Below are 55,756 nucleotides of genomic sequence, written 5' to 3'. Positions count from 1 at the left end.
TGGCGTCCCCGGTGCGGGCCAGTCGCTCGCCGAGCTCGGCATAGGCGCGTTCCGCCCGGTCGAACTCGCCCTTCACGAGCAGGTGCAGGGCGTCGAGGAACGCCAGGATGCCGAGGGCCAGGCCGAGCTGGCCGCTGGTCGACAGCTCCATCGCCTTACCGGCGTGCGTACGCGCGGTGGCCCAGTCGTTGCGGGACAGGGCGACCATGAGCAGCGCGAAGTGGCCGAGCGTCTGGTAGCCGAGGAGCCCTGCGGCGGCCGAGGCGGCCAGCAGGTCGTGCCCGAGCGCCTCCAGTCCTGCCCGCCTGTCCGGTGTCAGGCAGGCCCAGTAGCGGGCGTTGAGCGCCATGCACCGCAGGCGCGGGTCGCCGAGGGCGTCCGCGATCGCCAGGGCCTCGGCGCTCGCGCTCTCGACGCGCTCCGCGTCGTGTCCTTCGAGAGCGTGGCAGAGGGCGACGAGCATCCGGCAGCGCAGTTCTCCGGCCTCAGCCGGCAGCGACTCCCCGATCGCCTCGACGAGATCGGGATCGAGGGCGCGGCCCGGCTGAATCGTCCAGATGACCGGCGCGTCGAGTGAGGAGACCGCCCGCGCCACCGCGCCGCGGTCCCCCGTCTGGCGGGCCACCGTCAGCGCCTTCCTCCGGTTGCCCACCGCCGTGATCACGTCGCCCGCGTGCGCCTGCGCGGACACCAGCCGGCACAGCAGGTCGAGGCGGACCTCCCGGGGCGCGGCGTCCGCCCCCTCGCTCAGCAGGTCGAGCGCGCCCAGCGCGCCCTCCAGCAGCGCCGCCGCCTCCCTGTGGGCGTACAACGCGGTCGCCTGGGCGGCGGCCCGCGCCGCGTACTCGGCCGCCGTGAGGGCGGTCGCGGTCGTCGCGGCGGCGAGCGCGTGGTGCCCGAGCGCCCCCACGTCGCCGGGGCGCACCCGCTCCAACGCCGCGAGGGCCTTCCCGTGCATGCGCGTACGGCGCAGCCGCGGGATGTCCTCATACAACGTCTCGCGGACGAGCACGTGGGCGAACCGGACGCGGCCGGGGCGCGGCTCCTCCAGCAGACCGGACAGCACGCCCGCCTCCAGGCCGTCGAGCACGGTCTCCTCGTCGGCCCCCGGCATCGCGATCAGCACGTCCGCGTCGGCCTCGCGCCCGAGGACGGCGGCGTTGCGCAGCGTGGTCCGCGCCGTGGCGGGCAGCCGGGCGAGGCGGCGGCGGATGAGATCGCGCACGCCGGGCGGCAGGGCGTGGGCCGCCGACGGGCCGTCCACCGCGAGCAGCCGGGCCGTCTCGGTCACGAACAACGGATTGCCGCCGGTCCGCTCGGTGACCGTGCGCACCGTCGCCTCGTCGATCTTCGTGCCGGAGCGTTCCACGAGCAGGCGGGCCACCTCCGGCTCCCCGAGGCCGCCCAGGGTGACGTTCTCCGCCGTCTGCACCGCGAGCGCCGCCCCGGTGGCCGTGAGCTCGTCGTCCGCCTCGGCCGGCCGGTGCGTCAGCAGGACGAGGACCGGCGTCCCGGCCAGGCGGCCCGCCAGGTGACGCAGAAGCTGGAGGGTCTCCTCGTCGGCCCGGTGCACGTCCTCCAGCACGATCAGCAGCGGTCCCGGCACGCGCTCCAGATAGTCGCCGGCCGCCCGCGCCAGCCAGAACTGGCCCACGGGCGCGGCGTCGTCGGTGAGCAGCGGCGCCAGGCGGGCCGCGGTCTCGGGTTCGGGCGGGCAGGCCGCGGACAGGTCCCGCAGCACCTCGCTCCACGCCCACGCGGGCGGCACGCCGCCGGTCGTCTCGGGGCAGCGGCCGACCACCGTCTGCCAGCCGTCGGCCGCCAGGCGTCGCATGAGCGCGTCGGCCAGGGTGCTCTTGCCGGAGCCCGCCTCGCCGCCGAGCCAGGCGACGCGGAACCCGGCCCTGGCCCGCTCCGCCGCCGCGGCCAGCCGGGACAGCTCGGCGGTACGGCCGACCATGCGGACGGGCCCGGCACCCGCCGCCGGCACCGGGGCAGGATCGGGCGCGGGAGCCGCGCGTACGGGCACCCTTCGTACGGGAACCGCGGCCACGGGAGCCGGGGACGCGGGAGCCGGGGTCAGCGAATCGGCCTGCGCGAGGATGTCGGCCTCCAGCGCGCGCAGGGCGGGCCCGGGATCGACGCCGAGCTGGTCGGCGAGCAGCTCACGGGTCCTGCGCAGGGCCGACAGCGCCTCCCCCTGCCGCCCGGCCCGATAGTAGGCGAGCGCGAGCAACCGTACGGCGTTCTCGCGCAGGGGGTGCGCGGTGAGGTGACGCTCCAGCTCGGGCACGACCTCGGCGTGGCGGCCGAGCGCGAGCCCGGCCTCGGCGCGGTACTCCACCGCGACCGCCCGGAGCTCGTCCAGGTGGACCACCTCGGGGACGGCCCACTCCTCCTCGGCGAACTCCGCGTACGCCGGGCCGGTCCACAACGCCAGGGCCTCGTCCACGACGTCGACCGCCCGCCCGGGCCGCCCCTCGGCGAGCAGATCGGCGGCGGTCTCGACCAGCCGGGGGAAGCGCCAGGCGTCCACGTCGCCGGGCTCCAGTGCCAGCCGGTAGCCGGGGGGAGCGGTCACCAGCACGCGCGCGGCGGCGCGGGGGGCGCGGTCCGGCTCCAGCACCCGCCGCAGGTTCGACACGTAGACCTGGAGCGCCGCCAGCGCACGCGGCGGCGGCTGCCCTCTCCACAGGTCGTCGACGAACCGGTCGGTCGACACCACGTGCCCCTGAGCGCAGACCAGACGGGCCAGCACGGCACGCTGGAGCGAGGTGCCGAGGTCTGCCCGATGACCGTCGACCTCTGCCGCAATTCGCCCTAAAACCCGCAGTCTTACCATGACGGGGCAAGCATAGGGATCAGACCGGATAGTGGTAGTAACCGAGCAGGTCGTCCAGCACGGACACGTCGTCCATGCGGATGCGCGTCCCGGTGGCGAACGCGTTGATCATCTTTCCCCCGCCGACGTACACCCCGACGTGATGGGTTCTGCCCGGCCTGCCGTAGAAGACCAGGTCGCCGGGTTGCGGCACGCCGACCCGGCGCAGCCTGCCGAGGTGGTCGTCGGTGTTGCCGGGGCCGAGCACGTCGCCGCCGAAGGCCAGGCCGTACACCCAGCGGGTGAACCCCGAGCAGTCGAAGCCGCGCGTTCGGCTCGCCGGGCAGGGCCTGATCGAGCCGCTGTAGCCCCGGCACGTCCCCTTCGACGGTCCCGGCCGCGCGGCGTGCCCTCCGCCCCACGAGTACGGAAGGGTGCCCTGGGCCGCGTACGCGACGGCGACGGCCCTGGACAGTTCCTCGTCGAGCGGCGCCGATCCCACGGCGGCCAGCGCGACGATCCCTCCGATCACCAGCAGCCGGCGTTTGACCCCCATGGATCGGGACAATAGCCACTCGTCTCTTTCTTGACCATGGAAGCTTTACTCCACTCGATCGACGCACCGGAGGGGGATTGTTACCCTGAGTGCGGCTCGGCTTCTACGTTCATCGGCTTGGGCGTTCATCGGTTTGTCCGTCGAAGCGCTTCGTCCGTCGCCCCGGACCTCCCCGTCCCGCTCCCCCGGCGGTCCCCGGCGCAAGGAGAGCGAAGGGAACCACCGTGGAGACGTGGACGGCACAACCCCCTCCCCCCACCCGCTGGTGGGTGCTCGGGCTGCGCGGAGAGCTGGATCTCCACGCGGTGCGGCGCCTGCACGAGCCGCTGCGCGCGCAGATCGAGGCCCGCGGCCCGTGGCTGGCCCTGGACCTCAGCGAGGTCCGGTTCATCGACACCACGGGCGTGGGGCTGCTCGTGCGCCTGCTGCACAACCTGCGCGACAGGAACGGCGATCTGGCGCTCATCGCGCCGGGCGGTCAGGTGCTGCACATCCTGCGCTGGACGAACCTGACCCGGCTGTTCCGCGTCCTCGACACGGCCGACGCGCTGAGCGACTGATCCCCGTTCAGTTCGGGGTGATCTGCACCGGCGTGTCGCCGCCACCACCGCCGCCCGCCGGGCCACCGCCTCCCGTGGGAGGCGTCACGGACACCACGCGCCGGCAACTGTCGCCGCAGCCGCCGAACCGCTCGGTGTCGACGGGCGTGAACTCCGTCGGCGGCACGCCGCGCAACGCGCCCAGCATGGTGTCCTTCCAGATCGGCCCGGGGACGCTGGCGCCGAACACCGAGCCGTAGTAGCGGCCGCCGATCGTGACGCCGTTCAGCTTGTACTTCGACGTGCCTCGGGGGTCGCCGAGGCTGACCGCGCCGGCGAGGTCGGGGGTGAACCCGGCGAACCAGGCGGCGGAGGAGAGGTCGTTGGTTCCGGTCTTGCCCGCCGCGTCGCGTCCGATGCCGCCGACCGACGCCATCGTGCCCTTGGTCAGGACGCCGGACAGCACGTGCGCCGCCGCGTCCGCCACCTCGGGGTCGAAGGCCTGGCGGCACTTCGGGGTGTAGTCCGTGGTCTTGCCGGTGCTGTCGGTGATCCGCGTGATCGCCATCGGCGCGCAGTACTTGCCGCGCGCGCCGATCGCGGCGTAGGCGGCGGCGACCGTGACCGGGTCCATCTCGTTGATGCCGAGCGTGAACGTCTCGTACTCCTGGAGCGGGGCGCCGTCGGCGCGGTGGATGCCCAGCGACTTGGCCGTCTTGACCACGTTGCACAGCCCGACGCGGCGTTCCAGCTCCATGAAGAAGGTGTTGACCGAGTGCCAGGTGCCGGTCTGCAGGGTCAGCCAGCCGGGCGAGCCCTCGTCGTTGGTGACGGTGTGATTGACGTCGCCGATGCCCTGGCCCGAGCAGGTGGTGAACGTCGACAGGCTCGGGGCGCGGTAGCCCGCGCCCACGCTGAAGCCGTCGTTGATCTTCATGCCCTGCTTCAACGCGGTGAGCAGGGTGAACGTCTTGAACGTCGAACCGGCCTGGAAGCCGATGCCGCCGCCGTGCGCGACGTCGGCCACGAGGTTGTAGGACACCTCTTTCTTGCTCTTGCGGGTGCCGTACGGACGGCTCGCGGCCATCGCCTTGATCGCCCCGGTGCCGGGCTGCACCAGCGCCTCGGCGGCCACGGGATCGTCGGACGGGTGCACCCACTTTTTGATCGCCCTGTTCGCGGCGGCCTGCATTTTGGGGTCGATCGTGGTCCTGATGGTCAGGCCTCCGCGGTTGAGGAACGCGAGGCGCTGCTTGGCCGTCTTGCCGAAGTCGGGGTTGCTGAGGATCTCGTTGCGCACGTAGACACAGAAGTACGGATACGTGCTCGACTCGCAGCCGCCGGGCAGCGGGGTCCCCTTGTAGCCGAGCCTGGCCTTCTTCGCCTGGGCCGCCTGCTCCTTGGTGATCTTGCCGAGCTCGGCCATCCGGTCGAGCACGACGTTGCGCCGCTTCAGCAGCCGGTCACGGCTGGTCTTGCCCAGGTTGGGGTCGGTGGCGTTGGGGTCCTGCACCGCTCCGGCCAGGGTCGCCGCCTGCGGCAGCGTCAGCTCGCTCGCGTCGACCCCGAAGAAGCGCTTGGCCGCCGCCTCGACACCGTACGCGCCCGCACCGAAGTAGGCGATGTTGAGGTACTTCTCCAGGATCTGGTCCTTGGAGTACTTCTTCTCCACGCCCATCGCGTAGCGCAGCTCGTTGAGCTTGCGGGCGTAGCTGGCCTCCAGCGCCTTGTTCTTCTCCGCCTCGGTCTGGGCGGCGTTGAGCAGCACCTGCTTGACGTACTGCTGGGTGATGGAGGAGCCGCCCTGGGCCACCCCGCCCGATTGCAGGTTCCTCGCCAGGGCGCGGAAAGTGCCCTCGAGGTCGATCGGGCCGTGCTCGTAGAACCGGTAGTCCTCGATCGAGATGATGGCCGTCTTCATGATGTCGGCCATCTGGTCGAGCGGGACGACCTCGCGGTACTGCTCGTAGAACCGCGCGATCTCGTGGCCCTTCACATCCTGCACGACCGAAACCTGCGCCAGCGGGGGCTCGGCGAGGTCCCGGGGCTCGAGGCCCACGTCCTCGACGGCCGACACCAGCCCGACGCCCGCGCCTCCCACCGCCGGCAGCGCGATCCCCGCGACCAGCACGCCCGCCGCCGCTCCCATGGCGGCCAGACGCAGCACCTTCCCCGTGGCGTTCACAGGATCCTCCCCCAAATGGCTATAGACAAGGTTATGGGGCCGTAAAGCGCGGTCGGCCCACACCGTGGGTCATGCCAGCCGGCCGAGGCCGCGCGCGAGCACGGTCGCCGTCCTCGCGACGACCGCGTCGTCGCCGGCGTCGGCGGCGGCCCGGCGGTTGGTGTAGATCGCCATGATGATCGGGGCGGCGTCCTTGCTCGGCCAGACGACGGCGATGTCGTTGGCGGTGCCGTACGTGCCGCCGGTGCCGGTCTTGTCGCCGACGATCCACGTCTTCGGCAGCCCGGCGCGGATGCGCGCGTCCCCGGTCGTGTTGTCACGCAGCCACCCGATCAGCCGCGACCGGTCCTTCGCGCCGAGCGCGTCGCCCACGGTCAGCGCACGCAGGTCGCGGGCGACCGACGCGGGCGTGGTGGTGTCCCGCTTCTCCTTGGGCGACCAGACGTTGAGCTCCGTCTCCCACCGGTCGAGGCGGGAGATCGGGTCCCTGAGCGTGCGGAAGTAGCGGGTGAGTCCCTTCGGTCCGCCGATCCGCTTCAGCAGCATGTTGCCCGCGGTGTTGTCGCTGTAGATGATCGCCGCCCGGGCCAGCTCGGCGAGGGTCATGCCGTCTTTCACGTGCTTGCCGGTCTCCGGCGAGTTCGGCTTCACCTCGCCGGCCGTCCAGTGGACGACCTTCCCCGTCAGTTCGCGGTCGCTGGTGCGGGCCAGCACCGCCCCGGCGGCGATCGCCTTGAAGGTGGAGGCCAGCGCGAACCGCTCGCCCGCCCGATAGCCGATCGTCTTCCCGGTCGCCGTGTCGATCGCGTACGCGCCGATGCGGCCCTTGAAAGACGCCTCCAGCGCGCGCAGCGCCTTGGAGACGTCCGTCCGTGGCGCGGCGGCGGCCGCCGGCGTCGCGGCCGGGGCGGCCCCGACCAGGACGAAGACCGTCATCACGGCGGCTTTCACCGTCATCCGGTGTCCCATGGCATGTCCTCACTCTCATTCGTCCCTGGCCTGTCAGACGCAGGAGCAAAGCAGAGGGTTCGGATCATGTCCAATATTCATATGGGCAGCGAACCGATATCGGTCTCCGAATGCATACAGGTCAGCCCGTGTTGATGAGGCGGACCGGTTCGGCGCTTCCGCTGTTGTGTCGTTCCGTCCACGTGGTCAACGCGGTACGGCAGGCGTGGTCGAGGTGACGCAGCCCGGCCAGGTTCAGTTCGATCGGCCGGCCGGTCGGCAGGGCCTCCAGGGTGTCGAGCATTTTCGGCAGCCGCAGGAAGGTGGCGTTTCCGTTGATCGTGACCGTCACCGGGCCGTTCCCCGGGTCGTCCACCTCGACGTGGATGTGCGAGGTTTCCCAGGCGCACTTGGCCACGGCGAGCGCCAGGCCGATCAACACGCCTTCGAACATGCTGACCGACACGATCGCCAGGGCGGTGACCGCGAGGATCACCGCCTCGCCCCGGTGAGTGCGCCAGAGCGGGACCAGCTTCTTGACCGGCAGCAGCTTGAACCCGGCGTGGATCAGGACCCCGGCGAGCGCCGCGACGGGCATCAGGCCGAGTACGGCGGGCAGCAGCGCGGCGAACAGCAGCAGCCACACCCCGTGCAGCACGCGGGACAGCTTGGTCGTGGCACCGGCGTGGACGTTCGCGGCGCTGCGCATGATGACCCCGGTCATGGGGAGCGCGCCGAGCAGCCCGCACAGGGTGTTGCCCACGCCCTGCGCGAGGAGTTCCTTGTTGTAGTCGGTGCGCGGCCCGTCGTGCAGCCGGTCCACCGCCGCCGCGCAGAAGAGGGTCTCCGCCGAGGCGATGAGGGCGAACGCCACGATCGTCGCAAGGAAAGCGGTATCTGCCAGTTGCCCGAACTGTACCGGGCCCGGCGGCTGGACCGCCTCCAGCAATCCCTGCACGTCGATCCTCGCCACAGGCAGGTCGAACAGCGCGGTGACGGCCGAGGCGAGAGCGACGGCCGCCAGCGCGCCCGGCACGACGCGCACTCGGGCGGGCATCGTGGACCACAGGGCGATCACGGCGATGGTGCCGGCGCCCACCGCGAAGGCCGTCGCCGCCGGGGCCGAGGTGACCAGCTCGGCGGCGAGGCCGGGCAGGCCGGCGATCTTGCCGAGCCCGCTCGCCGGGGCCGGGGTGTCGGCCATGGCGTAGAGCTGCCCGGCGATGATGACCAGCCCGATCCCGGCGAGCATGCCCTCCACCACCGCGACGGAGATGGCCCGGAACCAGCGCCCCAGCTTGAGGGCGCCGAGCACGAGTTGCAGCAGTCCGGCGCCCAGGACGATGACGCCGAGAGCGGGCAGACCGTAGGTGTCGACGGCCTCGGCGACCAGGACGGTGAGACCGGCTGCGGGGCCGGAGACCTGAAGGCTGCTGCCGGGCAGCAGGCCGACGACCAAGCCGCCGACGATACCGGTGATCAGGCCGAGTTCGGCCGGCACGCCGGAGGCGACGGCCACGCCCACGCACAGCGGCAGGGCGACGAGGAAGACCACCGTCGAGGCGGTCAGGTCGGTACGAAGCGCACGCCGAAGCGATGAGTTGACGGCAGGCAAGGAAGGTCCTTCCACAAACGGGGAGACAGTGGCTCTCGGGTCGGATGCCGTACGGAACGCTGGCCGTCACAGCGGCTCAAAGGCCCCCGTACCGGGCCGATGCGCGAGAACCCGGCCTGTCTCAACCGTGTAGAACCAGGCGTGCAGGCGCAGCCGCCCGTCCGCCAGGCGCCGGGCGACGCAGGGATAAGTCCGCAGGTGCTCCAGCTGGGTCAGCACATGGTGTCTGGTCACGGCGTCCGCGTCGTCGTCCGGTGACGGGGACGGCTCGCGCTCCGCCGACGGTGCGGGCCGGTGACCGGCCCAGTCGATCCAGCGCTCCACCAGTGGCATGTCCGTGACGGTCGGGCGGTGGATCAGGGCGCGCACGGCGCCGCAGTGGGAATGCCCGCAGACCACGATGTCGGGCACGTGCAGCGCCTCGATGGCGAATTCGAGCGTCCCGGCCACCGCGCAGGCGGCCTGCGGGCGGTAGCGCGGGACGATGTTGCCCGCGGTGCGCAGTTCGAAGATCTCACCGGGACGTGCGCCGGTGAACAACGACGGCATGACTCTGGAATCGGAGCAGGAGATGAACAGCGCCTGCGGCCGCTGGCCGCTTGCCAGTCTCGCGAACTCCTCCCGCCTGTCCTCGATCCGCTTGGGGAAGCCTCGGGCGTGGTCGATGAGAGACCGCATGGATGACCTCGTGATCTTCCGTATGACAGGGGACTCGGCATCGAGAGGTTCCGGACACGCCGCCGTCCTGTCCTGAGTTCGATGGGCAGGCGGAATGGACGCGCCTATGCCCCTTGGGCACGACGGCGCGCGTCAGAGCGTCCGGAACGCTCTGTCTGTCAGCAGCGGAAGACCTGGAGGGTGGCGGGCGTCGGAGGCTGTCCCGCGTCGGCGGGAAGCCCGTCGCCCCTGACGAGACGCGCCGGCGAGGTGGCGGCGACCGGCGCGACGGCGGCCACGGCGCTCTGCGACAGCTGCCGGCGTGGGCAGGATGCGCATTTGTGGGGCTGACCGAGGGCGCGGAGAACGGCGGAGCCGCTCCCGTGATGGCCTGATGTGCCCTCCTGCTCCGTCTCGGGAGAGGGAGCCGGCTGGTCGGCGGAGAACTGGGACGACGCGACCGTCCGGCCCACCGCCGTGGCCGCATCGGCTCCGCGGTCGGGCAGGACGAGGACGAGAAGCAGAGCGGACACCAGCAGCGCGACAATCGACGCCGCTCCGCGCACCACCCTCGCCACTCTCACCGCCTCGCAAAACACGCCGGAACTGCGCACAAGTCCAGATTCCGATCCCGCTGCCGAGCGGATCTCGGGGCCTGGTGCTCACTGCCAGGGCCGCTCACGTGCCCTGCCTCGGGGCCGGAGAAGCGCCACTCCTCCTGTTCCTCGTCACCGCTTCGTGGCGGCGAACGAGAATCCCGAAGTTGAACAACATCTACACGCGACTTGACAGAGACGGCAAGACCAAGAGGAAGGGCCGTTTGTAAATTCTCAGTTACGGGCGGGAGGCTCGAAATGCGAATGATGTTCCAGTGCCATTGAGCAGGGCATACACCGCCCCGAAAAGGCGCGGGCCGTGCGAATGCCGTCGGTCCGGTACTTCTATTTCGTACAGGCCGAATGGACGGCGTATCCGGCGGCGGCGCCCACGGCGTACCAGAACAAATCGGGAGCGTTGAATGTCGTGCCGAGCACCAGCCGGGCCAGCGGGCTGCGCGCCGACAGCTCGGCCGGAACGTGGGTGAGCTGGGCGAACTCGACCAGCCAGCTCACACCGAGCGCGACGGCCGCCGCCACGACCGGCCGGGCGCGCGGCGCGGCCGCGACCACCAGCGCGTACACGAGGAGGGTGTAGAGGAGGTCGCCCCCGTATTTCGCGACCGCGCCGCACAGCAGCGCCCGGACCCCGAGGCCCGCGGCGATGACCACCACGGCGGCGGCCAGGGCCGCGATTCGGCGATTCGGCATCCGGAAACCCTATGCCGCGTCGCCACCACGGTCACTCGCGGAAGTCGGCCGCGTGGTCCTCCGCCCAGGTCGTGAAGGTCCGTGCGGGGTGACCGGTCAGCTCGGGCACCGCCTGCGTGAGCTCGACGGGGGTGCCGTCGTTGGACTGCCACCAGTCAAGCAGCGGATCGGCATAGGCGGAGGGGATGTGGTCGGCCATCTCCTGCTTCCATTCGTCGCGGGTGACCTGACGGAAGGGGATGGGCCGGTCGATCACCCGGCCGAGAATGCCGATCTGTTCGGCGAAGGTGAGCGACTCCGGGCCGGTCAAGGTGTACGGGCGCCCGCCGAGGCCGGGATCGGTGAGCACGGCGAGGGCGGCCTCGGCGACGTCGGCCTCGTGGATCGGATCGCTGTGGGAACCGGGGAAGGGCAGGCTGATCGGCCGGCCCGACCGCAGGCTCCAGCTCCACGCGAGCGCGTTGCTCGCGAACGATCCCGGCCGCAGCGACGTCGTATGGAGACCGGAGGCCTCGAGGGCCTTCTCGACGTCCAGGTGGGAACTGGCCAGCGGGCTCTTACCTGCGTCCGGAGCGAGGACCGAGGAGGAGGACAGCAGCACGACATGCTCGACTCCGCCGCCGACGGCCTCCTCGACGAACGCGCCGATGCGGGACGGCTCGGCGTACAGGAAGACCGAGGTCACCCCCTTGAGCGCGGCCGCGAAGGTGGACGGGTCGGTGAGATCGCAGTGGACGGCGTCCGGGCCGTCGGGCCGGCTGGAGGCCGGGCGGACGGCGAGCCCGCGCTGACGCAGCAGGCCGACGAGGGTCCGGGCGACGGCGCCACGGCTCCCGGTGACGAGAACGGTCATCTCGATGATTCCTTTCGATCGTGATCGGTGATGCTCCGGCGACGACTCGATGAGGGCGCGCGCCGGGGCCGCTACGCGGCATGAGCCGCACGAGGACATGGGCAAGCGAGGACGACGGCGGATAGACTGCCGACGCGACGCAGATGCTTTGCCACACATATGATGTGTAACAAAGAATCTGCGTGACGAAGATAAATCTGAGGCGTGGAGGGCCCGATGTCAAACCGAGCGGAGCTGCTGGCGCGCGTCGCGGCGGAGAGCCAGCGGCACTACGCGGCGTACACGCTGTTCAACCAGGCGATGGCCGACCGGATCGGGCTGCATCCCACGGACGTGCAGTGCATCGCGCTGCTCGACCTGGAGCCCGGGCCGGTCACGACCGGGGAGATCGCCCGGCTCACCGGCCTGGCGTCGGGATCAGCGTCCCGGTTGGTGGATCGGTTGGAGAAGGCGGGCTTCGTCCAGCGGCAGCCCGACCCGCACGACCGCAGGCGAGCGCTCGTCGCCCTGACTCCCGACGCGGCCACGCGCATCGCGAAGGCGTGGGAGACCCCGGGCAAGGCGTTCGGCGCGACGCTCGAGCGCTACACCGACGAACAGCTGGAAATCATCGCCGACTATCTTCAGCAGGCCGGCGAAGTGGGCCGCGAGCAGGCGCGGCGGCTGACCGCTGAAACGCCGTAGCCCCGGCGGCTATCGAACGAGCGGCGGTTTTCGAACGAGCGACGGCTATCGGATAAGTGGCGGTTTTCGGTAAATGGCGGCTATCGGGCCGCGCGGTGATAGCGCACCCAGATGTCGCCGCCGATGTGACCGGACAGCCGCAGCACGACACCGTCCAGATCGGGCGGCACCGGGGAGGTGTTGTGCACGCGTTTGTGCCGGATCCACCCGCCGGAGGTCACCTCGTCGGCGACGACCCGCCAGCCGACCGGCACCCGGATGATGACGTCCCCGAACATCGAGTCGCACCGGACGCTCATGTCGATCTCGCGGTGCGGGCAGTTCGCGTACCGGAAGTCGACCACCGCCGTGCGCCACGTGCAGTCGAGCGTGATATGCGGCGGCACGGTCCATCGCCCGGTCTTCCTGACGGCACGCGTTCCCCGGGTGAACAGCAGCAGCTCGTTCGCCGGCTCCGGCCGCCCGTCCCCCGCCGCAGTTCCGGGCAGGTCCGCGACCAGCCCATCCAGCTCGCCGTACGTCCGCGCGGCGTACACGCGGTCGAGCCGATCGGTCAGCTCGTCCAGAGTGATGCGACCCTCGCCGACCGCGGCGCGCAACCTCTCCGCGATACGGTCCCTGTCCTGGTCTCCGGCGCGTAATTCCGCCTGGTCGCTCACGATCGAGCAGTTTAGTAATCGGTTTTTGCCCCCCGCCAGGCGCGCATATCCGTTATCACCATCTCCATCCGGCCGAAACCGTCAATTCGTCGCCTTGCTTTGAGTGCAGGCGCCGTTCACACGGCCGTCGTCCTCACGCTCGTCCCGGGCGTCGTGTACGGCGGCGCCGGGACCGTGGACGGCTCGCCGTCCCGGACGGCTCCTGGGCCGGTCAGGCCGACACCACCCGGGCGGCCACCGCCGAGTTCTGCCTCCGCTGACCACGGCGCCGCTTCGGGACGGATTGACGATTAAGACGACCGGTCATATTGTTCCGTCAGCCGCTCGATCAAGAGCGCGGGCGGCGCGATCAGAAAGAAGGCCCCCATGGCCAGCACGACGCCGGTCCCCGCCCGGCTCCCCCTCAACACCCTCGGCATCGGCTTCGGACTGTCCGGACTCGCGGGCACCTGGACGGCGGCCGGCCCCGCGCTCGGCGCCCCGCCGGCGGTCGGCGAGGCCCTCTGGGTGACGGCGGCGGCAGTGTGGGCCGGCACCCTCGCCCGATACGGCGCGCGGGTCACCCGCCTCGGTGACATCGCCGAGGACCTGCGCCACCCGGTCCTCGGGCCGTTCGCCGCACTCGCCCCCACCACCGGCTCGCTCCTCGCGGCGCACCTCGCGACGTACCTCCCGGGTCTCGGAACGGCGCTCGTCTGGACGATGCTCGCGATCACCGCGCTGTTCGGCGCGTGGTTCGTCGCCTCGATGCTCACCACGCCGCGTCAGCCCGCGACGCTGCACGGCGGATATCTCCTCCCGACCGTCGCGGCCTCCCTCATCGCCGCGCAGTCCCTCGCGACCGTCGGCCATCGGGCGGCGGCCACCGCGCTGTTCTCCGTGGGCATTCTCTTCTGGCTGCTGATCGGAGCCGTCCTCCTCGTGCGGTTCGCCACCGGCCCCGAACTGCCCGGACCGCTCATGCCGACGCTCGCGATCTTCTCCGCGCCGCCCGCCGTCGCCGGCAACGCCTGGTGGGCGATCGCCGGCCCGCGGCCGGACACCGTGCACGAGGTGCTGCTCGGCGCCCTCGCCGCACTGCTGCTGCCCCATCTGTTCCTGCTCCGCAGGTACGCGCGGATCCCGTTCGTGCTAGGTTTCTGGGCCTTCACCTTCACCACGGCGGCGAGCGCGACGTACGGCGTGCGCCTGCTGACCCTCACTCCGTCGCCGCTGCACACGGCGATCGGCTGGCTCGTGGTGGCACTGGCGACCGCCGTCATCGGCGGCATCGCGGTCCGCTCGCTCGCTCTGCTTCCCCTGCCCCACCGCCGCGTGAAGCACGTTCAGCCGGTCTGATTTTGACAACTCCAAGACGAACGGTCATATTGAAGCCATGCCTCAGGTGAGCGTGAAGAACAAGCTGGTCGAAAGCGCCGAGGACGTTTTCCGGCGGCAGGGGTTCAACGGCGCCAGCGTGCAGGACATCACCAGCGCCGCGGGCGTGCCCAAGGGGTCGTTCTACAACCACTTCGAGAGCAAGCAGGCTCTCGCCGTCGAGATCGTACGGCGCTACGCACACGGCGCGAACCACGCCGTCCTCAACGGCGACGGGTCCGCCCTGGAACGGCTGCGCGCCCACTTCCTGTCCATGATCGAGCGGACCCGCGACACCGGCGTGGAGTTCGGCTGCCTCCTCGGCACCTTCGCCGGCGAGAGCAGCAGCGCGGGCGACCAGGTGCGTACGGCGGTCCGCGAGATCCTCGACGACTGGACCGAGGACGTGGCCCGCACCGTGCGGGCCGGCCAGGAGGCCGGCGAGATCACCCCGGCCCGTCCGGCGAGGACGCTGGCGGCCTTCCTGATCGACTCGATCGAGGGCGCCACCCTACGGGCCAAAACCATGGGAGACCAGTCCGTCGTCGCGGAGCAGCTCGAAATCGCCCTCGACGCGCTGCGTCCCTGAAGCCTCGCCCGCTCGTTCCGGGCGGGCGATTCTCGCCCGTCTCAAGATGACCGGTCACTTTGTATTGAGGAGATCTCATGTCCACCACTCACCAGACCGCCCCGACCCGGTACGTCGACGCGGACGGCGTCACCTACGCCTACCGCCGGTTCGGACGGGCGGGAGGCACGCCCCTGCTGATGCTGCAGCACTTCCGCGGCAACCTCGACAACTGGGATCCCGCGCTCACCGACGCGCTGGCCGCCGAGCGGGAGGTGATCCTGGTGGACTACGCCGGGGTGGGGTCCTCGACCGGACGGCCGGCGCACACCGTCGCCAAGACGGCCCGCCAGATCATCGCCTTCACCGACTCCCTCGGCCTGGCCCAGGTCGACCTTTTCGGCTTCTCGCTCGGCGGGTTCGTCGCCCAGGACATCGCCCTGATCCGTCCCCACCTCGTACGGCGGCTCGTCCTGGTCGGAACCGGTCCGAAGGGCGCCCCTGGGATGCACGGCTGGCGGCAGGACATCACCGACCACGCCCGGGCGGACGAGCCCAGTGGCGAAGACCTTTTGTACATCTTCTTCGCCCACACCGAGACCAGCCAGGCCAAGGGCATGGAGTTCCTGGGCCGCTTCCTGCGGCGCGACCGGGACCGGGACGCGCCCAGCAGCCTCACGGCGCGCGACGCGCAGTACGACGCCATCCAGGAGTGGGGCGTGCCGGACCACGCGGCCCTGCAGCGACTGACCGGCATCAAGAGCCCGACGCTGATCCTCCAGGGCGACGACGACCTGATGATCCCCACCAAGCTCAGTCACCTCATGGCCGGGCTCATCCCGGACGCCCGCATCCGCATCTACGCCGACGCCGCGCACGCGTCCCTGTTCCAGTACCCCGGCGAGGTCGCCCACGACGTCGCCGCCTTCCTCGCCTGATCCGCCGAAGGAGCCCACGATGACCGATCTGCTGAACACCGTGCTGGAGGCCCACGGCGGCCCGGCCCGCTGGCGGGAGGCCCGGAGCATCTCGGCCCGGCAGTTCTCCAACGGCGCCCTGTGGCCGTTGAAGGGCCACCTCGGCGCCGTCGACGACGTCACCGTGACCGTCGACCTGCATCGCCAGTTCACCACCCACGCGCCCTTCCTCGGCCCGGACCGACGTACCGCGTTCACCCCGGACCGGGTCGCGATCGAGACGACCGAGGGCGAGGTGGTCGAGGAACTGCGCAACCCGCGCGCGTCCTTCGCCGGGCACGAACCGGCGACGCCGTGGACCGCGCTGCAACTCGCCTACTTCACCGGCTACGCCATGTGGACCTATCTGACCGAGCCGATCTCCCTGGCGTTTCCGGGTGTACGGACCGAGGAGATCGAGCCGTGGACCGAGGACGGCGAGAAGTTCCGCCGGCTGAAGGTGACCTATCCCCCGGAGATCGCCACGCACAGCGCCGAGCAGATCCTGTACGTCGACACCGACGGCCTGCTCCGCCGCCGCGACTACAACGTCGACGTCGCCGGCGGCGTACCGAGCGCGCACTACATCTCCGGCCACCAGGAGGTGTCGGGACTGGTCATTCCGGCCACCCGAATGATCTACGCCCGCGACGAGAACAACGCCCGGGTCCCCGACCCCCTCGTCGTGTCCGTCCGCCTCGACGGCATCACCGTTTCTGAGAACAGGGGTTCCGCCATGTCGTCCTTCCTGTCCGACACCGTCGAGACGCGCTACGTCGACGGCCCCGAGGGCGAACGGTTCGCCTATCGGCGGTTCGGCCGTCCCGCCACGGTCCCGCTCGTGCTGACCATGCGGCTCAGAGGGACGATCGACCACTGGGACCCGGCGCTCCTGGACGCTCTGGCGGCCGAGCGCGAGGTGATCGTGTTCGACAACAGGGGCACCGGCGTTGGGTGGTCGATGGGCGGGTTCGTGGTCCAGGACGTCGCCCTGGCCGCACCGGATCTCGTCCGCCGGCTCGTGGTGGCCGGGAGTTCCGCGCTTTCGTCGTTTATCGTCGTTTGACAATGAAAGAGGAGACGAGACCTGCCGATCGGGCCGCCGCCGAGTACGCCAGTTCGTTCAAGAGGCCGGCCGACGTCGTCATGGGCCATCCCGTCCCCGACACGCCGCCCCGGGAGAACCCGTGCCCGCCCGGGATCCGGAGTATGCGGGAGGCCGACGCCGCGCAGGTGCTCGCCATCTACCAAGCCGGTCTCGACGGCGGCAACGCCAGCTTCGAGACCACGGCACCCACCTGGCAGGCGTTCGACGCCGCGAAGCTGCCGCTACACCGGCACGTCGCGGTCGACGCTGTCAGCGGAGAGGTCATCGGCTGGGTCGCGGCCGGCGCCGTCTCCAGTCGCAGTGTGTACGCCGGAGTCGTCGAGCACTCCGTGTACGTCCACCCCGGCCACAGTGGCCGCGGAGTCGGGCTGGCGCTCCTGAACGCCCTGATCCGGTCCACCGAAGCCGAGGGCATCTGGACGATCCAGTCAGGCATCTTCCCCGAGAACACCGCAAGCCTGCGCCTGCACGAGAAGGCCGGCTTCCGCGTCGTCGGCACCCGGCACCACATCGGCCGCCATCACGGCCGTTGGCGGGACGTCGTCTTCCTCGAACGCCGCAGCGCCGTCACAGGTGTTTGACCGTCGACGACCCGTGATCGTTGTAGCCTCCTCGGTGACTGCCGACCGTGAGGAGCACCGTGCCCGGCAAGGCGACCGAGGACGAGGTGGCGGAATGGCTGAAGTCGCGGGCGATACCGCTGAGCGGCCTGAGACCGGGCACCGGGATCTCCGACCTGGCGCCGCTCCGCGTCGCACTGGACGGGGTGCGGGTGGTGGGGCTCGGCGAGGCCACGCATGGCAGCCGGGAGTTCTTTTTGATCAGGCACCGGTTGCTGGAGTTCCTGGTCGAGGAGCTGGGCTTCACGACGATCGCGGTGGAGGCCAGCGCCTCGGCCTCCCCGGCGGTGGACGACTACGTGCGGGGCGGCTCCGGCGATCCGGTCAAGGCGCTCGCCGGCCTGGGCTTCTGGACGTTGTACACCACGGAGATGCTGACGATCGTCCAATGGCTGCGCGACCACAACCGCACCAGCTCACGGAAGGTGCGGCTCGTGGGAATCGACCCGCAGTATCCGGTGGCGTCGCTGGCTGCCCTGCGTAAGCACCTCGGCGATGACGCGCCGGGCCTGCTCGACCCTCTCACTCCTCTTGCCGGAAAGCGCCTGGGCGTCGGCCCGCCGCTCGACCGGCGGATCGTCGCCCACGCCCGCCGCGTGGAGGACTACCTCGCCGGCCGGGCCGCCGACACGGAACGGGATGAGGCGCTGGCACATGCGCGGCTCGTACGGCAGAGCGCCGATCTCGCGAGCAGGCCGCTTCGGCATTCGGACCCGGCGCAGACCGTCAGCGTCGCCCGGGACCGTTATCTCGCCGACAACCTCGATCCCCTCCTAGCCGACCCGAACGCCAGGGTCGCTCTCTTGGCACACAACGGCCACGTCATGAAGGGCAGTCACAGCGGCGGGTCGGTGCCCACGATGGGCCGGCACCTCGCGCAGCGTCATGGCGAGGACTACTACGCACTCGGCGTGCTCTTCGGCGAGGGCGAGTTCCGGGCCCGGCGGCCACGCTTCGGAAAGGTGAACCCGGCCAGGCCTCCGGTCACCTTCCGCGTCCCGCTCGTCCGGAAATCGATGATCGTGGAGGCCCACCTGGCCACCGCCCATCCGGGCGACCATCTGATCGACCTGCGGGGCGAACCACGGCCCGAGGCCGTGGCGCGGTGGCTCGATGAACCCCTCCGCATGCGCAGCTACGGCGGCGCGGTGGCGAGGCGCTTCGCCTACAAACTCAGCTACATGCCCACGGTGCTCGCCGAGCACTTCGACGGCATCGCCTTCGTGCCCAGGACCACCGCCTCCACCCCTTTGTAGAGCTGGACTGTCAACTGTGCGGCTGCTGACCGTACCCAGGGGGAGGCCCGTAAGGCGGCTGCTGACCGTGCCCAAGGGAAGGCCCGTAAGGCGGCTGCACCGGGGTGCCGTATCCGGGGTTCTGCATCATCTGCGCACGCTGCGCGCTGAGCCGCTCATGCTTGAGCGCCAACCGAACCGCCCCGTAGATGATGAAGAACAGAACAACCAACGAGACGATCGTTATGACCAATGACGCCGCGCTGGCCATCATCAAAGCGTCCTCCTGCCCTCGAATGTCACCCTCCCATGAGTGATGGGCACCCGTCGAGCTCGCGGCGGTTGGCCTCCACCCCCGGGGCAGGCACCGCGGCTGTCCGGAGCACGAGAAGGAGCAGGGCGATGATCCGATCCAGGACTGATGCACGTGCCCGGCGCAGGAAAGGGACAGGGATTGGTTTCTGGATTCCCGTTCTGGTGAACCTCGCCCTCGGTGTGCCCGCGAGCGCGCCGCTCTATCTGGCGTGGTGGCTGCTGACCGAATACCTGCCGATGGACTGCAGGAGCGCGGAAGACTTCGGCAGAACCGGTCTCGTCAACTGCAACTACACAATTCTCGATCACTCGTCCGTCGTAATGCTCCTCCTGGTGGTGACGGGCGTCTTCACCGTGGCATTGGTGGTTGCGATCGACGTGATTCTGCCGCTTCGGCGCGGACGGAGGCCGATGGCATGGCTTGCCGCGGCTGCGCTCATCCCCGTCCCGTTCGCGGTGTGCATGGCACTGGCCTGACGACTGGCGCTGCCTCTGCTCCGGGGCATGCGTGCGAGGTCCTCGCCGCCCGGCCGACTACTCGGTGAAATATGCGTACTCGCCGCACGCTTACGGCGATCACGTCAGCGGTCTGAACCGCCCGGAGAAGCGGGCTGTGGTGAACCGCCGAAAACGGCACATCCCGTAGACGTTGACCGAGCCGGTCCGCCTGCCGACGGCCCAACTCGGAGAGGCCGCCGTCTCCCGATCGGCCGAGCGCCTGGTCCTGTTGACCATGACGGACCAGGTACACAAGCGTGCGAGCCACCCTCACCGTCCCTCCGGCCGTGCCAGCGCTTCGTATTCGCCCGCGCGGGCAGCAGATCCCACCGTATATCTTTTCGTCGTGGGTGCCTCGAATCCTGGCGGCGATAAAAATGATGAGATTTCTTCCGGGTGTGCCATCGTCTTTGTGCTCTTCGGTCTTGCCTTCGTACTCGCCGGCGCCCGATGGATTGGGCCTGCGCTGGAGGCCGCGAGAGGCGAAGGAATCCGTGGCACATTGACGATCGAGACAAGGAACTGCCGCAAGGGATGCGACTGGAGCGGCGAGTTCGTGTCCAGCGATGGGCGGCTTCGAGTCGCCGACGTGCGCACCGATGATTTGAACCACAAAACGCAGGTAGGCGATCGCGTTGCTGTCCTGTACGTAGGAGACAGGGCATATGCGCCTGAAGGGTCCAACGAGTGGCTCGGCTTTGTCGTTGCCATGCTCGTCGGGGTCACAATCATGGGGTGGACGATCTGGGTCTGGCGGTTCTCCGGTCGATCCTGAGCAGTAGCCGGCAGAAATAGCTGCGAGGACCATCGACGGGGCCGTTCAGCCGGCGGTACCACCTCGGTTGACAGCAGTTGCCTCCGGCGGGGGCCTCGGCTCCGGGATGATCGCCCGCGCGTCGGCCGAGGCCGTAGCTGGCTGAGGTGGAGGCCTGATCATCCCGCCCGCCACGACCCAGGCAAGCCCAGCAGACCGGCTCCTACGGCTCAAGCCCGTCTGTGCCCCCTGGCATCCAATTGCCGAGGAACGGCGACCGGCTGACGTACACGCGAAGACGGGCTTGCCCCTCCGTCCCCGGCCCGCTGCCGCTCCGCGGTGGGTCGAGGCAGACGGGATGATCAGGGGAGCGAGGCGTGCGCGTCCGCGCAGGAGCACCCCGATCGCGTGCCCTAAGCCAGGGTCAGACACGGGGAATCAGGGGTACTCACGGATCAAGAAACGAAGAAGCCCCCGATCGGCATCTCTGCTGATCAGGGGCTACTTTCCTGCTGGTGGCAGGTCCAGGGTTCGAACCTGGGTAGGCTGAGCCGACGGTTTTACAGACCGCTCCCTTTGGCCACTCGGGCAACCTGCCTTGTCTTCCGCTCGCCGCGGCGACAGGTAGAAGAATAGCGGACTTCCCGGGTGCACGTGACATGGGTTCCGCGCCGGCCCCGTCGCGTGATCCTCGGGCAGCGGAGGGTCCCGGAAACTCGGAAGCGGGCACGGGGGCCCACCGGCCATAGTGGGTCGGTGATCAGAGGAGCCGAACCGGCGGATCTCGCGGCCCTGGCGGCGATCGAGCGAGCGGCGGACGGGATGTTCGTGCCGCTCGGCATCGTCTTTCCGCCGGGCACCACAGTCATCAAAGAGTGCGACGATCCCGGGCGTGTCATCGTGGCCGGGCGGCCACCGGTGGGGTTCGCCCTGCTCGGGATGGTCGACGGCCTGACCCACCTCGAGCAGATCGCCGTGCGTCCCGGCCACGGCAACAGAGGGATCGGGACAGGGCTCCTCGACGCCGTCTGTGCGGCCGCCACACAGGCCGGCACGACGGCGGTGACGTTGACGACGTTTCGCGATGTGCCGTGGAACGCCCCCTGGTACGCCCGCCGGGGCTTCCGCGTCGTCCACCCCCACGAGTGGGGGCCCGAGCTCACCGCACTGGTCGAGCACGAGCGGGCCCTCGGCATCGAGGTGGCGCCCCGCGTCGTGATGAGGAAAGACCTCTGATCACAGCGGCGCCCACTACCCTCAAAGGGCAACGGAGAGAGGACACGGACACCGATGGCCGACAGCAGTTTCGACGTGGTGAGCAAGATCGACCGGCAGGAGGTCGACAACGCCCTGAACCAGACGGTCAAGGAGGTCGGGCACCGCTTCGACTTCAAGGGCACCGGCGCGAGCATCTCCTGGTCGGGGCAGAAGGACATCGAGATCAAGGCGAACAGCGAGGAGCGGGCCAACGCCGTTCTCGACGTCTTCAAGGACAAGATCGTCAAGCGCAATCTGTCCCTCAAGATCCTGGACGCGGGCGAGCCGAAGCTGTCCGGCAAGGAGTACCGCCTGGTGGTCTCCCTCAAGGAGGGCATCGACCAGGAGAACGCCAAGAAGATCTCCAAGCTCATCCGGGACGAGGGCCCGAAGGGCGTGAAGGCACAGATCCAGGGCGAGGAGCTCCGGGTCAGCTCCAAGAAGAAGGACGACCTCCAGGAAGTGATCTCCCTGCTCAAAGGCAAGGACCTCGACATCGCCCTTCAGTTCGTCAACTACCGGTGACACTGGTCACATCCACATCACCACCACAAGGCCCTGACCTGCGGGTTCAGGGCCTTCGTCGTCTCCGGAAGACCCCGCGACCATGACTATTTGATTGCCCGAAGCAACGATCAATATATGATTGCTTAGGGAAACTAAGTTTGATCATACGGGGAAGGACTTCGATGGCGAATGCGATGACCAGGGAGACGCCGCCGGGCGCGGCGGCCCCCGCGATGACGCACCGGGAGATCCTGGAGGCGCTCTCGGGTCTGATGCTGGGGATGTTCGTCGCGATTCTGTCGTCGACCGTCGTGTCGAACGCGCTCCCCACCATCACGGCGGAACTGCACGCCGATGAGACGACGTACACCTGGGTGATCACCGCGACGCTGCTCGCGGCGACGGTCTCCACACCGATCTGGGGCAAGCTGTCCGACCTGTTCAGCAAGAAGCTGCTCATCCAGCTCGGGCTGATCGTGTACGTGATCGGCTCCGCGATCGCCGGCCTGTCCCAGAACCCCGCGATGCTGATCTCGGCGCGGGTGGTGCAGGGCCTGGGCGTCGGCGGCCTCACCGCTCTGTCTCAGGTGATCATGGCGGCGATGATCCCGCCGCGTGAACGGGGGCGCTACTCCGGCTACCTGGGGGCGGTGTTCGCGGTCGCCACGATCGGCGGTCCGCTGATCGGCGGCCTCATCGTGGACACCGACTGGCTCGGCTGGCGCTGGTGCTTCTACGTCGGAGTGCCGTTCGCGATCATCTCGCTGATCGTGCTGCAGAAGACCCTGCACCTGCCCGTGATCAAGCGCAAGGTGCGCATCGACTGGGGCGGCGCGGTCCTTATCGCCGCCTCGGTCTCGCTGCTGCTGATCTGGGTGTCGTTCGCGGGCAACAAGTACGACTGGTTGTCGTGGCAGACCGGCGCGATGGTCGGCGGGGCCGTGGTCCTCGCGGCCCTGTTCCTGCTGGTCGAGACCAAGGCCGCGGAACCGATCGTCCCGCTGCGGCTGTTCCGGATGCGGACGGTCAGCCTCGCCGTGGTCGCCAGCGTGCTGGTCGGCGTGGGGATGTTCGGTGCGACGACCTTCCTGAGCCAATACTTCCAGCTCGCCCGTGGCGAGACGCCCACGGTGGCCGGTCTCATGACCCTTCCGATGATCCTCGGCCTGGCCATCTCCTCCACGGTCTCCGGTCAGATCATCACCCGCACCGGCCGCTGGAAGGTCTTCCTGGTCACCGGCGCGTTCGCCCTCACCGCCGGGTTCGCGCTGATGGGCATGCTCCGGTACGACACCGACTACTGGCTCGTCGCCGTCTTCATGTTCCTCATCGGCGTCGGCGTGGGCATGAGCCAGCAGAACCTCGTGCTCGCCGTGCAGAACCAGGTGCAGGCGGAGGACCTCGGCGCGGGCAGCTCCGTGGTCGCGTTCTTCCGCTCCCTCGGCGGCGCGATCGGCGTGTCGGCGCTCGGCGCCGTGATGGTCAACCGCGTCAAGAACTACCTGGAGGAGGGCCTGTCCGCGCTGGGCGTCAGCGGGACCGGCACCGAGAGCGGCTCGATCCCCAAGCTCTCCTCGCTGCCCGCGCCGATCCGCACGGTCGTCGAGAGCGCGTACGGCCACGGCGTCGGCGACCTGTTCCTCTACGCCGCGCCGGTCGCCTTCCTGGCGCTGATCGCCGTGCTGTTCATCAAGGAGGTTCCCCTGCGGACCAGCGCGATCAGCGTCCGCGCCGAGGCGCCGGAGACCGACGAGACCCTCGCTCCGGAGGCCGCTCGCCAGCGGAACGGCGTCGCGCCCGGGCGTCACGCCCAGCGAGACGGGCAGCAGCGCGACAGGCAGCGGCCGCTGACGGCCGACGCCGAGTTCGCCTCGCCGAACGGCCACGCCCCCATGCACCCCCTGAACGCGCAGGCCCCGAACGCGCAGCCCCTGAACGCACAGGTTCTCACCGCGACGCAGGCCCAGCCGTACGCCGCCGTCGCCCTGGAGACGTACGGCCCGGACGGTGTGGAGATCCGCGGGTTCGTCAAGGGCCAGGACGGTGTGCCCGTGGGCCGCGCGACGCTCACGCTGATCGACGTACGCGGCCACCAGCTCGGCCGTACGGTCACCGGGGACGACGGGGGCTACGCGCTCCAGACCCCGGGCAGCGGGACGTACGTGCTGATCGCGTCGGCGGGCGACCGGGAGCCGCAGGTCGCGACGCTGGTCGTGGGCGACCAGCCGGTCGACTTCGACATGGTCCTCGCGGCCTCGGGCCGGCTCGTCGGCACCGTACGCGGGACGGACGGGACGCCCGTCGCCGAAGCGGTGGTCGTCGTGACCGACGTACGCGGCGAGGTCGTGGCCACGAGCGCGACCGACGCCGAGGGCGGCTTCACCTTCTCCGGCATCGTGGCCGGCACCTACACGCTCACGGTCAGCGGCGCGGCGTACCGTCCGGCCGCCGTCCCCGTCGAGGTGCTGGGCACCGGACAGACCCGGTACGACGTCGTGCTGCTGCCCGGCGCCCGGGTGCGGGGCACGGTACGCGTCAAGGACGGCGTGCCGCTGGCCGACGCCAGGGTCACGCTGCTCGACGCCGCCGGCAACGTGGTGGGCGTGGTGACGACCGGCGAGGACGGCGAGTACGCCTTCACCGACCTGACCGGCGGGCAGTACACCATCGTCGCCAGCGGCTACGCGCCCGTGGCGAGCACGCTGAACCTCGGCGGCCAGGGCGACGAGCCGTACGACATGTGGCTGGGACACGAGCGATGAGCGTCTCGGAAGCCCTCCCCAGGGGATTGCACGCCCTGGTGCGGAGCAGGGACGGCTGGGCCGTCCAGCACGCGGTCGTCACGGTGACCGACACGACCGGCCACCAGGTGGCGCGGGCGGAGGCGGACGCCGACGGGCAGATCGTCACCGCCCCGCTGCCGCCGGGGATCTACACGGTGGTCGCGACCGCGATCGGCTACGCGCCCGCCGCGTCCACCGCGATCGCGACCGCCTCGGGCGCCGCCGAGGCCGGCACGCTGGTGCTGGCCCGGCAGGGCGGCACCGAGCTGCCGCCGCCCGGTGTGTGGGCGATCGACCCGGAGCACTCGAAGATCTCCGCCACGGCCCGGCACCTCGGCCTCAGCAGCGTGCAGGGGCGGTTCACCGAGTTCTCCGGCCGGATCGAGATGGGCGCCACTCCGGAGGAGTCGTCCGTGGTCGCCGAGATCGTCGCGGAGTCCATCGACACGGGCAGCCGGATGCGCGATGATCACCTGCGTTCCGCGGACTTCCTCGACGTCCCGGTGCATCCGCTGATCGCATACCGGAGCACCGGGCTGTCGCCGGCGGGCCCGGACCGGTGGACGGTGCACGGTGTGCTGACGCTGAGCGGCGTCAGCCGCCCGGTCGATCTCGACATGACGTACCTGGGCACCGGCCCGGACCTGTGGGGCGGCCTGCGGGCGGCGTTCCGCGCGGTCACCGAGCTGCGCCGCGAGGACTTCGCGATGACCTACAACCAGGTCGTGCAGGCCGGGATCTCCCTGATCGGCGCGACACTGAAAGTAGAGCTGGACATCCAGGCGGTGCGCGGGTAGTCCCTGCCACACGCAGTCAGGAGGAGGCAGGCCATGACGGAGGCGGAGATCGCTCCCCGACCGCCCACTGCCGGCGAACGCGAGGCGTACTGCGCGGTCGAACGGCAGCTCGCCATCCTGTTCCGGCGCGGCAGGGCGCTCTCCGCCGGGATGGGCCGCAAGGTGCACCCCGAGCTGGACCCCGGCGCGTACGGCCTGCTCGTCCGCATCGACCAGAGCTCGCCGATGCGGTCGAGCGACCTGGCCGCCTACCTGCGGGTCGGCCGGGCGACGATCAGCCGCCAGCTCAAGGTGCTGGAGGAGCTGGGGCTGATCAGCCGCAGCCCCGACCCCGAGGACGGCCGTGCCCACCTGCTGGCCCTCACCTCCGAGGGTCGCAGGCGGCTCGACGACGCGCGGGCCGCCCGCGAGAGCCGGCTACGGACGCTGCTGGCCGCCTGGCCGGAGGAGGACGTGCGGCTGCTCGCGCGGATGCTCGAACGGTTCAACTTGCTCACCGAGGGACTGCATCTGTGACACCAGGGGTCACAGCCGTTACTACCTGCGCACCATGCGGTGGCCAATCCGTCATAAGGGACGCTTAAACTGCGCTCCAGACGTTTTCGCATCACAAACAAGGAGGCCGGAGTGGCTCCCTGGTCCACGTATCGGAAAGCGGCGAGCATCGGCGCGGCGACGCTGGCGGCGGCGCTGACCGTCACCGCCTGCGGGAGCGACTCCGCCGGCTCGGGTTCGGCGACGGCCTCGGCCGCTCCCGGGGGCGTCGCCCTCGTGAACGCCGGCAAGATCACGACCTGCACGAACATCCCGTACGAGCCGTTCCAGTTCAACCAGGGCGACAAGGTCGTCGGGTTCGACGTGGACATCGTCGACCTGGTCGCCAAGAAGCTGGGCGTGACCCAGGACATCGTCGACATCGACTTCGCGGCGATCAAGAGCGGCGCCGCACTGAACGCCGGCAAGTGCGACGTGGCCGCCGCCGGCATGACGATCACCGACGAGCGCAAGCAGAACCTGCTGTTCTCCGACCCGTACTTCGACGCCACCCAGGCGCTGATGGCCAAGAAGGGCAGCGGGATCACCTCGCTGGACGACGTCAAGGCCAAGAACCTCAAGCTCGGCGCGCAGGCGTCGACGACGGGCCTCGAGTACGTGAAGAAGCAGGGCTTCGAGCCGATCGAGTTCGCCGACTCCCCCAAGGAGCTGCTCGGCCTGCAGACCGGCCAGGCGGACGTGATCGTGCAGGACCTCCCGGTCGTGTCGACCTGGCTGAAGAAGCCCGACGTCGGCGCCAAGTTCGAGCAGGTCGCCAGCCTCGACACCGGTGAGCAGTACGGCATCGGCATGAAGAAGGGCAACGACGCGCTGGCGAAGACCGTCAACGAGGTTCTCGCCGCCGCCAAGGCCGACGGCACCTACAACGAGATCTACAAGAAGTGGTTCGGCACCGAGCCCGGCGCGGCCTCGGGCGGCGGATCGGACGGATCGGGCGCCGAGACCCCGGCCACGACCGAGTCGCCCGCCGCTGGATCGTGAGTCCCGTGAGCGAGCAGCAGGCAGCCGCTTCCACACCGGCCGAGCCCCGCAAGGGGCTCAGCCCGCGGAAGAAGCAGCGGATCAGCCGGGGCGTCCAGTACGTCCTGCTGGTCGTGATCCTGGTCGTCCTGGCCGCGCTGGCCGACTGGGGCGCGATCCGTCAGTCGTTCTTCAACCTGGACGTCGCGAGCAAGGGCCTGCCCACTCTGTTCACGGTCGCGCTGAAGAACACCGTCATCTACACGGTGACCGGGTACATCGGCGGTTTCGTGGTCGGCCTGCTGCTGGCGCTGATGCGCCAGTCGTCGGTGGCGCCGTACCGATGGCTGTCGACGATCTACATCGAGATCTTCCGGGGCCTGCCCGCGCTCGTCATCTTCCTGATGATCGGCAGCCTGCCGCTGGCCTTCCCCGGCTTCCACGTGCCCGGTGAGGTGTACGGCCAGGCGGCCCTGGGTCTCGGCCTCGTCTCGGCGGCGTACATGGCCGAGACCTTCCGAGCCGGCCTTCAGGCCGTGCCGAAGGGCCAGATGGAGGCGGCGCGGTCGCTGGGCATGCCGCACATGCGGGCGATGGTGTCGATCATCATTCCGCAGGCGATCCGGATCGTGATCCCGCCGCTCACCAACGAGCTGGTCCTGCTCTTCAAGGACTCCTCGCTCGTGCTGTTCCTCGGGGTCACCGCCGCGCAGGTCGAGCTGGCGAAGTTCGGCAACGACCAGTCCTCGACGTTCGCCAACCCCACGCCGATCCTCGTGTCCGGCTTGACCTATCTGCTGATCACGATTCCCCTCGGGTATGTCGCGAGGCGGCTCGAAGCGCGTCAGGGAGCGGGCCGATGAGCACCGTCGAGATCAGGAACCTGCACAAGTCGTTCGGGAAGCTCGAAGTCCTCAAGGGCATCGACTTCACGGTCGAGAGCGGCCAGGTCGTCTGCGTGATCGGGCCGTCCGGGTCGGGCAAGTCGACGCTGCTGCGCTGCGTCAACCTGCTCGAGCAGCCGACCTCCGGCCAGGTGGTCGTCGACGGCGTCGAGCTGACCGACCCGGACGTCGACCTCGACGCGGCACGCCGGCGGCTGGGCATGGTGTTCCAGCAGTTCAACCTGTTCCCCCACCTGACCGTGCTGCGCAACGTCACGATCGCGCAGGAGCGGGTGCTGCGCCGCTCGCGGGCCGAGGCCGCCCGGATCGCCAGGGAGAACCTGGAGAGGGTCGGGCTGATCGAGAAGGTCGACGCGTACCCCGGGCAGCTGTCCGGCGGTCAGCAGCAGCGGGTCGCGATCGCCCGCGCGCTCGCCATGAATCCCTCGCTGATGCTGTTCGACGAGCCGACCTCGGCGCTCGACCCCGAACTGGTCGGCGACGTGCTGTCGGTCATGCGGCAGCTCGCGGAGGACGGCATGACCATGCTGGTCGTCACCCACGAGATGGGCTTCGCCCGTGAGGTCGCCGACCGCGTGGTGTTCATGGACGGCGGCGTGATCGTCGAGGACGGGCCGCCCGAGCAGGTCATCGCCGACCCGCAGCACGAGCGGACCCGGGAGTTCCTGAGCCGGGTGCTGCATCCCGGCGTCTGACGCGGACGACACGAGACGATACGAGACGAGGCGGGGCCGTCGCGGCGCCCGCCTCGTCTCGTCTCCGGGGGCTCCCTTCCGCGGGCCCCTCGCGGACTCTTCGTGGCCCATTCGTGACAGAACCTTTCGTCGTCGCACCGCATCTACCCAGGCGACAGCCATCCTGGCGGGACGAAAGGAACTCCGATGAGAAAGCCCGCGATCCTCGCCCTCTCCGCGGCGGCCACCATGGCGCTGACCACTCTCGCCGGCCCGGCGCAGGCGCAGGCGCGTACGGGAGCCGTCTCCGCCTCCGCAACGGCCTCCTTCTCCGGGTCCGCCATCCGGTACGCCTGGCTGAAGTCCTGCAGCAAGAAGGACAACTACTTCCCGTGCGGCTCGTGGCACCTCCTGCTCGCCAACGGCCGTGACAGCGTGCTCAAGGACGCCCGGGTGTTCCCCCGCACGGCGAAGGGGAAGGTCGACAAGCAGTCGTACACGGCCCTGTCGGTCAGCGGCGACGGCCGCCGCGTGTCGTACTTCCGCGACAAGGACGGCAGGCTCGTCGTCCGCGACGTGACCACGAACAAGGTCCGTGTGCTCCCCCGCTCGGTGTCGAAGCCGCCCAAGGGCGTCGGCATGGGGGATCTCGCCACGACCCTGTCCCGGGACGGCGGCCTCCTCACGGTCGATTACTACGACGAGAACGACAAGGTTCCGTCCCTCCTCGTGGACGTCCGCACGGGGAAGGTGCGCAAGGTCCGGGCCGACGCCGCCGTCATGGGCTTCAGCCCCGACGGAGAGCACCTGCTCGTCTCCCGTACGACCGCCGAGAACACCACCGAGTTCAGCGTGTACGACCGGGACGGGCGGCGGACGAACAGTCAGGTCGTGCCGCAGGTGGTGGCCCACAACAGTCCGACCGCGCTCGCGGACGACGGCTCCTCCGTGGCGGTGCTGATCACTACCACCTCCGGCACGCAGCGGCTGCGGGTGTACGACCTCTCGAACGACAGCGTGGGCGAGGCGGTGAACGTCCGCGTGCCCAAGAAGGAGTCGGCCAAGCGCCTGGAGTGGACCTCCGGCGGCGACCTCAAGCTCTGGGAGACCCTCGACTCGAAGAAGACGGGCGAGACGACCGGGGTCGTGGTGCGCAGCCTCGACACCGGCACGGGAGCCACCGCCACGCTGGACTCCTTCCGGGTGAAGTCCAGCCTGTGGACCTGGTGGCTGCCCGGCGAGTGAAACGGGTTATCGTCACGACATGGGCAAGATGTACGAGAAGCTCACCGACCGGCTGCGCGAGTTCGTCACCACGCAGCCGGTCTTCTTCGTCGCGACCGCTCCCGAGCAGGGTGGTCACGTCAACGTCTCCCCCAAGGGGTACGCGGACACCTTCGCGGTCATCGACGACACCACGGTGGCCTACCTCGACCTCGACGGCAGCGGCGTGGAGACCGTCGCCCACATTCGCGAGAACGGCCGCATCACGCTGATGTTCTGCGCCTTCAACGGCCCGCCGAAGATCGTCCGTCTTTTCGGCACCGGGCGGGTGGTGACCCCCCGCGACGCCGACTTCGCCGGCCTGCTCGCGCTCTTCGGGCCGCATCCGGGAGTGCGGTCGATCATCGTCGTGAGCTGTGACCGCATCGCCGACTCGTGCGGTTACGCGGTGCCCTTCATGGCGTACGAGCAGGACCGGACGCTGCTCGACGAGTGGGCGGGGCGCAAGGACGTCCAGCAGCGGCGGGACTACCGCGCCAAGCACAACCGGGAGAGCATCGACGGCCTGCCCGCGCTGGCGGCCGAGGAGACCGACCCGGCCATGCAGCACTCCTGATCGGCCATGCACGCTGGGCGAGGGCGGCGGTTCGGTGGTGCGCCCCCGCAGGCCCGGATGTGAAGGCGGCGTCCCGTGGCGGGCTCACCTGCGGTAGCCGGCCATCCGCTCCAGACGGGCGATCCGTGCGGCGACCGGCGGATGGGTCGCGAACAGCCTGCCGATCCGCGCGCCGCGGAACGGGTTGACGATCATCATGTGACCGGCGGAGGCGAGCCTGCCGTTCTCCGGGAGCGGCAGCCTGCGGACCTCCATCTCGATCTTGCGCAGCGCGGAGGCGAGAGCCAGCGGGTCGCCCGTAAGCCGTACGCTCGCGTCGTCGGCCGCGAACTCCCGGGAGCGCGCGATCGCCACCTGGATCATCGTGGCGGCGACTGGGCCGAGGATCATCACGAGGACGGCGCCGAGAAACCCCGGCGCCTCGTCGTCGTCGGAGCCGAAGAACAGACCGGCGTACCCGAAGTACGTGATCATGGTGGCGAGCGCGCCCGCGACCGAGGAGATCAGGATGTCCCGGTTGTGGATGTGCGACAGCTCGTGGCCGAGCACACCCTTGAGCTCACGCTCGTCCAGCAGCCCGAGGAGACCGTGCGTGACGCACACCGACCCGTCGCGCGGGTTGCGCCCGGTCGCGAACGCGTTGGGCTGCATCGTCGGAGACACGTACAGGCGGGGCATCGGCCCGCGCGCCTCGGTACACAGCTCGCGGACGACCCGGTAGAGGGCCGGCTGCTCCACCTCGGCCACGGGCCGGGCCCGCATGGCCGACAGCGCGATCCTGTCGGCGGAGAAGTAGGCGACGCCGGCGACCGCGAGAGCGACCACGACCGCGATGCGAGCACCCATGCCGCCCCCCAGCCAGGCCCCGGCCACCAGGAGCGACGCGGACAGCGCCCCCAGCAGGACCGCGGTGCGCAGGCGGTTGTGGTGCACGCCTCCTCCTCACGGTTGGGTGTGTCCGGTTCGGTGCGTCCAGCCCTACCAACGCGCATGGCCTGGACGAACGTTCCCCGTGAGGAACCTCACTGCGCGACCGACAGCACCACCTGCGGGGCGACGGAGAAGACCACGGTGACGGCGACCGTGACGGCGACGGCGACCCCCGCCGCCGCTCTCGTCGAGACCGTACGGCTCTCGCCCGCCGCGGGCGGCGCGAACAGCCGGGCGGTCCAGGCGATGTAGTAGTACAGCCCGGCCACCGTATTGGCCGCCACGACCACGGCCAGCCAGCCGAGTCCGCCGTCGACGACGGCCCGGAAGACGACGATCTTCGCGAACAGGCCGGCGAGCCCGGGCGGCAGCCCGGCCAGGCAGACGAGGGCGAAGGCGAGGGACAGCCCGGCGGCCGGGCTTCGCCACACCAGCCCCCGGTACGCCTCCAGGTCGCCGGTCTCGGCGTCCCCCTCACTCCCGAAGCCGCCACCGCTGAGATCGCCGGGGTCGTCGGCGTGCCGGCGGGCCATGAGCGTGACCACCGAGAAGGCGATCAGGTTCATCGCGGCGTAGAAGACGAGATAGGCGACCGACGCCCCGACGGCCACACGGGGTTCGGCATGAGGTGCAGCATGGGGTTCGGCGGCGTAGGCGGCCAGCGGCGCGAGGATGTAGCCCGACTGCGCGACCGACGACCAGGCGAGCAGCCGGACGGCGGCGCGCTGCCGCATGGCGAGGACGTTGCCCGCCGTCATGGTCAGGGCGGCGACGACCGCCACTCCGGGAGCCCACAACGCCGCCTGCCCCGCCAACGCCGACGTCAGCAGCAGGATCAGCCCGGCGAAGCCCGACGCCTTGGACACCACCGACAGCAGCGCCGCTATCGGAACCGGCGCGCCCCGGTAGACGTCCGCCGCCCAGAAGTGGAACGGCACCGCCGCGATCTTGAATGCGAAGCCCGCCACCACCAGCACCACGGCCACCGCCGTGACCTGGGCCATGTCCCCTGCTGTGTCCCCGGCCGTCCGGAGGGCGGCGGCGATGCGGCCGAGGTGGACCGAGCCGGTCACCCCATAGAGCAGCGATACGCCGAACAGCGTGATCGCGGTGGAGACCACGGAGACCAGGAAGAGCTTCAGGGCCGCCTCGGACGCGCGGCCGTCGTGGCGCCTGAGCGCGGTCAGCGCGAAGACCGGCAGCGACACCAGTTCCAGCGACACGACCAGCATGATGAGATCACGGGAGGCCGGCAGCAGGACCGCCCCGGTCAGCGTGGCCAGCAGCAGGAAGTACCACTCCCCGGCCGGGATACGGCCGCGCTCCGCGGGCCCGGTGCCACGTTGCACGGCGATCTCCGTCATCGACAGCAACACGACGACCAGACCGGCGGCGAGCACGACCGCCGCGATGACCAGAGTGAAGCGGTCCGCGACGAACGAGCACGACGCCGCGGCGGCCCGGCCGGAAGCGGACTCGCCGCCGAGGGAGGCGGGGACGCAGAACGTGCGCCGGGTCGCGCCGCTCACGGCCTGGGCGGCCACCACGGCCAGGGCCGCGGCCAGGCCGCCGAGTGTGACGAGACCGAGCGCGCGCGCACCGCCGGGGCGGGCGGGCAGGAACGCGTCGAGCAACAGCACGAGCCCTGCCACCAGCACGAGGACCAGCGGCGCCGCCACGGCGGCGTAATCGATGGACTGGATCGTCCCGCCGGTCATGGAGGCGCCCCCGATCCGAGGAGCGACTGGACGGCGGGCGTGGTCACGGCGAGCAGGGCCTTGGGCCACAGGCCGAACAGCACGATCAGCGCCACCAGCGGAAGCCAGGCCGCCAGCTCGTACGCCGAGACCTCGCCGAACCGCCGCCGCCCCCGGCCCGCTTCCGCGGCATCGGCGGCGCCCGCCCCGAAGGCGCCGGCGGCTCCCGCCGCCGCGGCGCCCGCGCGGGCGGTCTCCTGCCGCACGTCCTCGCGGTCCAGCGCGGCCACGGCGGCTCCCGTCGCGACGGGCTCGACCGGCTCCGCGCCCTCCCCCACCTCGCTGAGCACCTCGCGTACGCCCTCGGCGGTGGCGAGCGGAGGCCTCGGCGGCTCATCCGGCCTCAGCGGCTCTTCCGGCTCCGGCGGAGGCTCAAGAGGCCCGCCGAGCGGGATCGTTTCGACCGCCCGGCCGTGCGTCACCCGCGAGAGCATGACCAGGAAGTAGGCCGCCGTGAGCACCGTGCCGAGCCCGCCGACGGCCATGAACACGAGGAACAGCGGCCGGGAGAGCGCGGCGGCCGGGCGGAACGCGCCGAGCAGGGCGAGCATCTCCCCCCAGAACCCGGCGAGACCGGGCAGGCCCAGCGAGGCGACGCACGCGAAGGTCAGCAGCGACCCGACGTACGGCAGGCGGCGCAGCATGCCACCGCCCAGCCGGACCATGTCCGTCGTGCCGTACCGCTCCTTGACGGCACCGGCGAGGAAGAACAGCAGACCGGTGATCAACCCATGGGCGACGTTGGCGAACAGGGCGCCGTTCAGGCCCACCGGCGTGAGCGAGGCGAACCCGAGCAGCACGAACCCCATGTGGCCGACGGACGAGTAGGCGATCATCCGTTTGAGGTCGCGCTGGGCCAGGCAGGCGAGCGATCCGTACGCGATGCCCACGACGGCGAACGCGCCGAGCCAGGGAGCGAGGGCCGCCGCCCCCTCGGGAAGCACCGGGATCGCGATCCTGGCGTAGCCGTACGAGCCCATCTTGAGCAGCACGCCCGCGAGCAGGACCGAGCCGACGGTCGGCGCCTCGGTGTGCGCGTCGGGCAGCCAGGTGTGCAGCGGCCACATGGGCGTCTTCACCGCCAGCCCGAGGCCGATGGCGAGGAACGCGAGGATCTGCGCGGATCGGGTGATGCCCGCGCCGTGGCGCCCGGCCAGCGCGACCATGTCGAGAGTTCCGGCCTGCGTCCGGACGACGAGCAGGCCGATGAGGAGAACGGCCGAGCCGAGCAGCGTGTAGAGGATGAACTTCACGGCCGCCGCCCGCCTGCCCGCACCGCCCCACAGGGCGATCACGAAGTACATCGGGACCAGCACGACCTCGAAGAACACGAAGAACAGCAGCAGGTCGAGGGCGAGGAACGTGCCGATCATGCCGACCTCGAGCACGAGCAGCGTGACGACCAGCGCGCCGGGTCTGCCTCCCGCGGGCGGGTGCCCGGCGAGGTGGACGAAGCACAGGAACGCCAGCAGCGCGGTCAGCACGACGAGCGGCAGCGAGACGCCGTCCACACCCAGGTGGAACCGCAGGCCGAGGCCGGGGATCCACGGCTGGTCGGTCTCCAGCTGCATCGTGGCGGGCCGCCCGTGGTCGAAGACCGCCGCGAGCGCGGCGGCCAGGACCAGGACCAGGGCGGAGACGGCGATTCCCCAAGCCACCGCCCTGTCCCGGACAGCCGGAACGGCGGACGCGACCGCGCCGACCAGCGGCACGGCCACGAGTGCGATCGGCAGCCAGCTCACGTCGTCACCGCCCGTGCGAAAAGACGTGGACGACCGGTCCGATCGGCCGCGAACGGCACGAGGCCCGGGGGCGAACCGCGGGCGGGGCTCTCGTTTCGCGCGGGGCGCTTCATGTCAGCACCACCGCCGCCACCGCGAACGGCATGAGACCCGCGGGCGGGGCTCGCGTTCCGCGCGGGGCGCCTCATGTCAGCACCACCGCCGCGACCGCGATCAGCACGAGCCCGGCGAGCAGCCCGGTGACGTAGAGCTGCGCGTTGCCGTTCTGGGCGAGCCGCACCAGGCCGGACAGGCCGAGCGCCGCCCGGCCCGAGCCGCGGACCGCGCCGTCCACCACCCGCGCGTCCGTGCGGACCACTCCCCTGGCCAGGCGCAGGACGGGCCGGGCGACCAGCGCCGCGTACGCCGCGTCGACGTGGAAGGCCCGCTCACACGGCACTCTGAACGGGCCGAGCAGCCGGGCCGGGTCCTGCTCCGGCGCGGCCCGCCACAGGGCGTACACGACCCCGGCGCCGAGCAGCGCGACGGCGAAGCCGACGACGGCCGCCCCCCACTCGACCTCCGCACCGGCCGCCACACCCGCGAGGCCGAGCAGCAGGGCCGGCACGGCCAGCACCCCGGCCGGCCACAGCATCGACGGGGGCGCCTCCCGGCCGTCGAAGACGTGTGCCACGCCGGGCGGCGGCTCCGCGAGCGGCTCGATCCGGGCGGGACCGAAGAACGTGCGCAGCCAGGCCCGGGCGGCATACGCCCCGGTCACCCCCACGGTCAGCAGCGCCGACGCGTACACGAACGGCTGAGCCGGTCCCGCCCCGTGCTCGATCGCCGAGATCACCGCGTCCTTGCTGAAGAAACCACTCGCCGGCGGCAGCCCGGCGAGCGCGGCGAAGCCGATCGTCATCGTCCAGAACGTCACGGGAAGGGCCGTGCGCAGCCCGCCCATGTGGCTGATGAGGTTCGACCCGACGTGGTGGATGACCAGTCCCGCGCATAGGAACAGCAGGGCCTTGAACGCGCCGTGCGACACCAGGTGGAACATCGCCGCCCGGTCGGACCCGGCGGCCAGGGCGGCGGCCATGTAGGCGAGCTGGCTGATCGTCGAGTAGGCCAGCACGCGCTTGAGGTCGTCCTGCGCCAGCGCGGCGAGCGCGGCGCCCAGCATGCCGACGGCCGCGACCACGCCGAGCACGTCGAGCGTGGGCGGCGCCGCGAGGAAGGCCGGGTAGAGCCGGGCGACGACGAAGATCCCCGCCGCCACCATCGTGGCCGCGTGGATGAGCGCGCTGATCGGAGTGGGGCCGGCCATCGCGTCGGGCAGCCAGGTCTGCAGCGGCACCTGCGCGCTCTTGCCCGCGACCCCGGCGAGCAGCAGCAGCGTCGCGGCGATCAGGACTCCCCGCGGGATGTCGGCGCGCAGCACGTCGTCGATCCTGAAGCTGCCCGCCGCCATGCCGAGAGTGAAGATCCCGAACAGGAAGCCGACGTCACCGAGCCGGGTGACCAGGAACGCCTTGACCGCCGCCCGGGAGTTGGCCCGGTCCTCCCACCAGTGCCCGATGAGCAGGTAGGAGCACAGGCCCATGATCTCCCAGCCGACGTAGAGGACGATCAGGTCCCCCGCGTAGACCACCAGCAACATGGCGCTGGTGAATAGGCTGACGAACGCACTGTAGGACGGGTAGCGGGGTTCGTCCCGCATGTACCCGACCGAGTAGACCTGCACCGCCAGCGCGACCACGACGACCAGGATGCCCGCGAGCACTGACAATCCGTCGGCCCGCAGAGTCAGGGAGATCGGCACCGACCCCGTCTCGACCGGCGTCAGCGTGCCCTCGGCCCGCCCGGGGAACAGCTCCGACCAGAACCGCCCTCCTGACACCCCGGTTCCCGCCGCGAGGGAGACGGCGAGCCACACCGTGAGCGCCGCCGACACCGCGCCCGGTGCGATCGCGAACCACGCCGCCCGCCGGTACACCGCCCGTTCCGTACCGGTTTCCAAGTCACGCACGCGCGCGTCACGGGGACGCGGATCACGAAGACCGAGGCGTGTCGCCAGCAGCCCGGCCGCGGCGGCGGCGAACGGAAACAGGATGATCAGAGCCGTCACGGCGGTCACGGGGCGCCCTCCCCGTCCGCAGGCTGTACGGCGGACCCCGCCGGGCGTTCGGATCCGGGTCCGGACGCGGGCGGAACCTCGGCGAGTGCCCGCAACCGGTCGACGTCGACGGTCCGCCTCGTGCGGAAGACGGCCAGCACGATCGCCAGCCCCAGGCCCACCTCGGCCGCGGCGATCACGCTGACGAACAGCGTCAGCACCTGGCCGCCGTGCAGGCGGTCACCGAGCCATACGTCGAAGGCCACCAGGTTGAGGTTGACCGCGTTGAGCATCAATTCGACCGACATCAGCACGAGGATCGCGTTGCGCCGGGCCAGCACGCCGTACACACCGATGGAGAACAGCAGGGCGGAGACCACCACCGGATAGACGACGTGCACCTCGCTCACCGCCTCAGTGCCGTGGGCCTGGTCGATAACGACGTCATTCCCGCCCCCTGATATCGGTACGGGACAGGACGATCGCACCGATCAGCGCGGCGAGCAGGAGCACCGACAGCGCCTCGAACGGCAGCACCCAGACGCGGAAGACGCTCGCTCCCAGGGGTTCGGCCGCGCCCTGTCCGGGATGAAGCGGCGCGTACGCCGCGCGGAAACCGGTGACGACGACGGTGACGAGCACGGCGGCCGTCGCGACGGCGACCAGCGCGGCGGCCCAGCGGTTGCCGGAGTCGAGGCCGGAGGAGGGCCCGATGGGCGCGCGGGTCAGCATGATGCCGAACAGCAGCAGCACCACGACCGCGCCCACGTAGATCAGCACCTGCACCCAGGCGACGAACTCGGCGGTCAGCACCAGGTAGCCCCCCGCGAGCGCGCCGAAGCAGACGACCAGCCACAGCGCCGCGTGGACGAGTTGCCTGGTCGTGACGACCAGCAGGGCCGAGCCGACGACGACGGCGCCGAGCAGCAGGAAGACGATCTCAGGCCCCGAGGGCGGCCACAACCCCGGCGCCTGGGAGGTCATCGCTCCTCCTCGGGCCCGTCCTTCTTGTCCGGCGCCGAACCCGCCTTCTTGGGCAGCGAACCCGGCGGCCGGATGGAGCGGATGTCGCGCATGGCTCTCGGTGGCTCACGCCGCGGACGGCTCTCGGGAGTCTCCGATGGTTCCACGGCCGGTCGCCGCGGGGTCTCCCGCGCGGTGTCCCGCACGGGCTCGCGCACCCCGTCCTCCGCCGTCTCCCGCCCAGCGCTCTGCGGCGTGTCCTGTGCCGTTTCCTGCGGCGTTTCCTGCGCCGTGGACGCGCCCTCGGCCGCTCCCTTCACCGCTGCGGGCGGCGCCGTACGGCGGGCGGGCGACGGCCGGGAACCGGCCGACAGTTCCTTCGGCGACTCCGCGCCGACCTCGTGGGCCGGCGGGGGCGGCACGGTGGCCGCCCACTCGCCCAGCCTGTCCTTCTCGTGCAGGAGGTCGCGGATGTCGTATTCGGCGTACTCGAACTCGGGCGACCAGAACAGCGCGTCGAAGGGGCACACTTCGATGCAGATGCCGCAGTACATGCACAGCGAGAAGTCGATCGCGAAGCGATCGAGCACGTTGCGGGCACGCGGACGGCCGCCCTCGGGTGCCGGCAGGGTCTCCTTGTGGGAGTCGATGTAAATACACCAGTCGGGACACTCGCGGGCGCAGAGCATGCAGACCGTGCAGTTCTCCTCCACCAGGGCGATCACGCCCCGGCTGCGGGCGGGCAGGTCGGGATGGACCTCCGGGTACTGCTGTGTCTCCGACTTCCGCAGCATGTGCCGCATGGTCACAGCCAGGCCCTTGGCCAACCCTTCTCCTGGAATGCGCGCCACACGTTCATCATCGCGCACTACCGGCGATGAGTGAACGCGCTCCAGACGTTTTCCACACCGTCCACACTCTAATCCCCAGGGTTATCCACAGGATCCGGGGAGAAGAGGGAAGCACGAACACTCACAAATACGTATCGTCTGGAACATGAACGGCTATGGCGGGCCGGAAGGTGACCCCTCCGGACCACAGGGACCGCAGGTGCCCTCCAGACATCCGTCGTCGCAGCCACCCCGAGGACGTCGGGCGCCCCAGGGTCCGTACGGGCAGCAGGGCCCCTACGGGACCTACCCGCCGCCGCCCCCGCAACCTCCCGCGCCGCCGCACGCGCGGCCACCCGTACGGCCGGCCGCCCCGCCACGGCCCGCGCAACCACGGCCCGCACAGCCGCACCAGCCTCCATCCGTGCGGCCACCGTTCGCGCAGCCGCAGGTTCCCCCACCCGTGCGGCCGCCCGCGCCCCCGCCGATGCCGTCACCCCCGCACCGGCCTTCCAGCGCCCCCAGCTTCCTGTGGGCGCTTTCCCCGCTGTACACCTGCGGCTTCGGCACCCCCTTCACCATGCTGTACGCAGCCATCCGCAAGCGCAGCGTGTGGTACGGGGCGGCCTCCGCCGGATACGCCACGGCCACCGGCGCGTGGATCTACCTGTCCGAGATCTACGACGACATGGATGCCCCCGCCCTGGCGTCTTTCCTGATGGTCGTCTGCATGCTGACTCCGTGGCTCTTCGGCACCGTGCACTCCCTCGCGGTCAGGAAGCAGGTTTTCGAGGACGCCGCGCCGTATTCACCGGCGAACGAGCAGGCGCTCGCGATGGCGCAGTATCGCCGCGGCCTGCGAGAGCAGGCCAGGGAGCTGGCGCAGCACGATCCGGCGATGGCGCGCGAGCTGCGGATCGGCCGGCCCGACCTGCCCCGGCAGTACGACGACGGCGGCCTGGTCGACGTCAACCGCGCCCCTGCTGCGGTCATCGCGAACCTGCCCGGCCTGACGCCCGCGCTCGCCGACGAGATCGTGCGCGTACGCGACCAGGTCGGCGGTTTCGTCTCGGCCGAGGATGTCTCGGCCGCCGCGTCCCTGCCCCCGCACCTCACCGCCGACCTCGCCGAATACGGAATTTTCCTCCCATAGTCAGTCGGTAATCCCGATTGTCGTCGCGCATATCCCTGGCTGAGCCATCGGCGTTTCCTTAGGCTTCAAGGTGCGTCAGCCGTGACAGCGGGAGGGCCCAGTGACGTCATCCGAGATCGCCGAATGCAGGGCGGACATGGCCGCGGCCGCCACCGCCGTGCGGGAGATCCTCCAGGCGCTCAGCGCCGTCCCCGCCATGTTCGGTGACCACACCTGGCAGGGCCCGTCGGCCGACCGCTGGGCGACCGGCTGGAACGCCAGAAGGACTCAGCTCACCAGGCTGTTCGACGCCGTGCTCGCCGAACAGCCGCACCTGATCGCCCGTGTGGAGGAGGCGGAGCGCCGCAAAGCCGCCTCGTAGGCCACCGCACCGGGAAGGATCGCCGTGGGGGAGTTCGTCGGAGTCGATCCAGAAAACCTCAAGGAGCTGACCAGACGACTGGAACAGCTTCATGAGTTGCTGGCCCGGCATAGTCCGCTCATACAGCAGAAAATGCAGAAATGGGGGAGCGAAGTCGCGGTCACCTCGTTGCCCGGCCTCATCGCCGCCGCGCTCGACGACGTCCGCGACATGGACGCCCGCACGACCAGGGCGTACGAACTGGCGAGGCAGCAGGGCTGGAGCGCGCTGGGCCGTGCGCCCGGCATACCCGGCCTCATCTACAAACGGCCACCCAACGTACGGCTGGACTGGGAGGCGACGGGGCAGAGCGGATACCAGGGCAAGCGGGATGCGGAGACGCTGACCGCCGCCCTCGCGGCCAAGGACCCCCAGGACGTGCGCCTCGCCCTCCTGGGACTGCCGGACAGTCTGCGGCGGCACCTCGCCGACAAGGACTACCAGGCGGCCTTCTGGGCGGGGGCGGGCCCGCTCGCGCTGCGGGCCGCCCGCGCGCTGTACCAACGAGCGGGGGGCGCCCTATTCAGCGCGGAGAGCCTGAGCGTACTGCGGGCGCTCGGGGCGTCCCTGGCCGCCGCCAGCCAGATGCGCGTCGGCACGGGCAAGGACCGCCGCCCGTTACTGCCCGCCGCGACCCGCGCCACCCTCACCGGGAGCTCCGACCCCTGGTCGGTCGGAATGCTCGTGAAGTACGGCCCCGAGGGCAGGTCGTGGGACTCCCGCCTGCTCGCCGACCTGACCCGTGCCATGCTCGACGCCCGCGCCGCCGGCAAGACCATCTGGCCGCCCGCCCGCGGCAAGCTGGAAACCAACGTCGACGCCTTACGTCACCAGCGGCTTATGGCGGACTACGACGCCGTGGGGGCCGTCCTCCAGCGGGCGGCGGAGAACGGGATGGCCGCCCGGCACGTGCTGGGCGATCCGGCCACCGGCCTCAAGTACGCCCGCATGCTCGTCAGCGACTCCTGGCACACCCCCGGCTACGACCCTGGCCCCTTCCTGAGCTCATACGTACGCCCGGGCGGCGCGCTTCCGCCCACCGGCCAGGTGGACCTTTCGGCGCCCACCGCGGCCTTCCTCAAGGCCGCCGTCTCAGCCGAGCGCGGCACCTCCGTGGACGCCAAGGAGTCCGCCTGGTCCGTCGTTCACATCGCCCAAGCCACCGCCGACTTCTCCAAGCTTCACCCGCAGACGGTGCTGCCCAGAGAGATCCGGCACGCGCTGATCTACACCGCCGACCGCTACCTCCCCGATTTCGCCGCCTCGGCAAGTCATGAATTCACCGCATCCATGGCGATGCAGAGAGGCGAGGATGCCGCAAGTCCCTGGGCTCCTGTCGTACGGCCGGCTGAATTGGAGGCCCTGTTCGGGCAGGCGCTGCAGGAACCGAAAGAGTTCGGTGCTTACAAGGGAAAGATGGACGGACGTATAAGCGTTGCCGTCGCCGCCACAATCAAGGACCCCTCGGATCAGAATTACCTACGAGAGATGGGCGGCCTCTACGGCATGATCCAGAGAATTCAGGGCGACCACCACTTCGCCGAGGAACAACTGAAGGACGAGCAAGCCACCCGCACGCAGACGGCGATCTCGATAGTCAGCGGAGGCTTCGGCGCATTGAGCTTCAGCAATGCATTCGGCCCGGGAACGATCACACAGATCCTCGTCGCCCTGGCTGCCCCGCCGCTCAACGCCATGTTCGACACCGACTTCGCCCTTCAGGCGTATAAGAGCAACGCGGACGACTTTCGTGCTCAAGTCCTGCATGTCGAGGCGCCAGTACTACAGGGATTGATACTAGCCGGCGCGATCACCCCGCCCGACGATGCAAGCTGGGTGAAGAACGGCGTTGTCACTCGCACCGCGGCGATGGCCGACTGGGTCAGCCGGCACTCCGACACGAGGTATTTGGGAAAGACTTTCACGGAATGGGTAAAAGAGGCGCAGGACGCCATGAGGTTACAACAATGAGCAGGCGTCATCTGGCCGGCCTCCTGGCCGTCGCCGTCTGCACCCAGATGCTGGCGAGTTGTACGCGGAGAGAATCGCCCACTTCACCTGAGGCAGGTGAAGCAGAACGGCGCGGCCAGGCTCTCGTCGCCGTCGTCCAATGCTTCGTGGACCACAATGTGCTGGCGCGGAGCGAGGCGGAGAACCATTCATGGTTCGAGAACGGCAAGGTGCAGCAGACTGCGGCCCTCGTGGACTGGGCGAGCAGCCACGCGGAAACCAGCTTCAGCGGGAAGACGCTGCAGGTGTGGGAGGACGAGGCGACGGCGGGGTGGCCGGGGTGGAGGTGCCCGTTGTGAGGCCGCTCAGGCGGTGAGGACCCTGACGACTCCGGTGAGGGCGAGCTGGAGGAGCGCGAGGGGCACCAGGACGGTCCAGGCGAACCTCTGCAGCTGGTCCTCGCGCAGCCGGGGATAGCTGACGCGCACCCAGATGACGACGAAGGCCAGTGCGAAGACCTTCAGGAGTGTCCACACCGGGCCGGGCAGGAGGGGCCCCTGCCAGCCGCCGAGGAACAGCACCGTAGTCAGGGCGGAGAGCACCACGATCCCGGCGTACTCGGCCAGCATGAACAGGGCGAAGCGGAATCCCGCGTACTCCGTCATCGGGCCCATGATGATCTCGGACTCGGCCATTGGCATGTCGAACGGCGGCCGGCGCAGCTCGGCCAGCCCTGCGACGAAGAACACGAAGGCCCCGATCGCCTGCCAGGGAAGCCACCACCAGCGCCACTGCCCGGCGATGCCCTGCAGCGACAGCGTGCCCGCGGCCATCGCCACGCTGGAGGCGGCGAGCACCAGCGGCAGCTCGTACGACATCAACTGGGCGGCGGCCCGGATGCCGCCGAGCACGCTGTACTTGTTGGCCGACGCCCACCCCGCCATGATCGCGCCGAGCACGCCGACGCCCATCACCGCCAGCACGAAGAACAGACCCGCGTCGAGGTCCACGGCCGCCAGTCCGGGGCCGACCGGGATCACGACCATCACGACGAGGTACGGCACGAGCGCCACCGCCGGGGCGATCGCGAAGATCCGCCGGTCGGCCGCGGCCGGGATGACGTCCTCCTTCTGGGCGAACTTGACGCCGTCCGCGAGGAGTTGCGCCCACCCGTGGAAACCGCCGGCGTACATCGGCCCGAGCCGCGACTGCATGTGGGCCATGGCCTTGTGCTCCATCTGCCCGACGATCAGCGGCAGCAGCAGGAACGCCGCCACCACGACGATCAGCCGGACCGCGACGTCGAGCACCTCGGCCATGTGGCGGCCCCTCTCAGGATGACGCCCAGTCGGGTGGCACGCCCGGGGGCGACATCCGGCGGCGGCTCGGCGAGCCGTGGCCGGACTCCCCCGGTTCCTTCGCCCCGGGCCACGCCTTGGCTACCCGGGCGGCCAGCACGAAGTCCTTACGCAACGGGTGGCCCTCGAAACCGTCCGGCAGCAGCAGAGGGCGCAGGTCCGGGTGGCCGTCGAAGACGACGCCGAACATCTCGTACGTCTCCCGCTCGTGCCAGTTCGCCCCGCGGAAGACGCCGGTGGCTGTCGGCAGGCGGGGGTCGGCGCGCGGGACCCGGGTGCGTACGAGCAGGTGCGCGAACGCGACCGGATCGAACACGTGGGCCACGACGGCGAACGCCTCGGGCGGCTCGTCCACGGCGGTCAGCCAGTCGAAGAACTCGAATCCGGCCGAGCGCGCGAACGCCAGCGCGCCGGCCCACTCGCCGGGGTCCACGTCGAGCACGTCCTGGCCCAGGGAATCGGTGACGCGGGAGCCGTACCGCTCGCGCACGACCTCGATGCTCATGCGTCCGCCTCCGGCCGGTAGCGGTCCTCCAGCGTCTCGGCGGCGATCTTCTCCTGGAGCTTCATGATGCCGTGCAGCAGCGCCTCGGGGCGGGGCGGGCACCCGGGGACGTACACGTCCACGGGGATGATCTGGTCGACGCCCTTGGTGACGCAGTAGGAGTCCCAGTAGGGCCCGCCCGAGTTGGAGCAGGCGCCGAACGAGATGACGTATTTGGGGTCGGGCATCTGCTCGTACAGCCGTCGTACGGCGGGAGCCATCTTGTCCGTCACCGTGCCCGACACGATCATCAGGTCGGCCTGCCGGGGACCGTTGGCGAACGGGATCACTCCGAAGCGGATGAAGTCGTGCCTGCTCATCGACGTCGCGATGAACTCGATGGCGCAGCAGGCCAGCCCGAAGTTGAAGACCCACAGGGAGTAGCGACGGCCCCAGTTCAGCACGAACTTCATCGGCTTGGGCGCCAGCCGGGACACCGGCCCCACCGTGGGCATCGGGAGATCGTTCACGGGCATGCGGTCACCGCCATGCCGTCCATTGTCCTCTCCCCTGCCGGTCGGGTCACGTCCAGCCCAGAACTCTCTTGCGCCAGGCGTACAGGATGCCGAGCGCGATGAACGCGAGGAAGACGAACATCTCCACCAGCGTCGTCATGCCGTACCCGGGGGCGGCGAAGACGGTGGCCCAGGGGAAGAGGAACACCGCGTCGACGGCGAAGACCACGTAGAGATAGGTGAAGACGTAGTAACGGATCTGCGACTGCGCCCAGCCCTCGCCGACGGGGTCGACCCCGCACTCGTACGTCGTGAGCTTCTCGGGGGTCGGCCGGCTGGGACGTAACAAGCGGTTCACGAACAGCCCGCCCGCGAAGATCGCCACGCCGACGAGGAAGAGGACGACGACCACGGCATATGAGCCGAAATATCCACTCATACCGCCTCCCAGGTCTCGAGGATAACCCCGGCACGATCTCAAGGGCTGAACACCTGACGGTCACATCCGAGTCCCGCGCATATAGTTGAGGATCGTGACCCGAATCATGCTCGTCGCCCGCTTGCACCTGGACCTGTGCCGGCTCGCGTCGGGCCTGTGTCGCCCGGATGGTTCGCGAGGCTGACGGTGCGCCGCCCCCCGGCGGCCGAGGCACCAGCGGGAACGCGCCACAGGCGCGGAAAGTCCCGGTAGAACGCACGTCAAGTGCACGTCTACGAACAAACCAGCGTGACCCCGATGGATCTAGCATGGACATGACAACGTGCCACCAGCAGGCAGGCCTGGGCGCGTCAAGGAGGACTGAGGAGCTGTGACCAAGCAGGTTCAGCAACTCGACCGCGTGATCATCCGGTTCGCGGGTGACTCCGGCGACGGAATGCAGCTCACCGGTGATCGGTTCACGGCGGAGACGGGCCAGTTCGGCAACGACCTGTCGACGCTCCCCAACTTCCCGGCGGAGATCCGCGCTCCCGCCGGCACCCTGCCCGGGGTGTCGAGCTTCCAGTTGCACTTCGCCGACCACGACATCCTGACCCCCGGTGACGCGCCCAACGTGCTCGTCGCCATGAACCCCGCCGCGTTGAAGGCGAACCTCGGGGATCTTCCCCGCGGCGCCGACATCATCGCCAACACCGACGAGTTCACCAAGCGCAACCTGTCCAAGGTGGGCTACGACGGCAACCCGCTCGAGGACGACTCCCTCAAGGAGTGGCGCCTGCACGCGGTGCCGCTGACCTCGCTGACGGTCAAGGCGCTCGAGGGCTACGACATCTCCAAGAAGGACGCCGAGCGGGCCAAGAACATGTTCGCGCTCGGTCTGCTGTCGTGGCTGTACAACCGGCCGACCGAGGGGACGGTCCAGTTCCTCGAGGCCAAGTTCGCCAAGAAGCCGGAGATCGCCAAGGCGAACATCGCGGCATTCCAGGCGGGCTGGAACTACGGAGAGACGACCGAGTCCTTCTCGGTCTCGTATGAGATCAAGCCGGCCACGCTCCGGCCGGGCACCTACCGGAACATCTCCGGCAACCAGGCCCTGGCGTACGGGCTCATCGCGGCGTCGGTGCAGTCGAAGCTGCCACTGTTCCTCGGTTCGTACCCGATCACCCCGGCCTCCGACATCCTGCACGAGCTGTCCAAGCACAAGCGGTTCGGAATCCGGACGTTCCAGGCCGAGGACGAGATCGCCGGCGTCGGCGCCGCCCTTGGCGCCGCTTTCGGCGGGTCGCTGGGCGTGACCACGACCTCCGGCCCGGGCATCGCGCTCAAGGCCGAGACGGTGGGCCTCGCGGTGACCACGGAGCTGCCGTTGATCGTCGTGGACGTGCAGCGGGCCGGGCCGTCAACGGGCATGCCGACCAAGACCGAGCAGACCGACCTGCTGATGGCGTTGTACGGCCGCAACGGCGAGTCGCCGGTGCCGGTGCTGGCGGCGGCCACGCCGTCGGACTGCTTCACCATGGCGGTCGAGGCGGCACGGATCGCGCTGAAGTACCGCACCCCGGTCATGCTCCTGTCGGACGGCTACCTCGCCAACGGCTCCGAGCCGTGGCGCATCCCGGACATCGACGAGCTGCCGGACATCTCCATCCAGTTCACCACCGAGCCCAACGGCGAGGACGGGACCTACCTCCCGTTCAAGCGCGACCCGGAGACGCTGGCCCGCCCGTGGGCGGTGCCCGGCACGGCGGGCCTTGAACACCGGATCGGCGGCATCGAGAAGGCCGACGGCACCGGAAACATCTCCTACGACCCGGACAACCACGACAAGATGGTCCGGCTGCGCCAGGCCAAGATCGACGGCATCGACGTGCCCGACCTGGTGGTCGACGACCCCGACGGCGACGCCCGGGTGCTCGTGCTCGGCTGGGGCTCGACGTACGGGCCGATCGCGGCGGCGGCCCGCCGGGTGCGCGCGGCCGGGCACAAGGTCGCGCAGGCGCACATCCGTCACCTCAACCCGCTGCCGGCCAACACGGGCGAGGTGCTGCGCTCCTACGACAAGGTGCTGCTGCCCGAGATCAATCTCGGCCAGCTCGCCATGCTGCTGCGGGCCCGCTTCCTGGTCGACGTGATCAGCTACAACCGGGTGCGCGGGCTCCCGTTCAAGGCCGCCGAGCTCGCCGCCGTCATTCAGGACGTGATCGAAAGTGACTGACATCGCCAACGGGAGCCTCAACGGCAAGGGGCTCGCCCTCATCCCCCGTACGGACGCCAAGCAGACCCTGAAGGACTTCAAGTCCGACCAGGAGGTGCGCTGGTGCCCGGGCTGCGGTGACTACGCGATCCTGGCGGCGGTGCAGAGCTTCCTGCCCGAGCTGGGCCTGCGGCGCGAGAACATCGTGTTCGTCTCCGGCATCGGCTGCTCCTCGCGCTTCCCGTACTACCTCAACACCTACGGCATGCACTCGATCCACGGGCGGGCGCCGGCCATCGCGACCGGTCTCGCCGCGTCCCGGCCGGATCTGTCGGTGTGGGTCATCACCGGAGACGGCGACGCGCTGTCGATCGGCGGCAACCACCTGATCCACGCGCTGCGCCGCAACGTCAACCTGAACATCCTGCTGTTCAACAACAGGATCTACGGCCTGACCAAGGGGCAGTACTCCCCGACCTCAGAGATCGGCAAGATCACCAAGTCGACGCCGATGGGGTCGCTGGACAAGCCGTTCAACCCGATCTCGCTGGCGATCGGCGCCGAGGCCGGGTTCGTCGCCCGGACCATCGACAGCGACCGTAAGCACCTGCAGAGCGTGCTGCGCCAGGCCGCCGAGCACCGCGGCGCCTCGCTGGTGGAGATCTACCAGAACTGCAACATCTTCAACGACGGCGCCTTCGACACGCTCAAGGACCCGGCCACCCGCGACGAGATCACCGTCCGGCTCGAGCACGGGCAGCCGATCGTGTTCGGCACCGGCGACAACGAGCGTGCCGTACGGCTGTCGCGCACGGGCGGCGTCGAGGTCGTGCGCCGCGCCGAGGTGGCCGACAGCGAGATCCTCGTGCACGATGCCCACAACCCCGACCCGTCCCTGGCGTTCGCGCTGTCGCGACTGGACGAGCCGGCGTTCCAGCACGTGCCGATCGGCGTCTTCCGCTCGGTCGACCGGCCTGCCTACGATCACCTGCTCAACGAGCAGCTCGAGGCGGCCACGGCCGACAAGGGCGCCGGCAGCCTCGCCGGCCTGCTCCACGGCGGGGACACCTGGACCATCGGCTGAGCACGAATCAATCAGGGAAGGGACCGGCCTTAGGGCGGGTCCCTTTTCCTATTACCGGCCCTGAATCTGCTGGAGATCGTCAACCGGGGGCGTCATCAGGCCGTCCCTCTGTGGTGACAGATCACCACATGACAGCGCCGGAAGAGTCGCCGTGGACGGGAAGGAAGGTCCTGGTCACCGGAGCGGCCGGATTCATCGGATCCCGGCTCTCCCTGCGCCTGACCGCGCTGGGCGCGCAGGTGCACGGCGTCAGCAGACGGAAGATCGCGGACGACACGTGCGTGTGGCACACCGCGGATCTGACGGACGCCGAGGGCACCACGGAACTCGTCCGCTCCGTCCGGCCGGATGTGGTCTTCCATCTCGCCGCCGAGGTGAACGGCTCGCGCGGCACGGAGACGCTCGTGCCCACACTGACCAATACCGTGGTGGGTTCCGTCAACCTGCTCAACGCCGCGCACGGCCTCGGTGCCCGGGTCGTCATGGCGGGCTCCGTCGAAGAGGCCCGGCCGGAGCTGGGCGAGACGCTGACCTCGTCCCCGTACGCCGTCGCGCGGTGGGCCGCGACCGGGTACGCGCGGCTGTTCCACCAGCTGTGGGATCTCCCCGTGACCGTCCTGCGGATCTCGATGGTGTACGGTCCCGGCCAGCCCGACACGACCAAGGTGGTGCCCTACGTCGCGCAGTGCCTGCTGCGCGGCGAGGAGCCGTCGCTGACGGCGGGAAAGCGGCGCATGGATTGGGTGTACGTGGACGACGTGGCCGAGGCCCTCGTGCTCGCCGCTGAGAGGGAGAACGCGGTCGGCCGGGTCTTCGACATCGGCACAGGCGACGGCATCGCCGTACGAGACATCGTGACCAGGTTGTACGAACTGGCCGGCAGCACGGCGACGCCGCCGTTCGGCACACGGCCGGAGCGCGTCATGGACGTCGAACGGTTCGCCCACGTCGAGGAGGCCGCCGACGTGCTGGGCTGGCGCGCCACGACGCCCGTCGACGAAGGACTCAGGCGCACCCTGGAGTGGTACGGCCGACGGCTGTGACGCTCACTCCCGCTTGTCGCGGCCGAACAGCTCGACGAGGGCAGGCGGGGTCCAGCGCTTGGCCACCTGCCTCGCGTTGAACGTCCATTTCTCACCCGGCCGCTCCTTGAACAGCGTCGAGTGGTCCGTGGTGATCTCTTCTTCGGGACGGCCGTTGGTGTAGTAGTACAGCGCCATCGATCGCCGGGCCCGATCCTCGGGACAGGTCAGCGGGTCGGGGTGCCCGTGGTTCGCGTCGTCCGTCGTGGCGAACAGCACGAACCTGTTGAAGACCGGCAGGATTTTGTGCTCGCAGGCGGTCATGTCCGTGTTCCACAACTGCAGGTGCCCGCCGTAGCTCTCCTCCCAGTCCTTGTTCAGGTACAGCAGGCCGTTCAGCCGCCGGTCGAGGTTGAGCTTGCGGCTCTTGTTGAAGTCGGCGTGCACCTTGAGGAAGCCGCCCGGGCGGATCTGGTGCAGACCGCCGCCTTCCAGATGAGGGTCGGACACCAGGTGCGTGATACCGGTCAGCCGTTCCAGGAACTCGACGAACACGCCCCCGTTGAATTCCGCGAGCAGCGACCTGGTCGCCGGGCCCATCCTCTCCGTGTCGGCCAGGGCGAGTTTGATCTCGCGTGCGTCGTCGAACCGCTGCCAGCTCGCATCGCGGGGCTCGGGAAATTCGGCCAGGACGGGTTCCAGCACGCTCGGCGGCAGGAAGTCATCGATCACCACGTGCCTGAACGGCTTGGCGTTGAGGAATTCCTCCCGCAGCCGATCGGCGACGGGGAACAATTCCTCGCGTCTGAAGGTGAACGACTGAACGTCCCGCATACCGCTGACCCCCTCTGATTCTGCCGATCCCACTGGTGTGCATATCGTGACGGAGAAGTCCGGTCGTTACATCGGAAAAGATCGGCCCCCGGGGGGCTAGCATTCGGCGTGGCCGGAATGTTCGTCGGAGCCCTGCCTCGGAGGCCCGCATGCCAGGCATCCCCAGAATCGCCGTCGTGATCGTCACTTACAACAGCGCGAAAATCCTCGGAGGATGCCTCGACTCGCTCCCGGCCGGAGCGCGGGGCGTCGACCTGCGGGAGATCGTCGTCGCGGACAACGCCTCCAGGGACGAGTCGACGGCCATCGCCGAGCGGGCCGGGGCCACCGTGGTGCGGGTGGGCAGGAACGCCGGATACGCCGCCGCCTTCAACGCGGGTGTGGCCGCCCTGGACCTGTGGCGGCTCGACGCCGTGATGATCCTGAATCCCGACTGCCGTCTGCGGCCGGGCTGTCTGGCCCCGCTCGCCGCGGCTCTCGGCGAACCGGGCCTCGGCATCGCCGCGCCGCGTCTGCTGAGCGTGGACGGCCACACCCATCCCTCGCTGCGCCGGACCCCCAGCGTACGGCGGGCGTGGGCGGAGGCTCTGATCGGCGGGCGGCTTGCCGGTCGCGTGGCCGCCCTCGGCGAGGTGATCACCGATCCCGCCGTCTACGAGCGGCCGGGGCCGGCCGACTGGGCGACGGGCGCCGCCCTCCTCATGTCCGTGCGGGCGCTTGCCGACGTGGGGCCGTGGGACGAGTCCTTCCTCCTGTACAGCGAGGAGACCGAGTACGCGCTGCGCGCCGCCGACCGGGGGTGGCGCCTCTGGTACGAGCCGTCCGCGGTGGTGGAGCACATCGGCGGCGAGGCCAAGGTGAACCCCATGCTGGCCGCGCTGCTGACGGTCAACAAGGTCAGGTTGTTCCGCAGGCGCCGTGGCCCCGTCTCGTCGGCGGCCTATTACCTGGCCGTGGTCCTCGGTGAGAGCATCCGCGCGCTGCGCGGGCGGCGTCCTGCACGCGAAGCGGTGGCGTGGCTGCTGCGCCCCTCACGCCGCATCAGCGCGCTTCCCGACTGAAGAGCCATATCGACCGAAGAACCGACCAAAACGTCTATTAGACCACGCCCGTAACGATCGACGCCACCCACGCGACTACTGGGGGACTGACTGTCGTGACGGAGGGGGCTTCCCCGTGAGGATCAGCGTGTTCGGGCTCGGCTATGTCGGCTGCGTGTCGGCCGCCTGCCTGGCATCGCGAGGCCACCAGGTGATCGGCGTCGACGTCAACCCCGTGAAGGTCGACCTGATCAGGCGGGGCCGGGCGCCGGTGGTCGAGGAACGCATCGGCGAACTGACCGCCCAGGTCGTCGCTTCCGGCGCGCTGCGTGCCACCACCGACGCCGCCGAGGCCGTCAGGTCGAGCGAGCTCTCCCTGGTCTGCGTCGGCACTCCCTCCGCGTCCAACGGCAGCCTGACCACCGCCTACCTGGAGCGCGTGGCCGAGCAGATCGGCGAGGCGCTGGCGGACCGGCGGGACTGGCACACCGTGGTCTTCCGCAGCACGATGCTGCCGGGCACCACGGCCTCGGTGCTCGTGCCGATCCTGGAGAAGGCCTCGGGCCGCACCGCGGGCGTGGACTTCGGCGTCGCGGTCAACCCCGAGTTCCTGCGTGAGGGCACGAGCGTCAAGGATTTCTTCGACCCGCCCAAGACCGTCATCGGCGAGCTCGACCCCACCAGCGGGGACGTGCTCGCCGGCCTCTACGAAGGGCTGCCTGGACCGGTGTTCCGGGTGCCGGTCACCGTCGCCGAGATGACGAAGTACGCCGACAACTCGTTCCACGGCCTGAAGATCGCCTTCGCCAACGAGCTCGGCGCCGTCTGCGCCGCTCTCGGGGTCGACTCCCATCAGGTGATGGACGTGTTCCTGGCCGACACCAAGCTCAACGTGAGCCGCGCCTACCTGCGCCCGGGGTTCGCCTTCGGCGGCTCGTGCCTGCCCAAGGACCTGCGCGGCCTCGTTTACGCCGCCCGACGGGCGGACGTCGCGGTGCCGCTGCTTTCGCATGTGCTGCCCTCGAACGAGGAGCACCTGCGCCGGGCCTTCGACCTGGTCGCGGCGACCGGCAGGCGCCGGATCGGCCTGTTCGGCCTGTCGTTCAAGCCCGGCACCGACGACCTGCGCGAGAGCCCTCTGGTCGAGCTCGCGGAGCGGCTCCTCGGCAAGGGCTACGACCTGCGCATCTACGATGCCAACGTCTCGATGTCCCGCCTCATCGGGGCCAACCGGGACTACATCGCGAGCCGCCTGCCGCACCTGGGCGAGCTGCTGTCCAACTCCGTCGACGACGTGCTCGCGCACGCCGAGGTCTGCGTGGTGGGATGCGACGATCCCGCCGTTCTGGACGCGCTCGGCGACTCCGGAGACAAGGAGATCGTCGATCTCATCCGCCTGCCCGACGCCGGAGAGCGTCGCCGACACCCGGGATACACAGGACTTGGCTGGTAAGGCACTCATTCTGGTGGAGAACCTGTCCGTGCCGTTCGATCGGCGCGTGTGGCAGGAGAGCCTCGCGCTGCGCGACGCCGGCTGGGAGGTGCACGTCATCTGCCCTCGGGGCGCCAGGCGTGACACCGAGCCGTACGCGGAGATCGGCGGGATCAGGATCCACCGGTATCCGCTCAGGGCCGCCACCGGCGGCCCTGCCGGTTACCTGCGGGAGTACGGCTCCGCGCTCTGGCACACCTACCGGCTGGCCCGCCGGATCGGACCGGTCGACGTGATCCACGCCTGCAATCCGCCGGACCTGTTCTTCTTGATGACCAAGCTGCCCGGGTCCCGGGGTGCCCGGTTCGTGTTCGACCAGCACGACCTGGTGCCCGAGCTCTATCTGTCGCGGTTCCGTCGAGGTGAGGACTTTCTCTACCGCCTCGTGTGCCGCCTGGAGCGGGCCACCTACCGGGCGGCCGACATCGTCATCGCCACCAACGAGAGCTATCGGGAGGTCGCGCTCACCCGCGGCGGCAAGCGCCCGGAAGAGGTCTTCGTGGTGCGCAGCGCACCCGCCGTCGAGCGGTTCCACGAGGTCCCGCCGCGGCCGGAGCTGAAGAAGGGCAAGCCGCACCTGCTGTGCTACCTCGGCGTGATGGGCCCGCAGGACGGCGTGGACTACGCGTTACGCGCCCTGGCGAAGCTGCGGGACGAGCAGAACAGGACCGACTGGCACGCGGCCTTCGTCGGCGCGGGGGACGCGTTCGACGACATGGTCCGGCTCTCCCGTGACCTCGGCCTGGCCGACTTCGTCGACTTCACCGGACGCATCCCCGACGAGGACCTCCTCCACTACCTCTCCACGGCGGACGTGTGCCTGTCACCCGACCCGCTCAATCCGCTCAACGACGTCTCGACGATGAACAAGGTCATGGAGTACATGGCGATGGCACGCCCGATCGTCTCCTTCGACCTGCGCGAGGCGAAGGTCTCCGCGGGCGAGGCGGCGCTCTACGCGCCGCCGAACGACGAGTCCGAGTTCGCCAAGCTCGTCGCCCTGCTCCTCGACGACCCGGAAGAACGCCGGCGTATGGGAGAGCTCGGACGGGCCCGGGTCGCAGGTCCGCTGTCGTGGGAGAACTCGAAACAGTCGCTCATCGCGGCGTACGAGGCGGCACGGAGCCGGTGAAGCCGATCGCGAGCGTCGTGATCCCGGCGTTCAACGAGGAGGCGGCGCTGGACCGCTGCCTGGGGCCGCTGCTGGCCGGAGCGGCGCCGGGCGAGTTCGACGTGGTCGTCGTCCCCAACGGGTGCACGGACGGGACGGCACGGGTCGCACGGCGGCTCGGGGCGAGGGTCGTGGAGACGGCGCGGCCGGGCAAGGCGAACGCGTTGCGCCTGGGCGACGCGGCCTGCTCGGTGTTCCCGCGCATCTACCTGGACGCCGACGTGCTGCTCGACACCGGGTCCGCGCGGGCCCTGGTGGCCGCGCTTGAGGAGTCCGGCGCGGCGGCCGCGGCGCCCGTTCCGGTCTGGGACCTGTCGGGCGCCGGCCGTACCGCCCGGCGCGTCCACCACGTCCATGAGCGGTTGCTGGGACCGCGGCGCGCGCTGGCGGGCGTCGGCGTGTACGCACTGAGCCGGGCCGGGCACGCACGGGTGTTCCCGATGCCCGACGTCGTGGCCGACGACGAGCTGGTGCACCGCAGCTTCGGCCCGCACGAGCGCGTGGTCGTGGCGGAGGCGCGCTCGGTGGTGCGGCCGGCCCGCACGGTGCGGGCGCACCTGCGCCGGCGCGTACGGGTCCGGCTGGGCAATCGCCAGCTGACGGAGCTGGGCCTGCCCGCGCCCGAGGGAAGGCTCGGTTCGCGCGCCCTCGCCACGCTGGTCGCGTCGCGGTCCGTGAGTCCCCTGGACGCCGCCTGCTACCTTGCCGTCCTGCTCGCCGACCGCGCGCTGACCCGCAGGCGGTCGGCGCGCGCGGCCGCGATCGCCTGGTCGACCGACTCGACCAGCAGGTGAAGGGAAGCGCATGCACGTGCGACACATGGGGCTGGACGGAGTGCTGTTGTTCGTCCCCACGCCCCACCGGGACGATCGCGGACTGTTCACCCGCACCTTCGACGCCCGGCTCGCGGCCGAACACGGACTCGACCCGAACTCCTTCATCCAGGACAGCCAGTCCCGCTCGCGTCTGGGGACGGTACGGGGCATGCACGGCAGATCGGGGCGGGGCGAGGCCAAGCTGGTCCGCTGCGCGCGCGGGGCGATACTCGACGTGCTCGTGGACGCCCGGCCCGGCTCCCCCACGTTCGGCGAACATCTCACCGTGCGGCTGGACGACGAGTCGTTCCACACCTTGTATGTCCCGCCGGGGTTCCTGCACGGCTTCCAGGCGCTCACCGAGCAGACCGACGTCTGCTACCGGATCGACCGGGAGCACGACCCCGCCGAGGATCTCGCCGTACGGTTCGACGATCCCGACCTCAAGATCGACTGGCCGCTGCCGGTCGGTGCGATCAGCGCCCGGGACCTGTCGGCGGGTTCGTGGACGGAGCTCCGGGAACGCCTGTCGCGATGAGATCGTCACTCCTGTGGGCCGTCCCTCTCGCGCTGCTCGCGGCCGCCTCCTGCACCCCGGCGTCCCCGGAGCGCACCCCGCCGGCCGTGCCGTCCCCTCCGGCGACCTCCGTCTCCCCCGTGAGCGGATGCTCCGGCTACCCCACTCCGGCGTGTACGGGCGTGCCCAAGGGCAGGCGGCTGAAGACGCTCCGCCCCAACTTCTACGGCGCTTATCGGGTGACGCAGGACGGGACGGTGCTGGACGGCGTGCACGTCCCCGGCACACTCCTGATCACCGCCAGGAACGTCACCGTCAAGAACAGCCTCATCGACGGCGACGTGAAAAACGACTACGACGGCAGGATCTACCCCTTCACGATCAGTGACTCCACCGTCGGCCCCGAACACGGCTGCAACCAGAGCGTCGGCATCTGGAGCGCCCAGTTCACCGCCACCC

General features: G+C 70.1%; 58 protein-coding genes and 1 tRNA gene (1 of these 59 cut by a window edge). 34 read left to right on the top strand and 25 right to left on the bottom strand.

Annotated elements, in window-relative coordinates; translation table 11 throughout:
* On the bottom strand, positions 1-2,842 hold the 5' portion of the coding sequence (locus AB0O28_RS29380) for a BTAD domain-containing putative transcriptional regulator (protein ID WP_363645727.1). The gene continues 518 nt to the left of window position 1, outside the view; 2,842 of the gene's 3,360 nt are visible here — the first part of the coding sequence; its start codon is at positions 2,840-2,842; its stop codon lies beyond the left edge, outside the window.
* Between the two features lie 19 nt (positions 2,843-2,861).
* Positions 2,862-3,377 (bottom strand): NlpC/P60 family protein, encoded by a 516-nt coding sequence (locus AB0O28_RS29375; protein WP_363645725.1) that lies wholly within the window; start codon positions 3,375-3,377, stop codon positions 2,862-2,864.
* 224 nt (positions 3,378-3,601) lie between these two features.
* Between AB0O28_RS29375 and AB0O28_RS29370 the strand changes: the two genes are divergently transcribed.
* Positions 3,602-3,937, top strand: a complete 336-nt coding sequence (locus AB0O28_RS29370; RefSeq protein WP_363645723.1) for an STAS domain-containing protein — start codon at positions 3,602-3,604, stop codon at positions 3,935-3,937.
* Between the two features lie 7 nt (positions 3,938-3,944).
* On the opposite strand, the gene AB0O28_RS29365 is transcribed toward AB0O28_RS29370, so the two are convergent.
* From AB0O28_RS29365 to AB0O28_RS29335, 7 genes are all read right to left on the bottom strand, one after another.
* Positions 3,945-6,101: a transglycosylase domain-containing protein gene (locus AB0O28_RS29365; protein WP_363645721.1), complete on the bottom strand. Its 2,157-nt coding sequence runs from the start codon at positions 6,099-6,101 to the stop codon at positions 3,945-3,947.
* Between the two features lie 69 nt (positions 6,102-6,170).
* Positions 6,171-7,058 (bottom strand): class A beta-lactamase, encoded by an 888-nt coding sequence (gene bla, locus AB0O28_RS29360; protein ID WP_363645719.1) that lies wholly within the window; start codon positions 7,056-7,058, stop codon positions 6,171-6,173.
* A gap of 133 nt (positions 7,059-7,191) precedes the next feature.
* Entirely contained in the window at positions 7,192-8,664 is a 1,473-nt protein-coding gene (locus tag AB0O28_RS29355; protein ID WP_363645717.1) for a SulP family inorganic anion transporter, read from the bottom strand.
* A gap of 66 nt (positions 8,665-8,730) precedes the next feature.
* Positions 8,731-9,342, bottom strand: coding sequence for a carbonic anhydrase (locus tag AB0O28_RS29350; protein ID WP_363645715.1), 612 nt, complete (start codon positions 9,340-9,342; stop codon positions 8,731-8,733).
* 158 nt (positions 9,343-9,500) lie between these two features.
* Positions 9,501-9,899, bottom strand: a complete 399-nt coding sequence (locus AB0O28_RS29345) for a hypothetical protein (protein ID WP_363645713.1) — start codon at positions 9,897-9,899, stop codon at positions 9,501-9,503.
* A gap of 363 nt (positions 9,900-10,262) precedes the next feature.
* On the bottom strand, positions 10,263-10,628 hold the full coding sequence (locus AB0O28_RS29340; RefSeq protein ID WP_363645711.1) for a DUF2809 domain-containing protein: 366 nt from the start codon (positions 10,626-10,628) through the stop codon (positions 10,263-10,265).
* Positions 10,629-10,659: 31 nt separating this feature from the next.
* Positions 10,660-11,481 (bottom strand): NAD(P)H-binding protein, encoded by an 822-nt coding sequence (locus AB0O28_RS29335; protein WP_363645709.1) that lies wholly within the window; start codon positions 11,479-11,481, stop codon positions 10,660-10,662.
* Between the two features lie 216 nt (positions 11,482-11,697).
* On the opposite strand from AB0O28_RS29335, the gene AB0O28_RS29330 reads away from it, so the two are divergent.
* A complete protein-coding gene (locus tag AB0O28_RS29330; RefSeq protein WP_363645707.1) occupies positions 11,698-12,165 on the top strand; it encodes a MarR family transcriptional regulator in 468 nt (155 codons plus the stop codon).
* 80 nt (positions 12,166-12,245) lie between these two features.
* Here the strand turns inward: AB0O28_RS29330 and AB0O28_RS29325 are convergent, their stop codons facing one another.
* A complete protein-coding gene (locus AB0O28_RS29325) occupies positions 12,246-12,824 on the bottom strand; it encodes a DUF1707 domain-containing protein (protein ID WP_363645705.1) in 579 nt (192 codons plus the stop codon).
* Between the two features lie 366 nt (positions 12,825-13,190).
* Here AB0O28_RS29325 and AB0O28_RS29320 point away from each other — a divergent pair, with 366 nt between their 5' ends.
* From AB0O28_RS29320 to AB0O28_RS29295, 6 genes are all read left to right on the top strand, one after another.
* Positions 13,191-14,162, top strand: a complete 972-nt coding sequence (locus AB0O28_RS29320) for a hypothetical protein (protein WP_363645703.1) — start codon at positions 13,191-13,193, stop codon at positions 14,160-14,162.
* Between the two features lie 37 nt (positions 14,163-14,199).
* Positions 14,200-14,769 (top strand): TetR/AcrR family transcriptional regulator, encoded by a 570-nt coding sequence (locus tag AB0O28_RS29315; protein WP_363645701.1) that lies wholly within the window; start codon positions 14,200-14,202, stop codon positions 14,767-14,769.
* Positions 14,770-14,846: 77 nt separating this feature from the next.
* Positions 14,847-15,686: an alpha/beta hydrolase gene (locus tag AB0O28_RS29310; RefSeq protein ID WP_363645699.1), complete on the top strand. Its 840-nt coding sequence runs from the start codon at positions 14,847-14,849 to the stop codon at positions 15,684-15,686.
* Positions 15,687-15,705: 19 nt separating this feature from the next.
* Complete coding sequence (locus AB0O28_RS29305) at positions 15,706-16,770, top strand: alpha/beta hydrolase (protein WP_363645697.1); 1,065 nt, start codon at positions 15,706-15,708, stop codon at positions 16,768-16,770.
* Between the two features lie 2 nt (positions 16,771-16,772).
* Positions 16,773-17,393: an N-acetyltransferase family protein gene (locus AB0O28_RS29300; protein ID WP_363645695.1), complete on the top strand. Its 621-nt coding sequence runs from the start codon at positions 16,773-16,775 to the stop codon at positions 17,391-17,393.
* A 59-nt stretch (positions 17,394-17,452) separates the two neighbouring features.
* Positions 17,453-18,688, top strand: a complete 1,236-nt coding sequence (locus AB0O28_RS29295; RefSeq protein WP_363645693.1) for an erythromycin esterase family protein — start codon at positions 17,453-17,455, stop codon at positions 18,686-18,688.
* A 10-nt stretch (positions 18,689-18,698) separates the two neighbouring features.
* Here the strand turns inward: AB0O28_RS29295 and AB0O28_RS29290 are convergent, their stop codons facing one another.
* On the bottom strand, positions 18,699-18,941 hold the full coding sequence (locus AB0O28_RS29290) for a hypothetical protein (RefSeq protein WP_363645691.1): 243 nt from the start codon (positions 18,939-18,941) through the stop codon (positions 18,699-18,701).
* Positions 18,942-19,069: 128 nt separating this feature from the next.
* Here AB0O28_RS29290 and AB0O28_RS29285 point away from each other — a divergent pair, with 128 nt between their 5' ends.
* The gene (locus AB0O28_RS29285) at positions 19,070-19,459 is read left to right on the top strand and encodes a hypothetical protein (RefSeq protein ID WP_363645690.1); all 390 of its coding nucleotides are present in this window, start codon (positions 19,070-19,072) and stop codon (positions 19,457-19,459) included.
* On the opposite strand, the gene AB0O28_RS29280 is transcribed toward AB0O28_RS29285, so the two are convergent.
* A complete protein-coding gene (locus AB0O28_RS29280) occupies positions 19,419-19,733 on the bottom strand; it encodes a histidine phosphatase family protein (protein ID WP_363645888.1) in 315 nt (104 codons plus the stop codon). The two genes, AB0O28_RS29285 and AB0O28_RS29280, sit on opposite strands and share 41 nt — an antisense overlap.
* 93 nt (positions 19,734-19,826) lie before the next feature.
* On the opposite strand from AB0O28_RS29280, the gene AB0O28_RS29275 reads away from it, so the two are divergent.
* A complete protein-coding gene (locus AB0O28_RS29275) occupies positions 19,827-20,255 on the top strand; it encodes a hypothetical protein (protein WP_363645688.1) in 429 nt (142 codons plus the stop codon).
* Between the two features lie 492 nt (positions 20,256-20,747).
* On the opposite strand, the gene AB0O28_RS29270 is transcribed toward AB0O28_RS29275, so the two are convergent.
* Positions 20,748-20,832: transfer RNA gene (locus AB0O28_RS29270), tRNA-Tyr, on the bottom strand.
* A gap of 158 nt (positions 20,833-20,990) precedes the next feature.
* Here AB0O28_RS29270 and AB0O28_RS29265 point away from each other — a divergent pair.
* The 10 genes from AB0O28_RS29265 to AB0O28_RS29220 all read left to right on the top strand — a co-directional run bounded on the left by AB0O28_RS29265 (position 20,991) and on the right by AB0O28_RS29220 (position 30,512).
* Complete coding sequence (locus AB0O28_RS29265; protein ID WP_363645686.1) at positions 20,991-21,470, top strand: GNAT family N-acetyltransferase; 480 nt, start codon at positions 20,991-20,993, stop codon at positions 21,468-21,470.
* A gap of 54 nt (positions 21,471-21,524) precedes the next feature.
* The gene (locus tag AB0O28_RS29260) at positions 21,525-22,016 is read left to right on the top strand and encodes a YajQ family cyclic di-GMP-binding protein (RefSeq protein ID WP_363645684.1); all 492 of its coding nucleotides are present in this window, start codon (positions 21,525-21,527) and stop codon (positions 22,014-22,016) included.
* A gap of 164 nt (positions 22,017-22,180) precedes the next feature.
* Positions 22,181-24,760, top strand: a complete 2,580-nt coding sequence (locus AB0O28_RS29255) for an MFS transporter (protein ID WP_363645682.1) — start codon at positions 22,181-22,183, stop codon at positions 24,758-24,760.
* Positions 24,757-25,578 (top strand): YceI family protein, encoded by an 822-nt coding sequence (locus AB0O28_RS29250; protein WP_363645680.1) that lies wholly within the window; start codon positions 24,757-24,759, stop codon positions 25,576-25,578. Before AB0O28_RS29255 ends, AB0O28_RS29250 begins: the two co-directional genes overlap by 4 nt.
* Positions 25,579-25,611: 33 nt before the next feature.
* Positions 25,612-26,094 carry a MarR family transcriptional regulator gene (locus AB0O28_RS29245; RefSeq protein ID WP_363645678.1) on the top strand — a complete coding sequence of 161 codons (483 nt, stop codon included), beginning with the start codon at positions 25,612-25,614 and terminating at the stop codon, positions 26,092-26,094.
* 111 nt (positions 26,095-26,205) lie between these two features.
* A complete protein-coding gene (locus tag AB0O28_RS29240) occupies positions 26,206-27,114 on the top strand; it encodes an ABC transporter substrate-binding protein (RefSeq protein ID WP_363645676.1) in 909 nt (302 codons plus the stop codon).
* 5 nt (positions 27,115-27,119) lie between these two features.
* On the top strand, positions 27,120-27,956 hold the full coding sequence (locus AB0O28_RS29235; protein WP_363645675.1) for an amino acid ABC transporter permease: 837 nt from the start codon (positions 27,120-27,122) through the stop codon (positions 27,954-27,956).
* On the top strand, positions 27,953-28,693 hold the full coding sequence (locus tag AB0O28_RS29230) for an amino acid ABC transporter ATP-binding protein (RefSeq protein WP_363645673.1): 741 nt from the start codon (positions 27,953-27,955) through the stop codon (positions 28,691-28,693). The genes AB0O28_RS29235 and AB0O28_RS29230 overlap by 4 nt, the downstream gene beginning before the upstream one ends.
* Positions 28,694-28,879: 186 nt before the next feature.
* The gene (locus AB0O28_RS29225; RefSeq protein WP_363645671.1) at positions 28,880-29,917 is read left to right on the top strand and encodes a hypothetical protein; all 1,038 of its coding nucleotides are present in this window, start codon (positions 28,880-28,882) and stop codon (positions 29,915-29,917) included.
* A 19-nt stretch (positions 29,918-29,936) separates the two neighbouring features.
* Complete coding sequence (locus tag AB0O28_RS29220; protein ID WP_363645669.1) at positions 29,937-30,512, top strand: pyridoxamine 5'-phosphate oxidase family protein; 576 nt, start codon at positions 29,937-29,939, stop codon at positions 30,510-30,512.
* Positions 30,513-30,596: 84 nt separating this feature from the next.
* On the opposite strand, the gene AB0O28_RS29215 is transcribed toward AB0O28_RS29220, so the two are convergent.
* The 7 genes from AB0O28_RS29215 to AB0O28_RS29185 all read right to left on the bottom strand — a co-directional run bounded on the left by AB0O28_RS29215 (position 30,597) and on the right by AB0O28_RS29185 (position 38,793).
* Positions 30,597-31,445 carry a M48 family metalloprotease gene (locus tag AB0O28_RS29215; protein WP_363645667.1) on the bottom strand — a complete coding sequence of 283 codons (849 nt, stop codon included), beginning with the start codon at positions 31,443-31,445 and terminating at the stop codon, positions 30,597-30,599.
* A gap of 89 nt (positions 31,446-31,534) precedes the next feature.
* Complete coding sequence (locus tag AB0O28_RS29210) at positions 31,535-33,160, bottom strand: proton-conducting transporter membrane subunit (RefSeq protein WP_363645665.1); 1,626 nt, start codon at positions 33,158-33,160, stop codon at positions 31,535-31,537.
* On the bottom strand, positions 33,157-34,941 hold the full coding sequence (locus AB0O28_RS29205) for an NADH-quinone oxidoreductase subunit M (protein ID WP_363645663.1): 1,785 nt from the start codon (positions 34,939-34,941) through the stop codon (positions 33,157-33,159). Before AB0O28_RS29205 ends, AB0O28_RS29210 begins: the two co-directional genes overlap by 4 nt.
* Before the next feature lie 184 nt (positions 34,942-35,125).
* Positions 35,126-37,057, bottom strand: coding sequence for an NADH-quinone oxidoreductase subunit L (locus AB0O28_RS29200; RefSeq protein ID WP_363645661.1), 1,932 nt, complete (start codon positions 37,055-37,057; stop codon positions 35,126-35,128).
* On the bottom strand, positions 37,054-37,437 hold the full coding sequence (nuoK, locus tag AB0O28_RS29195; RefSeq protein WP_363645887.1) for an NADH-quinone oxidoreductase subunit NuoK: 384 nt from the start codon (positions 37,435-37,437) through the stop codon (positions 37,054-37,056). Before nuoK ends, AB0O28_RS29200 begins: the two co-directional genes overlap by 4 nt.
* Before the next feature lie 43 nt (positions 37,438-37,480).
* Positions 37,481-38,020: an NADH-quinone oxidoreductase subunit J gene (locus AB0O28_RS29190; protein WP_363645659.1), complete on the bottom strand. Its 540-nt coding sequence runs from the start codon at positions 38,018-38,020 to the stop codon at positions 37,481-37,483.
* Positions 38,017-38,793 carry a 4Fe-4S binding protein gene (locus AB0O28_RS29185; protein ID WP_363645657.1) on the bottom strand — a complete coding sequence of 259 codons (777 nt, stop codon included), beginning with the start codon at positions 38,791-38,793 and terminating at the stop codon, positions 38,017-38,019. Before AB0O28_RS29185 ends, AB0O28_RS29190 begins: the two co-directional genes overlap by 4 nt.
* Before the next feature lie 460 nt (positions 38,794-39,253).
* On the opposite strand from AB0O28_RS29185, the gene AB0O28_RS29180 reads away from it, so the two are divergent.
* The 4 genes from AB0O28_RS29180 to AB0O28_RS29165 all read left to right on the top strand — a co-directional run bounded on the left by AB0O28_RS29180 (position 39,254) and on the right by AB0O28_RS29165 (position 42,691).
* Complete coding sequence (locus AB0O28_RS29180; RefSeq protein ID WP_363645655.1) at positions 39,254-39,982, top strand: helix-hairpin-helix domain-containing protein; 729 nt, start codon at positions 39,254-39,256, stop codon at positions 39,980-39,982.
* 100 nt (positions 39,983-40,082) lie between these two features.
* Positions 40,083-40,343: a hypothetical protein gene (locus tag AB0O28_RS29175; RefSeq protein WP_363645653.1), complete on the top strand. Its 261-nt coding sequence runs from the start codon at positions 40,083-40,085 to the stop codon at positions 40,341-40,343.
* Positions 40,344-40,367: 24 nt separating this feature from the next.
* Positions 40,368-42,353 (top strand): hypothetical protein, encoded by a 1,986-nt coding sequence (locus AB0O28_RS29170; protein WP_363645652.1) that lies wholly within the window; start codon positions 40,368-40,370, stop codon positions 42,351-42,353.
* On the top strand, positions 42,350-42,691 hold the full coding sequence (locus tag AB0O28_RS29165) for a hypothetical protein (protein ID WP_363645650.1): 342 nt from the start codon (positions 42,350-42,352) through the stop codon (positions 42,689-42,691). Before AB0O28_RS29170 ends, AB0O28_RS29165 begins: the two co-directional genes overlap by 4 nt.
* Positions 42,692-42,697: 6 nt before the next feature.
* On the opposite strand, the gene nuoH is transcribed toward AB0O28_RS29165, so the two are convergent.
* The 4 genes from nuoH to AB0O28_RS29145 all read right to left on the bottom strand — a co-directional run bounded on the left by nuoH (position 42,698) and on the right by AB0O28_RS29145 (position 45,128).
* Positions 42,698-43,651 (bottom strand): NADH-quinone oxidoreductase subunit NuoH, encoded by a 954-nt coding sequence (gene nuoH / locus AB0O28_RS29160; RefSeq protein ID WP_363645648.1) that lies wholly within the window; start codon positions 43,649-43,651, stop codon positions 42,698-42,700.
* A gap of 13 nt (positions 43,652-43,664) precedes the next feature.
* Positions 43,665-44,195, bottom strand: a complete 531-nt coding sequence (locus AB0O28_RS29155) for an NADH-quinone oxidoreductase subunit C (protein ID WP_363645646.1) — start codon at positions 44,193-44,195, stop codon at positions 43,665-43,667.
* Positions 44,192-44,647, bottom strand: a complete 456-nt coding sequence (locus AB0O28_RS29150) for an NADH-quinone oxidoreductase subunit B family protein (RefSeq protein ID WP_363645886.1) — start codon at positions 44,645-44,647, stop codon at positions 44,192-44,194. The genes AB0O28_RS29155 and AB0O28_RS29150 overlap by 4 nt, the downstream gene beginning before the upstream one ends.
* Before the next feature lie 109 nt (positions 44,648-44,756).
* Positions 44,757-45,128 carry an NADH-quinone oxidoreductase subunit A gene (locus tag AB0O28_RS29145; protein ID WP_363645644.1) on the bottom strand — a complete coding sequence of 124 codons (372 nt, stop codon included), beginning with the start codon at positions 45,126-45,128 and terminating at the stop codon, positions 44,757-44,759.
* A gap of 106 nt (positions 45,129-45,234) precedes the next feature.
* Here AB0O28_RS29145 and AB0O28_RS29140 point away from each other — a divergent pair, with 106 nt between their 5' ends.
* The 4 genes from AB0O28_RS29140 (at position 45,235) to AB0O28_RS29125 (ending at position 49,449) form a co-directional block, all read left to right on the top strand.
* Entirely contained in the window at positions 45,235-45,312 is a 78-nt protein-coding gene (locus AB0O28_RS29140; RefSeq protein WP_363645885.1) for a putative leader peptide, read from the top strand.
* A gap of 186 nt (positions 45,313-45,498) precedes the next feature.
* Positions 45,499-47,343, top strand: coding sequence for a 2-oxoacid:acceptor oxidoreductase subunit alpha (locus tag AB0O28_RS29135; protein ID WP_363645642.1), 1,845 nt, complete (start codon positions 45,499-45,501; stop codon positions 47,341-47,343).
* Positions 47,336-48,406, top strand: coding sequence for a 2-oxoacid:ferredoxin oxidoreductase subunit beta (locus tag AB0O28_RS29130; protein ID WP_363645640.1), 1,071 nt, complete (start codon positions 47,336-47,338; stop codon positions 48,404-48,406). The genes AB0O28_RS29135 and AB0O28_RS29130 overlap by 8 nt, the downstream gene beginning before the upstream one ends.
* 128 nt (positions 48,407-48,534) lie before the next feature.
* Positions 48,535-49,449 carry an NAD-dependent epimerase/dehydratase family protein gene (locus tag AB0O28_RS29125; protein WP_363645638.1) on the top strand — a complete coding sequence of 305 codons (915 nt, stop codon included), beginning with the start codon at positions 48,535-48,537 and terminating at the stop codon, positions 49,447-49,449.
* 3 nt (positions 49,450-49,452) lie between these two features.
* Here the strand turns inward: AB0O28_RS29125 and AB0O28_RS29120 are convergent, their stop codons facing one another.
* Positions 49,453-50,262 carry a 2OG-Fe(II) oxygenase gene (locus AB0O28_RS29120; RefSeq protein WP_363645636.1) on the bottom strand — a complete coding sequence of 270 codons (810 nt, stop codon included), beginning with the start codon at positions 50,260-50,262 and terminating at the stop codon, positions 49,453-49,455.
* 149 nt (positions 50,263-50,411) lie between these two features.
* Here AB0O28_RS29120 and AB0O28_RS29115 point away from each other — a divergent pair, with 149 nt between their 5' ends.
* The 6 genes from AB0O28_RS29115 to AB0O28_RS29090 all read left to right on the top strand — a co-directional run.
* The gene (locus AB0O28_RS29115) at positions 50,412-51,323 is read left to right on the top strand and encodes a glycosyltransferase family 2 protein (protein WP_363645634.1); all 912 of its coding nucleotides are present in this window, start codon (positions 50,412-50,414) and stop codon (positions 51,321-51,323) included.
* Positions 51,324-51,438: 115 nt separating this feature from the next.
* Complete coding sequence (locus AB0O28_RS29110) at positions 51,439-52,755, top strand: nucleotide sugar dehydrogenase (protein WP_363645632.1); 1,317 nt, start codon at positions 51,439-51,441, stop codon at positions 52,753-52,755.
* Positions 52,745-53,926 (top strand): glycosyltransferase family 4 protein, encoded by a 1,182-nt coding sequence (locus AB0O28_RS29105; protein WP_363645630.1) that lies wholly within the window; start codon positions 52,745-52,747, stop codon positions 53,924-53,926. Before AB0O28_RS29110 ends, AB0O28_RS29105 begins: the two co-directional genes overlap by 11 nt.
* Complete coding sequence (locus tag AB0O28_RS29100; protein WP_363645628.1) at positions 53,923-54,759, top strand: glycosyltransferase; 837 nt, start codon at positions 53,923-53,925, stop codon at positions 54,757-54,759. Before AB0O28_RS29105 ends, AB0O28_RS29100 begins: the two co-directional genes overlap by 4 nt.
* 10 nt (positions 54,760-54,769) lie before the next feature.
* Entirely contained in the window at positions 54,770-55,318 is a 549-nt protein-coding gene (gene rfbC / locus AB0O28_RS29095; protein ID WP_363645626.1) for a dTDP-4-dehydrorhamnose 3,5-epimerase, read from the top strand.
* Positions 55,315-55,756: hypothetical protein (locus AB0O28_RS29090; protein WP_363645624.1), on the top strand; the 442-nt coding region annotated here is incomplete at its 3' end. The genes rfbC and AB0O28_RS29090, both read left to right, overlap by 4 nt.

The sequence above is a fragment of the Microbispora sp. NPDC088329 genome (genome assembly GCF_040685655.1).
In the GTDB taxonomy this organism is placed as follows: domain Bacteria; phylum Actinomycetota; class Actinomycetes; order Streptosporangiales; family Streptosporangiaceae; genus Microbispora.
The sequence above is the reverse complement of the archived record's forward strand: the minus strand, read 5'-3'. Positions and strand labels throughout refer to the sequence as shown.

Bases quoted from the DNA above. Each gene is read 5' to 3' on its own strand.
- AB0O28_RS29310 (WP_363645699.1), top strand. From the start codon at position 14,847: ATGTCCACCACTCACCAGACCGCCCCGACCCGGTACGTCGACGCGGAC.
- AB0O28_RS29305 (WP_363645697.1), top strand. From the start codon at position 15,706: ATGACCGATCTGCTGAACACCGTGCTGGAGGCCCACGGCGGCCCGGCC.
- AB0O28_RS29140 (WP_363645885.1), top strand. From the start codon at position 45,235: ATGCTCGTCGCCCGCTTGCACCTGGACCTGTGCCGGCTCGCGTCGGGC.
- AB0O28_RS29350 (WP_363645715.1), bottom strand. From the start codon at position 9,342: ATGCGGTCTCTCATCGACCACGCCCGAGGCTTCCCCAAGCGGATCGAG.
- AB0O28_RS29335 (WP_363645709.1), bottom strand. From the start codon at position 11,481: ATGACCGTTCTCGTCACCGGGAGCCGTGGCGCCGTCGCCCGGACCCTC.
- nuoH (WP_363645648.1), bottom strand. From the start codon at position 43,651: ATGGCCGAGGTGCTCGACGTCGCGGTCCGGCTGATCGTCGTGGTGGCG.
- AB0O28_RS29250 (WP_363645680.1), top strand. From the start codon at position 24,757: ATGAGCGTCTCGGAAGCCCTCCCCAGGGGATTGCACGCCCTGGTGCGG.
- AB0O28_RS29165 (WP_363645650.1), top strand. From the start codon at position 42,350: ATGAGCAGGCGTCATCTGGCCGGCCTCCTGGCCGTCGCCGTCTGCACC.
- AB0O28_RS29320 (WP_363645703.1), top strand. From the start codon at position 13,191: ATGGCCAGCACGACGCCGGTCCCCGCCCGGCTCCCCCTCAACACCCTC.
- AB0O28_RS29300 (WP_363645695.1), top strand. From the start codon at position 16,773: ATGAAAGAGGAGACGAGACCTGCCGATCGGGCCGCCGCCGAGTACGCC.
- AB0O28_RS29285 (WP_363645690.1), top strand. From the start codon at position 19,070: ATGATCCGATCCAGGACTGATGCACGTGCCCGGCGCAGGAAAGGGACA.
- AB0O28_RS29120 (WP_363645636.1), bottom strand. From the start codon at position 50,262: ATGCGGGACGTTCAGTCGTTCACCTTCAGACGCGAGGAATTGTTCCCC.
- AB0O28_RS29185 (WP_363645657.1), bottom strand. From the start codon at position 38,793: ATGCTGCGGAAGTCGGAGACACAGCAGTACCCGGAGGTCCATCCCGAC.
- AB0O28_RS29245 (WP_363645678.1), top strand. From the start codon at position 25,612: ATGACGGAGGCGGAGATCGCTCCCCGACCGCCCACTGCCGGCGAACGC.
- AB0O28_RS29375 (WP_363645725.1), bottom strand. From the start codon at position 3,377: ATGGGGGTCAAACGCCGGCTGCTGGTGATCGGAGGGATCGTCGCGCTG.
- AB0O28_RS29260 (WP_363645684.1), top strand. From the start codon at position 21,525: ATGGCCGACAGCAGTTTCGACGTGGTGAGCAAGATCGACCGGCAGGAG.
- rfbC (WP_363645626.1), top strand. From the start codon at position 54,770: ATGCACGTGCGACACATGGGGCTGGACGGAGTGCTGTTGTTCGTCCCC.
- AB0O28_RS29290 (WP_363645691.1), bottom strand. From the start codon at position 18,941: ATGATGGCCAGCGCGGCGTCATTGGTCATAACGATCGTCTCGTTGGTT.
- AB0O28_RS29225 (WP_363645671.1), top strand. From the start codon at position 28,880: ATGAGAAAGCCCGCGATCCTCGCCCTCTCCGCGGCGGCCACCATGGCG.
- AB0O28_RS29190 (WP_363645659.1), bottom strand. From the start codon at position 38,020: ATGACCTCCCAGGCGCCGGGGTTGTGGCCGCCCTCGGGGCCTGAGATC.
- AB0O28_RS29150 (WP_363645886.1), bottom strand. From the start codon at position 44,647: ATGAAGTTCGTGCTGAACTGGGGCCGTCGCTACTCCCTGTGGGTCTTC.
- AB0O28_RS29145 (WP_363645644.1), bottom strand. From the start codon at position 45,128: ATGAGTGGATATTTCGGCTCATATGCCGTGGTCGTCGTCCTCTTCCTC.
- AB0O28_RS29230 (WP_363645673.1), top strand. From the start codon at position 27,953: ATGAGCACCGTCGAGATCAGGAACCTGCACAAGTCGTTCGGGAAGCTC.
- bla (WP_363645719.1), bottom strand. From the start codon at position 7,058: ATGACGGTGAAAGCCGCCGTGATGACGGTCTTCGTCCTGGTCGGGGCC.
- AB0O28_RS29255 (WP_363645682.1), top strand. From the start codon at position 22,181: ATGGCGAATGCGATGACCAGGGAGACGCCGCCGGGCGCGGCGGCCCCC.
- AB0O28_RS29115 (WP_363645634.1), top strand. From the start codon at position 50,412: ATGCCAGGCATCCCCAGAATCGCCGTCGTGATCGTCACTTACAACAGC.
- AB0O28_RS29210 (WP_363645665.1), bottom strand. From the start codon at position 33,160: ATGACCGGCGGGACGATCCAGTCCATCGATTACGCCGCCGTGGCGGCG.
- AB0O28_RS29340 (WP_363645711.1), bottom strand. From the start codon at position 10,628: ATGCCGAATCGCCGAATCGCGGCCCTGGCCGCCGCCGTGGTGGTCATC.
- AB0O28_RS29315 (WP_363645701.1), top strand. From the start codon at position 14,200: ATGCCTCAGGTGAGCGTGAAGAACAAGCTGGTCGAAAGCGCCGAGGAC.
- AB0O28_RS29330 (WP_363645707.1), top strand. From the start codon at position 11,698: ATGTCAAACCGAGCGGAGCTGCTGGCGCGCGTCGCGGCGGAGAGCCAG.
- AB0O28_RS29125 (WP_363645638.1), top strand. From the start codon at position 48,535: ATGACAGCGCCGGAAGAGTCGCCGTGGACGGGAAGGAAGGTCCTGGTC.
- AB0O28_RS29155 (WP_363645646.1), bottom strand. From the start codon at position 44,195: ATGAGCATCGAGGTCGTGCGCGAGCGGTACGGCTCCCGCGTCACCGAT.
- AB0O28_RS29220 (WP_363645669.1), top strand. From the start codon at position 29,937: ATGGGCAAGATGTACGAGAAGCTCACCGACCGGCTGCGCGAGTTCGTC.